This is a genomic window from Streptomyces sp. NPDC090077, from assembly GCF_044747545.1.
In the GTDB taxonomy this organism is placed as follows: Bacteria; Actinomycetota; Actinomycetes; order Streptomycetales; family Streptomycetaceae; genus Streptomyces.
Map to the genome: position 1 here is coordinate 30483 of NZ_JBIVEG010000005.1, position 53780 is coordinate 84262.

Annotated in this window: 49 protein-coding genes; 25 read left to right on the forward strand and 24 right to left on the reverse strand. The window is 73.1% G+C overall.

Annotation, left to right across the window (positions count from 1 at the left end):
* Positions 1–122: 122 nt before the first annotated feature.
* The 5 genes from ACIPW5_RS10650 to ACIPW5_RS10670 form a co-directional block, all read right to left on the reverse strand.
* The gene (locus ACIPW5_RS10650) at positions 123–821 is read right to left on the reverse strand and encodes a DUF4191 domain-containing protein (protein WP_401243204.1); all 699 of its coding nucleotides are present in this window, start codon (positions 819–821) and stop codon (positions 123–125) included.
* A gap of 10 nt (positions 822–831) precedes the next feature.
* Entirely contained in the window at positions 832–1029 is a 198-nt protein-coding gene (locus tag ACIPW5_RS10655; RefSeq protein ID WP_401243206.1) for a hypothetical protein, read from the reverse strand.
* A 243-nt stretch (positions 1030–1272) separates the two neighbouring features.
* Positions 1273–2220 (reverse strand): lipoyl synthase, encoded by a 948-nt coding sequence (lipA, locus tag ACIPW5_RS10660; protein WP_401243209.1) that lies wholly within the window; start codon positions 2218–2220, stop codon positions 1273–1275.
* 110 nt (positions 2221–2330) lie between these two features.
* On the reverse strand, positions 2331–3143 hold the full coding sequence (gene lipB, locus ACIPW5_RS10665; protein WP_401243212.1) for a lipoyl(octanoyl) transferase LipB: 813 nt from the start codon (positions 3141–3143) through the stop codon (positions 2331–2333).
* A 76-nt stretch (positions 3144–3219) separates the two neighbouring features.
* Positions 3220–3531, reverse strand: coding sequence for a hypothetical protein (locus ACIPW5_RS10670; protein ID WP_401243215.1), 312 nt, complete (start codon positions 3529–3531; stop codon positions 3220–3222).
* 173 nt (positions 3532–3704) lie between these two features.
* Between ACIPW5_RS10670 and ACIPW5_RS10675 the strand changes: the two genes are divergently transcribed.
* The gene (locus ACIPW5_RS10675; protein WP_401243217.1) at positions 3705–5144 is read left to right on the forward strand and encodes a regulator; all 1440 of its coding nucleotides are present in this window, start codon (positions 3705–3707) and stop codon (positions 5142–5144) included.
* A gap of 51 nt (positions 5145–5195) precedes the next feature.
* Here the strand turns inward: ACIPW5_RS10675 and ACIPW5_RS10680 are convergent, their stop codons facing one another.
* The 3 genes from ACIPW5_RS10680 to ACIPW5_RS10690 all read right to left on the reverse strand — a co-directional run bounded on the left by ACIPW5_RS10680 (position 5196) and on the right by ACIPW5_RS10690 (position 8617).
* Positions 5196–6470 (reverse strand): FAD-dependent oxidoreductase, encoded by a 1275-nt coding sequence (locus tag ACIPW5_RS10680; protein ID WP_401243219.1) that lies wholly within the window; start codon positions 6468–6470, stop codon positions 5196–5198.
* A gap of 174 nt (positions 6471–6644) precedes the next feature.
* Complete coding sequence (locus ACIPW5_RS10685; protein ID WP_401243221.1) at positions 6645–7538, reverse strand: TIGR01777 family oxidoreductase; 894 nt, start codon at positions 7536–7538, stop codon at positions 6645–6647.
* Positions 7539–7927: 389 nt separating this feature from the next.
* Entirely contained in the window at positions 7928–8617 is a 690-nt protein-coding gene (locus ACIPW5_RS10690; RefSeq protein WP_401243223.1) for a VIT family protein, read from the reverse strand.
* A gap of 76 nt (positions 8618–8693) precedes the next feature.
* Here ACIPW5_RS10690 and ACIPW5_RS10695 point away from each other — a divergent pair, with 76 nt between their 5' ends.
* Together ACIPW5_RS10695 and ACIPW5_RS10700 are read left to right on the forward strand one after the other, a co-directional pair.
* Positions 8694–9797: a PP2C family protein-serine/threonine phosphatase gene (locus ACIPW5_RS10695; RefSeq protein WP_401243225.1), complete on the forward strand. Its 1104-nt coding sequence runs from the start codon at positions 8694–8696 to the stop codon at positions 9795–9797.
* 52 nt (positions 9798–9849) lie between these two features.
* The gene (locus ACIPW5_RS10700) at positions 9850–10776 is read left to right on the forward strand and encodes a nuclease (RefSeq protein ID WP_401243228.1); all 927 of its coding nucleotides are present in this window, start codon (positions 9850–9852) and stop codon (positions 10774–10776) included.
* A gap of 50 nt (positions 10777–10826) precedes the next feature.
* Here ACIPW5_RS10700 and ACIPW5_RS10705 read toward each other — a convergent pair whose 3' ends face one another.
* The gene (locus ACIPW5_RS10705; RefSeq protein ID WP_401243231.1) at positions 10827–11084 is read right to left on the reverse strand and encodes a hypothetical protein; all 258 of its coding nucleotides are present in this window, start codon (positions 11082–11084) and stop codon (positions 10827–10829) included.
* A 106-nt stretch (positions 11085–11190) separates the two neighbouring features.
* Here ACIPW5_RS10705 and ACIPW5_RS10710 point away from each other — a divergent pair, with 106 nt between their 5' ends.
* Entirely contained in the window at positions 11191–11574 is a 384-nt protein-coding gene (locus ACIPW5_RS10710; protein WP_401243233.1) for an ArsC/Spx/MgsR family protein, read from the forward strand.
* Between the two features lie 213 nt (positions 11575–11787).
* A complete protein-coding gene (locus tag ACIPW5_RS10715; protein ID WP_401243849.1) occupies positions 11788–12927 on the forward strand; it encodes an alpha/beta hydrolase in 1140 nt (379 codons plus the stop codon).
* Positions 12928–12932: 5 nt separating this feature from the next.
* On the opposite strand, the gene ACIPW5_RS10720 is transcribed toward ACIPW5_RS10715, so the two are convergent.
* Positions 12933–13796, reverse strand: coding sequence for an alpha/beta fold hydrolase (locus ACIPW5_RS10720; protein WP_401243235.1), 864 nt, complete (start codon positions 13794–13796; stop codon positions 12933–12935).
* A 62-nt stretch (positions 13797–13858) separates the two neighbouring features.
* Between ACIPW5_RS10720 and ACIPW5_RS10725 the strand changes: the two genes are divergently transcribed.
* Positions 13859–14296, forward strand: coding sequence for a MarR family winged helix-turn-helix transcriptional regulator (locus ACIPW5_RS10725; RefSeq protein ID WP_401243238.1), 438 nt, complete (start codon positions 13859–13861; stop codon positions 14294–14296).
* Here the strand turns inward: ACIPW5_RS10725 and ACIPW5_RS10730 are convergent.
* A complete protein-coding gene (locus tag ACIPW5_RS10730; RefSeq protein WP_401243240.1) occupies positions 14286–14594 on the reverse strand; it encodes an ATP-binding protein in 309 nt (102 codons plus the stop codon). The two genes, ACIPW5_RS10725 and ACIPW5_RS10730, sit on opposite strands and share 11 nt — an antisense overlap.
* Positions 14595–14719: 125 nt before the next feature.
* On the opposite strand from ACIPW5_RS10730, the gene ACIPW5_RS10735 reads away from it, so the two are divergent.
* Together ACIPW5_RS10735 and ACIPW5_RS10740 are read left to right on the forward strand one after the other, a co-directional pair.
* A complete protein-coding gene (locus ACIPW5_RS10735) occupies positions 14720–14872 on the forward strand; it encodes a Scr1 family TA system antitoxin-like transcriptional regulator (protein WP_401243243.1) in 153 nt (50 codons plus the stop codon).
* A gap of 191 nt (positions 14873–15063) precedes the next feature.
* Positions 15064–15525: a hypothetical protein gene (locus ACIPW5_RS10740; protein WP_401243246.1), complete on the forward strand. Its 462-nt coding sequence runs from the start codon at positions 15064–15066 to the stop codon at positions 15523–15525.
* 608 nt (positions 15526–16133) lie between these two features.
* Here ACIPW5_RS10740 and ACIPW5_RS10745 read toward each other — a convergent pair.
* Positions 16134–17057 (reverse strand): GDSL-type esterase/lipase family protein, encoded by a 924-nt coding sequence (locus tag ACIPW5_RS10745; protein ID WP_401243249.1) that lies wholly within the window; start codon positions 17055–17057, stop codon positions 16134–16136.
* A 636-nt stretch (positions 17058–17693) separates the two neighbouring features.
* Here ACIPW5_RS10745 and ACIPW5_RS10750 point away from each other — a divergent pair.
* The gene (locus ACIPW5_RS10750) at positions 17694–18239 is read left to right on the forward strand and encodes a hypothetical protein (protein WP_401243251.1); all 546 of its coding nucleotides are present in this window, start codon (positions 17694–17696) and stop codon (positions 18237–18239) included.
* Positions 18240–18246: 7 nt separating this feature from the next.
* Here the strand turns inward: ACIPW5_RS10750 and ACIPW5_RS10755 are convergent, their stop codons facing one another.
* Positions 18247–19188 carry a Gfo/Idh/MocA family protein gene (locus ACIPW5_RS10755; protein WP_401243851.1) on the reverse strand — a complete coding sequence of 314 codons (942 nt, stop codon included), beginning with the start codon at positions 19186–19188 and terminating at the stop codon, positions 18247–18249.
* A gap of 209 nt (positions 19189–19397) precedes the next feature.
* On the opposite strand from ACIPW5_RS10755, the gene glnII reads away from it, so the two are divergent.
* The 3 genes from glnII to ACIPW5_RS10770 all read left to right on the forward strand — a co-directional run bounded on the left by glnII (position 19398) and on the right by ACIPW5_RS10770 (position 22446).
* Positions 19398–20417 (forward strand): glutamine synthetase, encoded by a 1020-nt coding sequence (gene glnII / locus ACIPW5_RS10760; RefSeq protein ID WP_401243253.1) that lies wholly within the window; start codon positions 19398–19400, stop codon positions 20415–20417.
* 88 nt (positions 20418–20505) lie between these two features.
* The gene (locus ACIPW5_RS10765; RefSeq protein ID WP_401243256.1) at positions 20506–21468 is read left to right on the forward strand and encodes a DUF6891 domain-containing protein; all 963 of its coding nucleotides are present in this window, start codon (positions 20506–20508) and stop codon (positions 21466–21468) included.
* A gap of 366 nt (positions 21469–21834) precedes the next feature.
* Positions 21835–22446 (forward strand): winged helix-turn-helix domain-containing protein, encoded by a 612-nt coding sequence (locus ACIPW5_RS10770; RefSeq protein ID WP_401243258.1) that lies wholly within the window; start codon positions 21835–21837, stop codon positions 22444–22446.
* Positions 22447–22512: 66 nt separating this feature from the next.
* Here ACIPW5_RS10770 and ACIPW5_RS10775 read toward each other — a convergent pair whose 3' ends face one another.
* Complete coding sequence (locus ACIPW5_RS10775) at positions 22513–23976, reverse strand: PepSY-associated TM helix domain-containing protein (protein WP_401243259.1); 1464 nt, start codon at positions 23974–23976, stop codon at positions 22513–22515.
* Between the two features lie 70 nt (positions 23977–24046).
* The gene (locus ACIPW5_RS10780) at positions 24047–24964 is read right to left on the reverse strand and encodes a hypothetical protein (RefSeq protein ID WP_401243260.1); all 918 of its coding nucleotides are present in this window, start codon (positions 24962–24964) and stop codon (positions 24047–24049) included.
* A 92-nt stretch (positions 24965–25056) separates the two neighbouring features.
* On the opposite strand from ACIPW5_RS10780, the gene ACIPW5_RS10785 reads away from it, so the two are divergent.
* The 8 genes from ACIPW5_RS10785 to ACIPW5_RS10820 all read left to right on the forward strand — a co-directional run bounded on the left by ACIPW5_RS10785 (position 25057) and on the right by ACIPW5_RS10820 (position 32777).
* Complete coding sequence (locus tag ACIPW5_RS10785; RefSeq protein ID WP_401243262.1) at positions 25057–25641, forward strand: rhomboid-like protein; 585 nt, start codon at positions 25057–25059, stop codon at positions 25639–25641.
* A 94-nt stretch (positions 25642–25735) separates the two neighbouring features.
* Positions 25736–26530, forward strand: a complete 795-nt coding sequence (locus ACIPW5_RS10790) for a tyrosine-protein phosphatase (protein ID WP_401243264.1) — start codon at positions 25736–25738, stop codon at positions 26528–26530.
* 129 nt (positions 26531–26659) lie between these two features.
* A complete protein-coding gene (locus tag ACIPW5_RS10795) occupies positions 26660–28582 on the forward strand; it encodes a hypothetical protein (RefSeq protein WP_401243265.1) in 1923 nt (640 codons plus the stop codon).
* Positions 28583–28779: 197 nt separating this feature from the next.
* Positions 28780–29676 carry a metal-dependent hydrolase gene (locus ACIPW5_RS10800; protein WP_401243268.1) on the forward strand — a complete coding sequence of 299 codons (897 nt, stop codon included), beginning with the start codon at positions 28780–28782 and terminating at the stop codon, positions 29674–29676.
* A complete protein-coding gene (locus ACIPW5_RS10805) occupies positions 29673–30716 on the forward strand; it encodes a PDR/VanB family oxidoreductase (RefSeq protein ID WP_401243271.1) in 1044 nt (347 codons plus the stop codon). The genes ACIPW5_RS10800 and ACIPW5_RS10805 overlap by 4 nt, the downstream gene beginning before the upstream one ends.
* A 53-nt stretch (positions 30717–30769) precedes the next feature.
* Entirely contained in the window at positions 30770–31477 is a 708-nt protein-coding gene (locus tag ACIPW5_RS10810) for a TetR/AcrR family transcriptional regulator (RefSeq protein ID WP_007263765.1), read from the forward strand.
* Between the two features lie 29 nt (positions 31478–31506).
* Positions 31507–32031 (forward strand): GNAT family N-acetyltransferase, encoded by a 525-nt coding sequence (locus ACIPW5_RS10815; protein WP_401243274.1) that lies wholly within the window; start codon positions 31507–31509, stop codon positions 32029–32031.
* A 167-nt stretch (positions 32032–32198) separates the two neighbouring features.
* A complete protein-coding gene (locus ACIPW5_RS10820) occupies positions 32199–32777 on the forward strand; it encodes a polysaccharide deacetylase (RefSeq protein ID WP_401243275.1) in 579 nt (192 codons plus the stop codon).
* 75 nt (positions 32778–32852) lie between these two features.
* Here ACIPW5_RS10820 and pulA read toward each other — a convergent pair whose 3' ends face one another.
* From pulA to ACIPW5_RS10835, 3 genes are all read right to left on the reverse strand, one after another.
* Positions 32853–38255, reverse strand: a complete 5403-nt coding sequence (gene pulA / locus ACIPW5_RS10825; protein ID WP_401243278.1) for a pullulanase-type alpha-1,6-glucosidase — start codon at positions 38253–38255, stop codon at positions 32853–32855.
* A gap of 37 nt (positions 38256–38292) precedes the next feature.
* Entirely contained in the window at positions 38293–40038 is a 1746-nt protein-coding gene (locus ACIPW5_RS10830) for a carbohydrate-binding module family 20 domain-containing protein (RefSeq protein ID WP_401243281.1), read from the reverse strand.
* 712 nt (positions 40039–40750) lie between these two features.
* Positions 40751–41536, reverse strand: coding sequence for an alpha/beta fold hydrolase (locus tag ACIPW5_RS10835; RefSeq protein ID WP_401243283.1), 786 nt, complete (start codon positions 41534–41536; stop codon positions 40751–40753).
* Between the two features lie 168 nt (positions 41537–41704).
* Here ACIPW5_RS10835 and ACIPW5_RS10840 point away from each other — a divergent pair, with 168 nt between their 5' ends.
* On the forward strand, positions 41705–41959 hold the full coding sequence (locus ACIPW5_RS10840; protein ID WP_401243286.1) for a hypothetical protein: 255 nt from the start codon (positions 41705–41707) through the stop codon (positions 41957–41959).
* 57 nt (positions 41960–42016) lie between these two features.
* Here ACIPW5_RS10840 and ACIPW5_RS10845 read toward each other — a convergent pair whose 3' ends face one another.
* From ACIPW5_RS10845 to ACIPW5_RS10870, 6 genes are all read right to left on the reverse strand, one after another.
* On the reverse strand, positions 42017–42268 hold the full coding sequence (locus ACIPW5_RS10845) for a hypothetical protein (protein WP_401243288.1): 252 nt from the start codon (positions 42266–42268) through the stop codon (positions 42017–42019).
* Positions 42269–43009: 741 nt separating this feature from the next.
* Positions 43010–44023 (reverse strand): LacI family DNA-binding transcriptional regulator, encoded by a 1014-nt coding sequence (locus ACIPW5_RS10850; RefSeq protein WP_401243291.1) that lies wholly within the window; start codon positions 44021–44023, stop codon positions 43010–43012.
* A complete protein-coding gene (locus ACIPW5_RS10855) occupies positions 44011–45600 on the reverse strand; it encodes a glycoside hydrolase family 13 protein (protein WP_401243293.1) in 1590 nt (529 codons plus the stop codon). Before ACIPW5_RS10855 ends, ACIPW5_RS10850 begins: the two co-directional genes overlap by 13 nt.
* 55 nt (positions 45601–45655) lie before the next feature.
* A complete protein-coding gene (locus ACIPW5_RS10860) occupies positions 45656–46540 on the reverse strand; it encodes a sugar ABC transporter permease (protein ID WP_401243295.1) in 885 nt (294 codons plus the stop codon).
* Entirely contained in the window at positions 46537–47562 is a 1026-nt protein-coding gene (locus ACIPW5_RS10865; RefSeq protein ID WP_401243297.1) for a carbohydrate ABC transporter permease, read from the reverse strand. The genes ACIPW5_RS10860 and ACIPW5_RS10865 overlap by 4 nt, the downstream gene beginning before the upstream one ends.
* Before the next feature lie 8 nt (positions 47563–47570).
* Entirely contained in the window at positions 47571–48842 is a 1272-nt protein-coding gene (locus tag ACIPW5_RS10870) for an extracellular solute-binding protein (protein WP_401243300.1), read from the reverse strand.
* Positions 48843–49064: 222 nt separating this feature from the next.
* On the opposite strand from ACIPW5_RS10870, the gene ACIPW5_RS10875 reads away from it, so the two are divergent.
* The 4 genes from ACIPW5_RS10875 to ACIPW5_RS10890 all read left to right on the forward strand — a co-directional run bounded on the left by ACIPW5_RS10875 (position 49065) and on the right by ACIPW5_RS10890 (position 53694).
* Positions 49065–50819 (forward strand): glycoside hydrolase family 13 protein, encoded by a 1755-nt coding sequence (locus ACIPW5_RS10875; protein WP_401243303.1) that lies wholly within the window; start codon positions 49065–49067, stop codon positions 50817–50819.
* A gap of 26 nt (positions 50820–50845) precedes the next feature.
* A complete protein-coding gene (locus ACIPW5_RS10880) occupies positions 50846–51877 on the forward strand; it encodes a LacI family DNA-binding transcriptional regulator (RefSeq protein WP_401243305.1) in 1032 nt (343 codons plus the stop codon).
* 95 nt (positions 51878–51972) lie between these two features.
* On the forward strand, positions 51973–52866 hold the full coding sequence (locus ACIPW5_RS10885) for a phosphatase PAP2 family protein (protein ID WP_401243308.1): 894 nt from the start codon (positions 51973–51975) through the stop codon (positions 52864–52866).
* Positions 52867–53079: 213 nt separating this feature from the next.
* The gene (locus ACIPW5_RS10890) at positions 53080–53694 is read left to right on the forward strand and encodes a dihydrofolate reductase family protein (RefSeq protein ID WP_401243310.1); all 615 of its coding nucleotides are present in this window, start codon (positions 53080–53082) and stop codon (positions 53692–53694) included.
* The last annotated feature ends 86 nt before the right edge of the window (positions 53695–53780 follow it).

Consider the following 53780-nt stretch of genomic DNA (forward strand, 5'->3'; position numbering starts at 1 on the left):
TCCTACCCCCCGGGGGGCTGGGGGGGTACCCCGCCGCGGGCCCACACGGTTTTTTACCCACACCGGGGCGCCCCCGAGCCATCCGGCTCGGGGGCGCCCCTGTGTGTATACGAGGAGTGGGGTCAGCGCATCTTTCCGCCGCGCGGCATGCGCATGCCCTTGGGCATCGGGCCCTTCGGGACCGGCATGTTGCTCATGAGGTCGCCCATGGCCCGCAGCTTGTCGTTGGCCTGCGTGATCTGCGGGCCGGACAGCACGCGCGGCAGCTTCAGCAGCGTCGTGCGGACCTTCTTGAGCGGCACCTCGCCCTCGCCGTTGCCCACGATGAAGTCGTGGACCGGGACGTCGGGCATGATCCGCGCCAGCTTCTTCTTCTCGGCCGCGAGCAGGGTCTTGACCCGGTTCGGGTTGCCCTCCGCGATCAGGACCACGCCGGCCTTGCCGACGGCCCGGTGGACGATGTCCTGGTTGCGGTTCATCGCGACGGCCGGGGTGGTCGTCCAGCCCCGTCCGACGTTGTCCAGTACGGCCGCGGCAGCGCCCGGCTGCCCTTCCATCTGCCCGAAGGCGGCCTGCTCGGCCCGCCGCCCGAAGACGATCGCCATCGCGAGGAACGCCACCAGGAAGCCCAGGATGCCCAGGTAGACCGGGTGGCCGATCAGGAAGCCGATCGCAAGGAAGACACCGAAGGTGACGATTCCCACGCCCGCGACGATGAGACCGACCTTGGGGTCGGCCTTGCGCGTCATCTTGTACGTCAGGGCGATCTGCTTCAGTCGCCCGGGGTTCGCAGCAGTCTCTGCGTTTGACTTCCTCGCCATAAGGCGAAGTTTACGTGTCCTGCGGGGTCCGGGTCGCCGCGGCCTCGAGTACGTGCTCGGTTTCCACGCGGTCCTTCGCCCGGCGGCGGTCCTCCAGGACGGCCGTCCAGGCGTTGCGCCGGGCACCGCTCATGAGCAGCGATTCCAGGCCGCGGAAGGCCTCGGTGAAGGACGGAATGGCGATGGCGCGGACTGGCGCGGCCTGCATGATGTCGACCCCTACTCTCGCTGCTCGCATCGATTGCGTGTGCGGTGCGTGGATCCAGCGTCACTGACTGGTGTTACCAGGGCGTGACCGGTCGGTCAAATGTGATGGACACGTTGCAAACAAAGACGCGGCCCGCCGGGCTCCTCACACGAAAAGAGCCTAGGGGCCGCGTCTATGCGGTGTTACCGATTGGTAGGAATTGTGCGTGAGTTCACACGCACACAGCGTCAGATCGCCCGGCGGTCAGACGCCCGCGCGCTTCTCCATGGCCTGGTTGTAGAGGCGGCCGGCGCGGTACGAGGACCGGACCAGCGGACCCGACATGACACCGGAGAAGCCGATCTCCTCGGCCTCCTTCGCCAGCTCCACGAACTCGGCCGGCTTCACCCAGCGCTCCACGGGGTGGTGCCGCGGCGAGGGCCGCAGGTACTGGGTGATGGTGATGAGCTCGCAGCCGGCCTCGTGCAGCTCCTTCAGCGCCTCCGAGACCTCCTCGCGCTCCTCGCCCATGCCCAGGATCAGGTTGGACTTGGTGACGAGGCCGTAGGCGCGGGCCTGCCGGATCACGTCGAGCGAGCGCTCGTAGCGGAAGCCGGGGCGGATGCGCTTGAAGATGCGCGGCACGGTCTCGACGTTGTGCGCGAAGACCTCGGGGCGGGAGGCGAAGACCTCCTCCAGCAGCTCCGGGACCGCGTTGAAGTCGGGGGCCAGCAGCTCGACCTTGGTGTGGCCGCCCTCGCGGCCGGCCGTCTGCTGGTGGATCTGGCGCACGGTCTCCGCGTAGAGCCACGCGCCGCCGTCCGCCAGGTCGTCGCGGGCGACGCCGGTGATGGTGGCGTAGTTCAGGTCCATGGTGACCACGGACTCGCCCACGCGACGGGGCTCGTCCCGGTCCAGGGCCTCGGGCTTGCCCGTGTCGATCTGGCAGAAGTCACAGCGCCGGGTGCACTGGTCGCCGCCGATGAGGAAGGTGGCCTCGCGGTCCTCCCAGCATTCGTAGATGTTCGGACAGCCGGCTTCCTGGCACACCGTGTGCAGTCCTTCGCCCTTCACCAGGGCCTGCATCTTGGTGTACTCGGGACCCATCTTCGCCCGGGTCTTGATCCACTCGGGCTTGCGCTCGATGGGGGTCTGGCTGTTACGGACCTCCAGGCGCAGCATCTTGCGTCCGTCGGGTGCGACTGCGGACACGACCGGCTCCCTGTGACTTCGATAGTTCGGCGCCCACCAGGGTACGCCCGTAATTCGTACGCTCTTACGTCCGGCAACCGGGGGCCGCCCGGCGGCATTCCCGGGGCGGCTCAGGCCCCGGCGGCTTCGATCTCCCGCGGCTTCAGCTCGGCCTGCTCCAGCACGTCCTTCAGGTGCCGTTCGACGACCGGCAGCACCTCCGCGATGGTGACCTCGCGGCCCAGTTCGTACGAGAGCGAGGTCACACCGGCGTCCCGGATCCCGCACGGGATGATCCGGTCGAACCAGGTGCTGTCCGGGTTCACGTTCAGGGAGAAGCCGTGCATCGTGACGCCCTTGGCGACGCGGATGCCGATGGCGGCCAGCTTGCGGTCCTCGCGGCGCTGGCCGGCGTTGGACGGGGCGTACTCGGGGCCGAAGAGGCGGGCGTCGAACTCGTCGTCGCCGGTGCGCGGGTCCTGGGCGGGCGCGCTGAAGTCCAGGGAGAGGCCGCCTATCCGCGGGCGCTGCTCCACGGGGTCGCCGAGCACCCAGACCCCGGAGCGGCCCTCGACGCGGGTGGTCTCCAGGCCGAAGTCTGCGGCGGTGCGGATGAGGGCGTCCTCCAGCCGGCGCACGTGGGCGACCACGTCGACGGGGCGGGGCAGCTTCATGATCGGGTAGCCGACCAGCTGGCCGGGGCCGTGCCAGGTGATCTTGCCGCCGCGGTCCACGTCGATGACCGGGGTCCCGTCCAGGGGGCGCTCGCTGGGGTCGGTGCGGCGGCCGGCGGTGTAGACCGGCTCGTGCTCCACCATCAGGCAGGTGTCGTCGATCTCGTCCGCGAAGCGGGCCGCGTGCACCCGGCGCTGCTCTTCCCACGCCTCGGTGTACTCGACGGATTCCGGCCCGAAGCCCAGATGGACAAACCGAAGCTCAGTCACCGCAGCGCCTCCTCGTTGAACCTGCTGTGTGCACCCATCGCACCGGTCAAGAGTACGGCGACCCCCAGGCGGCCCCTCAGGCCCCCGGCCCGGCCTCCGCTCGGGCCCCCGGCCCGGCCTCCGGCGGCGGGGCGGCCGGCAGCCGGCGGGGGCGCCTGCGGCCCGCGGGCGGCCGGTCCGGGTCCTCGTCGGCCCTCGGCAGCCGGCGGTGGCCCTCGGAGTGGTCGTTGACCCAGCCGCACACCCCGCACGCGTAGCGCCCGTCCAGTCCCGCGATGAGGGTGCCGCAGCGGCGGCACTCCGCCTCGGTGAGTTCGGGGGCGGGGAGCGGGGCGGTGGACTCCGCGTACGGATCGGGGAGGTAGGCCCTGGGGGAACGGCGGGTCATGTGGCGCAGCGTACGCGGACCGGGTGGGCCGGTCCGTAAAGAGCCCTACCCATTCTGCACACGATCGGATGAATGTGGGGCAGAGAGGGCGGTGTGAGCGGAGTTGGCCGCTACATTCACGCCGTTCACAGGGCCGGGACTCCGGTCCGTCACGTACGGAAACCGTGGAGCCGATGACCGAACGACCTGCCCAGCGTGTCCCCAACCGGCAGCTCGCGGCACTGATCGCGGAAGCCGGGTTCTCCAACGCCGGGCTCGCCCGCCGTGTCGACCAGCTCGGTCTGGAACACGGTCTGGACCTGCGGTACGACAAAACCTCCGTGACCCGCTGGCTACGCGGCCAGCAGCCCCGCGGCACCACCCCGGCGCTGATCGCGGAGGTCTTCACGCGGCGCCTCGGGCGGCGGCTGTCGGCACAGGATCTGGGCCTCGACGCGTGCGCTCCCGTCTACGCCGGACTGGAGTTCGCGGCCACCCCGGAGGAGGCCGTGGACATCGCGAGCGGGCTGTGGCGCAAGGACTCCGGGTCGCACGCCGAGCTGCGCAAGATCGCCTTCACCCCGGCCGGGCTGGTGGTGCCCAGCCGGGACTGGCTCATCGGGCGGGCCGACGAACGCGTCGGCCGCGGCGCCGACCCCGCCGCGCACCGGGTGCCCGCCCAGGGCCGCGCCTCCGTCCCCCGGCAGCGGCAGATCGACCGCGGGCCCGGGCAGCGGGTGACCAGCGGGGACATCGCGGCACTGCGCTCGGTGAGCGAGCTGTTCCGGACCCTGGACCACACCTACGGCGGCGGCCACGCCCGGCAGGCGCTGGTGCGCTACCTGGAGCACGAGGCCGAGCCGATGCTGCGCGGCACCTACGGGGAGACCACCGGGCGCCGGCTGTTCGCCGCGGCCGCCGACCTGACCCGGCTCGCGGGCTGGACCTCGTACGACATCGCCGCGCACGGGCTGGCCCAGCGGTACTTCGTCCAGGCGCTGCGCCTCGCGCAGGCCGCCGGGGACCGGCCGTACGGGTCCTACGTGCTGATCACCATGAGCCGCCAGGCGGTCTACCTGGGGCACGGCCGGGAGGCGGTGCAGCTGGCCCGGGTCGCCCAGCAGGGCGTGGGGTCGGGCCCGCCGCCGGTGGTGCAGTCGCTGCTGCACGCCTCGGAGGCCCGCGGGCACGCGGTGCTGGGCGAGGTGCGGGCGGCGACGGCCTCGCTGGTGCGGGCGGAGCGGGCGCTGGGCGCGGCCCGGCCGGGGGACGACGTACCGCACTGGGCGCGGCTGTTCGACGAGGGGCAGCTGGCGGACGAGTTCGGGCACTGCCACCGGGACCTCCAGCAGTACCGGGCCTCGGCCCAGCACGCGGAGCGCTCGCTCCAGCTGCGGGCGCCGGGCTTCGCGCGCTCGCGGCTGTTCTGCCGGGTGGTGCTGGCCACGGCGCGGCTGGGGCTGGGCGAGCTGGACCAGGCGTGCGCCCTGGGGGCGGAGGCGGCACAGCAGGCGATGGAGATGCGGTCGGTGCGCGCGGTGGAGTACGTACGGGACTTCGAGCGGCGGCTGGAGCCGTACCGGGACGCCTCGGCGGTGCGGACGTACCGGGACCGGGTGTCGGCGCTGAGCTGACCGGGGTGGGCCCGGCCCCCCGTGCGGGGGCCGGGCCCGTGGCCGGTGGTTTCAGGCGGCCGCCGGGAGGGCGGGCTCCGGCAGGGCGGGCAGCGGGATGCCGAAGTCGCGCAGCAGGGCGGTCGCGGCGCGGCGGGCGGAGTGCAGGGCGCCCTGGACGGTGTTGGAGTCGCGGTGGTCCCCGCAGACGTAGAGCCCGGCCAGGACCCGGACGGGCCGCTGCCGGTCGTGGGGCGGGGGCATCGCCGGGACGGCCTCCGGGGTGTGGTGGACGGCCAGCAGCTCCCAGTCCCGCGTCGGGGTGTCGTACAGCCGGGCCAGCCGGGAGGCGACCGTCCGGGCGGGCGGCGGCGGGCCGTGCACGGTGGTGGTGACCAGGCTGCGGCCGGCGGGGGCCCGGGTGGGGTCGACGGCGCTCATCACGGTGGTGTGGGCGAGCGGCCACTTCGGGTCGGCGTCCAGGAGCAGGGAGCCGTCCCAGGACAGGGGTTCGGGGGTCGCGTGGTGGATGACGGTGACCTCGTGGAAGGCCGGTACGCGCAGCCCCGGGAGGAGTCCGGCGGCGGCCCGGGCGCCGGTGGCGAGCAGGACGGCGCGACAGCCGAAGTCGCCGTGCTCCTCGGTGGTGACGAGGTTGGTCGCCACCGACCGCACCCGGATCCCGGTGCGGACCGTGCCGGGCGGCAGGGCTGCCGCGAGCAGGCCGGGCAGGGTGGCGGCGCCGCCCTCGGGCACGGCGAGGCGGCCCCGGGCGAAGGTGCGCAGCGCGAGGTCGGCGACGCGGCTGGAGGTGGTCAGCTCCGGGTCGCGGAGCAGGGTGGAGAGCAGGGGTCGCACGATGCCGGTCACGGTGCGCGGGGGCAGGCCGCGGGAGCCGAGGGTGGCGAGGGCGGTGCGTTCGGGCCGGGCGAGGACGCGCTCCAGGGGCAGCGCGGCGAGCCGGGCGAGGGCAGCGCTGAAGCGGGCCTGGTCGAGGGAGCCGCTGGCGAGCGCGCGGGCGGGGGTCAGGGCCCCGGCCCGCTGCTGCCTGCCGTCGGCTCCGTGCACCAGGACGCCGGGGGCGAAGGGCCGCAGGACCAGGCCCGTCAGGCCCGGGGTGCGGGCCGGTTCGGTGTAGGCGGTGTTGAGGAGCTGGCCGACCCGGTCGAGCCGGAACCCGTCGGCCGATTCGGTGGCCATGCGGCCGCCGGGGTCGTCGGCGGTCTCCAGGACGCTGACGGTGACCCCCGCCGCGATCAGGTGGTGCGCGGCCGCGAGTCCTGAGACTCCGGCTCCTACGATGACGACGTCCGCGTGATGTGCGGCATGGTGTGAGCTGCTGAGCACGTGCCCCTCCCCGAGGTCGGCGCGGCTGTGTGGGGATCCTCCTTCCCCCAACGGGCTCCAGGAGAACCCGAGTCCGGGTGGGGATTGCGCACAACTCCGGTCGCACGACGGTCGCACACGGGTCACGAACGGTCGCACACGATCGCGCCCCTGCTCCTGCCTTTACTCGTTCCTTTACTTGTTGACGGCCGCCCTGATCGCGTCCTCGATGCCGGGGTACGTGAACGTGAACCCGGACTCCATCAGCCGCGCGGGGCGCGCCCGCTGACTGCCCAGCACGTCCTGCGCGAGCTCGCCGAGCACGAGGCGCAGGGCGGGCGCGGGGACGGCGAACAGGGCCGGGCGGTGCAGTACGCGGCCCATGGCGGCGGTGACCTCGCGGTTGGTCAGGGGCTGCGGGGCGGTGAGGTTGAAGGGCCCGGACAGTCCGGGCGTTCCGATCAGGAACCGCAGGGCGGCGACCTCGTCGTGCAGGGAGATGAACGACCAGTACTGGCGGCCGCTGCCGAGCCGCCCGCCGAGCCCGGCCCGGAAGATCGGGAACATCCGCCCCCAGGCCCCGCCCCCGGCGGCGACCACCAGCCCGGTGCGGGCGAACACGGTCCGGATCCCGGCCTCCCGGGCGGGGGCGGCGGCCGCCTCCCACTCGACGCAGACGGAGGGCAGGAACCCCCGCCCGGCGGGGGCGCTCTCGTCCACGGCCCGGTCGCCGGTGTCCCCGTAGTACCCGACGGCCGACCCGCAGACGAGGACGCCCGGCGGCTCGTCGAGCGCCGCCACCGCCCGCGCGACGGCGGCGGTCCCGAGCACCCGGCTGTCGCGGATCTCCCGCTTGTACGCCTCCGTCCAGCGGTGGTCCCCGACGCCGGCCCCGGCGAGGTGCACGACGGCGTCGCACCCGCGCAGCCCCTCGGGGTCCACGTACCCGCTGCCGGGATCCCATCGCGCCTCCCCCTCCCGGGCGGGGGCGCGCCGCACGAAGCGGACGGTTTCGTGGCCGTCGGCGTGGAGGGAGCGGACGAGGGCCTTGCCGATGAGTCCGGAGGCTCCGGTGATGGCGATGCGCATGCGGCCAGTGTGCCCATTTCCCACGCGCCGCTCGCGCGGCTGCGCCGGACTCCGTCCGTCGGCCTGCCGGGCGGGGCCGGTTCGGGTGGCGGGGGGGGTGGGCCGGGTGCGGGTGGTGTGCCGCTGCGCGGGGCTGGGTCCCCTACCCGCCCTTCCACCGTTCCCAGGGGCGCTGCCCCTGACCCCGGTACCGGACGCTCCGCGCCCGGTGCGCTCAAACGCCGCGCGGGCTGGATTCGCGCAGCGAATTCCAGCCCCGCCGGCGTTTGAGGCGCGGGGGTCCGGGGGCGGAGGAGCCCCTGGGGGCCCCGCGCAGCGGCAACCCACCGGCCCCGCCCCCAGCCCGACGGCCGGAGGCAGGCGCAGCGGCGCCGTCACAAGGGGCCGGCTCAGGCGGAGCCCAGGCCGTGGCCCACCGCGTACGTGACGCCCATGGCGACGGCCCCGCCCACCACGTTGCGCCACACCGCCCGCGGAACGGGCGCGCCGCCCAGCCGGGCGCTCACCACCCCGCACAGCGTCAGCGCCCCCAGCACCGCCACCACCGTCACCGGCACCCGCCACGACGCCCCCGGCAGGACCACCGCCAGGAGCGGCAGCACCGCCCCCACCGTGAAGGCGACCAGGCTGGCGAGGGCGGCGTGCCAGGGGTTCGCCAGCTCGTCCGGCTCGATGCCCAGCTCCACCCGGGCGTGCGCCCGCAGCGCGTCCCGTTCCGTCAGCTGCTCGGCGGCCTCCCGCGCCAGGTCCCGGCTCAGGCCCCGCGCGGCCAGCAGGTCCGTCAGCTCGTCCAGCTCCGCTTCCGGCTCCGTCGCCAGCTCCTGCCGCTCCACCTCCAGCGCCGCCCGTTCGGAGTCCCGCTGGGAGCTGACCGACACGTACTCCCCCGCCGCCATCGACAGCGAGCCCGCGAGCAGCCCGGCCACGCCCGCCGTGAGGATCGCCGTGCGGGAGGTGGTGGCGCCGGCGACGCCGACGACCAGGCCGGCGGTGGAGATGATCCCGTCGTTGGCGCCGAGCACCCCCGCCCGCAGCCAGTTCAGCCGGGTGCTGATCGCCGCGCTCTGCGTGTCCGCCACGCCACCACTGTCGCGGCCCCCGCCCGGCAGGGCCACCCGGCGTGCGCGGCCCGGGACGGCGTACCAGGGTGGAGGGGTGAGACGCGGACGGGAGGAGCCGGGCTGGCTGCAGGGGGCACCGCCGCCGCGCTGGGCCCGGATCGCGCCCGCGGTGGCCCTGGTCGCGCTCTGCCTCACCCAGTGGTCCACCCGCACGGAGGAGCTGGGCTACTTCCTCGCGGCCCTGCCCGCCGTGGCCGCCTTCGCCTACGGCCCCGGCGGCACCGCCGTCTACGCCGTGCTCGTGCTGCTCCTGCTGGGCGTGCCCGAGCTGAGGGTGGGGCACGCGCGGGGCAGCGACCTGGCCACCGTGGCCACCGTCGGGCTGCTCAGCATGGTCATCGCCTGGGTGCGGCGGCGCCGGGACACCCAGCTGGTCAGCGTCCGGACGGTCGCCGAGGCCGCCCAGCTGGCGGTGCTGCCGCCGGTGCCGGAGCGGGTGGGCCCGGTGCGCTGCGCGGGGCTCTACCGGGCCGCCCAGCGGGGCACGCTGGTCGGCGGCGACCTGTTCGACGTACGGGCCGGGCCGTACGGGGTGCGGGCGGTGGTCGCGGACGTGCAGGGGCACGGGCTGGCGGCCGTCGGGACGGTGGCCTCGCTGCTCGGCGCGTTCCGCGAGGCGGTCCTGGACGACCGGGAGCTCGCGGCGGTCGCGGCCCGGCTGGACCGGCGGCTGGTGGCGGACGCGGCCGCGGCGTCCGTGGCGCACCCGGAGCTGTTCGCGACGGCCCTGCTGCTGGAGTTCCCGCCCGGGCTGGACCTCGTACGGATCGTGTCGTGCGGGCATCCGCCGGCGCTGCTGCTGCGGGACTTCGCGGTCACGGAGGTGGCCGTGGAGCCGGGTCCCCCGCTGGGCCTGGGACTGACCGGGCCGGCCCTCGCGGAGGTGGCCGAGCTGCCGCTGCTGCCGGGCGACCGGCTGCTCGCGCACACGGACGGGGTGACCGAGGCGCGCGACGCGGCCGGGCACTTCTACCCGCTGGCGGTCCGGGTCCCGGTGCTGGCGAAGGACCCGGCGGGCCTGGTCCCGGCGGTGTGGCGGGACCTCGCGGCCTTCACCGGCGGCGGCCCGCGCGACGACGTGGCGCTGCTGCTGCTGTCGCCCGAACAGCGGTTGCCGGGCGGTGCGGGGCCCGCCTAGTTTCAGGGGGCATGCACTGAGCGTCCTCGTCCCGACACCCGTGGGAGCCGCCATGTCCATGCCGATGCTGCTGATCAGGGGAACCTTCCGCGCGAAGGGCACCAAACCCGACGGGGACACCCTCTCCTTCACCCCGGACGACGTGGCCGACTGGAAGCGCGTGCCGGGCCCCCGGCCGGTGGTGCCGGGGGCCTTCGGCAGCGCCTCCATCCGGCTGGAGAGCATCGACGCCCTGGAGACCCACTACGGCGACCGGAACTCGCCCTCCGGCGTGCAGCACCAGCCCCTCCCCCTGGCGCACGCGGCCGCGGACGCCCTCCTGAAGGCGGTCGGCTTCACCGACTTCCACCGGGCCGGGGACACGGCCGGAGGCGGGACCGTGACCGGCGACGAGGGCGAGAAGATCACCAGCACCATCCCGGAGACCGTCCAGGGCTGGATCCTCACCCGCGGCGCCGACGTCTTCGGCCGGTGCGTGGCCCTCGTCGGCAAGGGCCTGCCGCCCGCGTTCAACGGCTACGAGGTCGACGTGGACGCCGAGGCGCTGGAGAAGACGGTCAACCACCAGCTGATCAAGGACGGCCTGGTCTACCCCACCTACTACAGCGGGTTCTCCGAGGTGCTGCGCGCCTCCCTCAACGCAGCGGCCGCGGCGGCCCGGGACGCCGAGAAGGGCGTGTGGAAGGAGGACCGGACCCTCGAGGGGGCCGAGGTGACCCGGCTCGCCTCGCTGACCGCCGACGACGGCGCCGTGATCCTCCCGAAGCTCTTCCGCCGGCTGAAGGACTACCTGGACCTGGAGCCGAGGAACCCGTCCCTCGCCTGCTTCCGCGCCTACCTGGCGGGGGCCTGGGAGGACCGCTTCTACATCCAGGGCAGGCCGGGCGTGTTCAACGGCATGCACCACGTCGTCGAGGTCGACGGGCAGGTCGTGAGGATGACCCACGCGCCGATGGACATCGTCTTCGTGGAGAGGTGAGCGGCGGCCCGCCGGCCATTCCCCCGCCGGCGGGCCGCCGCCCCGGCACCTCAGCCCCCGTTGGCCACGATGAAGGCCCGGACCATCCGGCAGGTGACGTTCGACGGGCGGTGGATCCCCACCCGCACCGCCATCGTGCGTATCTTGCGGTTGGTCGCGCGCTTGGCTTCGTACGTCCCCGAGTCGAGCAGGGAGATGGCGAGCCGCATCGCCTTCAGGCGGCGGTTGTGGTTCTCGTACCACTCGCGGGGCAGGCCCGCCGGCAGCGGCTTCTTCTTGGGCATCGAAATGATCGCGGCAGCGGCCATCTACAGCCTCCCAAACGGTAGTTGGCTTCCTGTCGTTCTCCTTCGATTTTACCGGGGGGCACTGACAAAAGCCCTGGCCGGACGGAGTCTGACTACCCTTGCGGGCATGGAGATCTGGATCAATCCCGCCTGTTCGAAGTGCCGCAGCGCGCTGACCCTGCTGGACGCGGAGGGCGCCGACTACACGGTGCGCCGCTACCTGGAGGACGTGCCGTCCGAGGACGAGATCCGCGAGGTGCTGGGCCGCCTCGGTCTGGAGCCGTGGGACATCACGCGCACCTCCGACGCCCTCGCGAAGGAGACCGGCGTACGGGACCTGCCGCGCGAGGGGACCGAGGAGGCGCGGGGCCGCTGGATCGCCCACCTCGCCGCCCACCCGAAGCTGATCCAGCGCCCGATCATCACCGCCGAGGACGGCACGGCGGTGGTCGCCCGCTCGGAGGAAGCGGTCCGCGAGGCCCTGTCCCGGTCGGGCGGCACCCGCGGATGACCCCTGCGGACGGCCATCCATAACTGAACAAATGCGGCAAATTCTGTCTGATCTGCAACCGGACGGTACGTTCTCCCATCAGGACTGACAAGGAGATACCTCCGCTCGCCCGCTGGGCAGCCCCGACCGCTCGGAGTGAAGTTCGTGCAGCAGCAGTACCCGCAGACATCGCCGTACGCGCAGCAGCCGCAGCCGTCGTACGGGCAATCGCCCATGGGCCACGGCCACGGTCCCGGCCCCGGCTCCGGCGCGGAGCCGTTGTGCGTGCACTGCGGGCAGCCGCCGTTCGGCCCGCGCCGCCCGAAGCGGTCCAGGGCCAAGCTCTGGATCGGCGCCGCCGTGATCACCGCGCTGCTCGCCGGCGGGGGCGGGTACGCGTACTGGGGAACGGACTGGTTCGACGGCAACGGCGAAGACGTCACCTTCGCCAAGCCCAAGGCCCCCGGCAAGGACGCGGGCGGCGGCAGCGCGGCCCCGACCGGCCCCGACCCGGACATCTCGCTCCCGACGGGCCCCGCCGCACAGTTCAAGCAGTCGAGCAAGCTCGACGACGGCACCCGAATATCGAAGACCCGGCTCAAGGGTGCCAAGTCCGGCTTCGAGGGCGACGTCTGGGTGTGGACGCCCAAGGAATACGACGACCCGAAGTACGCCAACAGCGCCTTCCCCGTGATGATCGCCCTCCCCGGCGGCAACGGCTACCCCGACAACTACTGGGCGACCATGCCCAACATCGGCCTCCAGAAGGCGATAGCGGAGTTCTCCGCCAAGGGCACGAGCCTGCCCTTCATCCTGGTCATGCCGCTGCTCAACCCCGACAACAAGTACTACTACGACGGCTCCGACATCCCCGGGCAGCCGAAGATGGGCACCTGGATCGCCGAGGACGTCCCGGACCTCGCCAAGGCCAACTTCCGCACCTACAAGTCCCGCGACGGCTGGGCGATCATGGGCAACTCCTCCGGCGCCTTCGTCGGCCTCAAGCAGGTCATGCAGCACCCGGAGAAGTTCCGCGGCGTGATCGCGAACGGCGGCGAGACCGCGCCCGACTCCCCGCTGTGGAAGAACAACAAGGCGGAGATGGACGCGAACGACCCCGCCAAGCTGGCCCAGAAGCTGATCCAGTCGAAGGGCCCGGAGGTGTACGTCAACTTCCAGTACGGGACGAAGGAGGGCGGCCGGGACCGGCTGGAGAAGTTCCAGCGCGAGAACGGCAAGGGCCCCATCAAGATCGACCTGTACGAGATCCAGGGCGGCGACCACAACGGCTGGGACTACGTCCGCGGGATGAGGGAACAGGGCCTGGCGGCCCTCAGCAAGGTCATGAAGGGCCCGAAGCCGAGCGGCGGCTGAGGCCTTCAGGCCACCGGGGCCAGACGCCCGGCGATCTCCCCGGCCGCGGTCAGCGGCATCGCGTGGTGCGGGACCCCGTCCATGACGTCGACCCGCGCGCCCGGCAGCGCCCGGCGCGCGGCCTCCGCGACCTTGCGGGAGTCGTGGCAGCGCGCCCGCCCCGCGAAGAGGACCTCCACCGGCAGCTCCCCGAGCCCGGCGAGGTCGGGGCGCGGGCCGGTGACCGGCCGCACGGTGGGGAAGGCGGCCGCCTCCTCCTGGACCCGCGCCCAGGCGGGGTCGAACGCCGCCCCGGCGGCCTCCCAGGCCAGGAAGGACCGGATCCGGGCCGGGGTGGGCCGCACCAGCATCGGCAGCGCCCGCAGCACGTAGCCGGGACGCAGCCCGGCGAAGACCTGGGTCGGGTCGAGCAGCACGAGCCGGTCCAGCCGGCCGGGCCGCCGGGCGGCGACGTGGGCTGCTGCGTGGGCGGCGATCCAGGCCCCGTAGGAGTGCCCGGCCAGGGTCACGGGGCGGTCGCCGAGGCCGTCGAGGCCGCAGAGCCCGTCGAGCAGCGCGTCGAACCAGGCGGTGAGGTCCCCGACACGGCGCAACGGCCGCCCGGACGCCGGAACACTGAGCCCGGGTTCCCCCACCAGGTCAACGGCGTACACCCGCCGGCTCCGCCCGAGCCCGGCCGCGACGCAGGCCCCCCACACGGTGGAGGTGGCCCCACCGCCGGGCAACAGCACCACCGGCGGGGCCCCGACGGGACCGCAGCCGTTGACCCGGGTGACCCCGTAGGGGGTGGGCACGTCGAGGGCCTCGACGGGGCCGGGCCACCGGGCGAGCGTCTCGTCGTAGGCGGTGCGGAAGGGGGTGCGGGACATGACCTACTCCAATCCCTCGATGGGCGATAATCTCGCTCAGCGAGAGATACTAGGCTGGAGGCATGGTGGACGACAACCTTGAACTGGTGCACCTGCTGCGCGCGGTGACCGTCGAATTCGGCCTCCGGCAAGCGGAGTTCGCCGCCGCCAACGGCATGCACCCGACCGACGTACGGGCCCTGGTCTGCCTCCTCGACGCAGCCCGCGCGGCCGAACCCGCCACCCCGGGCCTGCTGGGCGCCCGGCTCGGCCTCAACTCCGCCGGTACGACGGCGGTGGTGGACCGCCTGGAGCGCCTGGGCCACGTGGAACGCGTCCGCGACCCGGACGACCGCCGCCGCGTACTGGTACGGGTCACCCCGGGGGCGGTCGCACTGGGGCGGGAGTTCTTCGGCCCGATGCTGGACGGCGTCGTCCAGGCCCTGGCCCCCCTCTCCCCCGCCGAGCGGGAGACCATCCGCGCCTTCCTGACGGCGGCCCGCGCGGCCTTCACCCCCTGAGGGCGCACTCCGCCCACACGGTCTTCCCGACCAGCCGGTCACAGACGCCCCAGGCGGCGGCAACGGCCCCGACGAGCCGGAGCCCGTACCCGTTCTCCGTAGGGCGGGGCCGCCGGTCCCGCCGCCCGTCGGACACCTCGACGCGGACCGCGACATCGAGGCGGGTGACCCGCAGCTCGAAGTCCCGCCCGGGCACCCGCCCGTGCGTCACGGCGTTGCCGGCGAGCTCGGCGATGACGAGGCCGACGTCGCCGGCGACCCCGGTGCCGTGGGGGATCCCCCAGGCGTGCAGCTGCACGAGCGCGAGATGCCGGGCGAGGCGGGCGCCGCGCGGGGTGGCACTGAACCGCTGGACGAAGACGAAGCCCTGGAGGGCGGCGTCCAGCCCGGTGACTCCTGACCTCGCCCACGCATGTGCAGTCCGTGTGCATCGACTCCTACCGCACCGCACGGATCATCACGGAGCCCGAGGATGTGCGAGCTGCCGTGCGAGCGTTCGGAGACCTGGAGGGCGAGGCCCTTCCGACGCAGCAGAGTGTGGAACTCATCCGAAACCAGATGAAGAGCCTGCCATGAGCAGCCCGCACCCACCAGTGAGCCAAGTTGCGGCAGGCAGGCAACACCAGTCCTCGGCGGCGTCACAGCGATCCCCAGCCGCACACCAGAGGCGAAGTGGCGTTTCTGCTGGTGAAAGGGATGGGCCGAACGAGTGAGGCCGTCGTTTCTGCGCTGTCGCGGGGATGGGCGGGGCGCCTAGAACGGTCGCCATGATCAAGAACCTCGTGAGGCGCGGTCTGCCCGCGCTCGTCCTCGCCTTCCTGCCCGTCCTGACCGCCGTGCCGGCCGCCGACGCGACCCCCGCCAACACCGCCGCGTCCGCCAACGCCTTCCGGCGCGACGCCCACTTCTACGCCCCCTCCACCATCCGCCAGAACCAGGCCTGGACCTCCGGCAACGGCCGGGCCATCCTCCGGGTCCAGGAGGACGGCAACTTCGTGCTCTACAAGGACGGCCGCCCGGTCTGGCAGGCCCCGAACGTCCGGCCCAGGGCCGCGACCGCGATCATGCAGGAGGACGGCAACTTCGTCGTCTACGACAGCTCCGGCACCCCCGTCTGGGCCGCCGGCACCTGGAACAAGGGCCGCTACCTCGCGGTCCAGGACGACGGCAACGCCGTCGTCTACGACGGCTCGGGCCGCCCCGTCTGGGCCACCAACACCGGCGACTGACGGCAAGCGGTGCGGAGGGCCCCGTCCGGCGTTGACCGGCGGGGCCCTTCCCATGCCGGACGGGGCCGGGAACGGCGGTACGCCCTGGGGCGGTCTCAGGGAGGGTTGGGGGTTTCCCGGCAGTCTTTCGGCTTTCCGGTTCGGGCCGGTCCCTCAAGGGCGCTCCTTCGTCGCGTCGCTACGCGATCGCCTTCGGCGACCCTTGACCGACCGGCCCGAACCGGAAAGCCGAAAGACTGCCGGGAAACCCCCAAAGAAACGGTCACCGGGCAGAGGCTGGAGGGACGGGCCCGTCAGCGACGAGCGAGGGGCCGGGCCCCGGCCCGCCGTGCATCCGAGCCGCCACATCCCCGTCCCGGGCCGGGGCGCGGCCACCCGCAGCAGATCGCTACGCGCTCCTCATATCTCAGCGTCCGGCGGCCGTCCTGGGCCGATACCCGCACCAAAAGTCGACCAGGTCGGCCAGGAGGTGCACGGGCGCGTCAGATCGCTACGCGCTGCCCAGGTTTCGGCGTCCGGCGGCCGTCTTGGGCTGATACCCGCACCAAAGGTCGATCAGAGCAGTGCGCCGCACTACGGACGCCGGACGGGGCAGAAGACTGAAGCGGTCAGCCGGCGAGGTGTTCGTAGAGAGCCTGGTGGCCTTCGGGCGTGGGGTGGATGCCGTCGACGAGGAGGTCGGGCCTGTCGCGCAGGGGCTCCCACATGTCGACGAAGTCGACGTGGTGGTCGGTGCACCAGGTCCGCAGGGTTTCCCGCAGGGTCAGGGCCCGGTCCAGGGTGAAGCGGAGACCCTCGTAGTCACCCGTACGCTCCTCGTCCAGCCAGATCGGGCCCAGGACGACCAGACGCGCGTTGTGGGCGTGGGCGGTGGTCGAGAGCGCGTCGAGACCGTGCAGGATGTCGCTCAGCCCATCCGTATCCGGCGTCGCGAGGGGGACGGCGGAGTCGTTGATGCCTGCGGCGAGCAGGAGGGTGTCCGGCAGGCGAGGGGGCAGCAGGGCGGGCGTCTGCTCGCTGACGGCCACCAGGGTGGTGCCGGGTATGGCGAGGTTGAACAGGCGGTTCGCGGACTCGTTCTCGGCGATGTGGGAAGCGGCCAGACGGGCGGCCCATCCGCCCTCCGGATCGCAGCGGCCGTAGGCGATGCTGTCGCCCACGATCACGATCCGCGCCGCCGGGCGCAGCGGCTTCGCGTCCAGGTAGGCCCAGGCGCTCTCGCCGGAGGCGAGGACCACCCGGCGTCGCGCGTAGTCGTCGACCTCGTAGTCGTCGGCTGCCGCGAGTTCCTCGTCGGTGAGGTGGAGAACGGCTCCCTCGACGACGCTGCCGAGCTTCCGTTCCAGGATCAGGTGGACGTCCAGGCCACTGGCGGCGATCACGTCCGGGTCGGTGATCTTCAGCGTCCTGGTCGTGTGGCCGGCCAGCGACGCGGGGCTGCTGGGCACTTCGTGACCGAAGAGGGTCTTCTGGACCTTCGGGTCCCTCAGCGTGCCGAACGAAAACAGGTGGTGGGGGCGCGAATCGCTCACGATGACGCTTTCTTCAGGAATCGATCAGCTGTGTGATCACCGTACCCAGTCCGTTCTCCTGCCTTGTGCGGATATCGACCCAAGGCGGTCGTCGGACGCCGAGACGGGAGGAGCGCGTAGCGATCTGTCGCGCCCCTGCGCTTCCGCACCGCTCTGATCGACTTTTGGTGCAGGCATCGGCCCAAGGCGGTCGCCGGACGCCGAGACGGGAGGAGCGCGTAGCGATCTGCTGCGCTTGGGTGGTCGGCAGGGGGCTCTGGTCGGCCTTTCGTGCAGGGTGTCGTACCCCCGGCTCCTCGTCTCGTCGCTGACGGGCCCGTCCCTCCGGTCTCTGCCCCGTGACCGTTGTTTTGGGGGTTTCCCGGCAGTCTTTCGGCTTTCCGGGGCGGGTCGGTCGGTCAAGGGTGGAGCGAAGCGACATCGCGCAGCGACGCGACCGCAGGGAGCGCCCTTGAGGGACCGGCCCGACACGGAAGGACGATGGACTGCCGGGAAACCCCCAAGCCCTCCCTGATCCGGGCCGGGGGGATGCCGGCCCCCACGGCCCCGCCCCCGCCTTCATCTCGCCCCCACACCCGCCCCACTAGGGTGGCCGGAGGAACAAACACGGACGAACGCGCACCAAAGGACGCCTCCATGGCCGAGCAAGCCACGCCCGACACCCCTGCCCCCGACACCCCCACCCCCCGCCCCGTCCACCCGCGCCGGCGCGGGGCCGACTGGATGTTCGGCGGGGTGTACGGGACCGTGGTGGCCAGTGGGCTGTTGGCCGCGCTCGACCAGCGGGGCGGGGAGTACACGCCGTTCTACGACGCCTGCTGGATCCTGGTCACCGCCGCCGCCGGTGCACTCGCGCACGGCTACGCGCACCACATGGCCGACCACCAGGCCGGCTCCGCCGCGCACCGGTGGCGGTTGCTGGGCCGGGCCCTGTGGGACGAGTGGCCGATGATCGTGGCCACCCTCCCCACCGTCCTCCTGCTCCTGCTCGCCGCGGCCGCGCACTGGGAGCCGTACGGGGTGACGGCGGTCGGGCTCGGGCTGAACACGGCGCTGCTGTTCGCCTGGGGCGCCTTCGTGGCGCTGCGGTGCGGCTACCGGATCACCTCGGCGCTGCTCATCGGCCTGGCGGACGCCGCGATCGGGCTGGTGATCATCGTGGCCAACGCCCTGATCAAGTAGCGGGTGATCAAGTAGCCAGTTGCCGCTCCGCCTCCGTGAGGATCTCCGTCAGCCGGGCCCCGAACTCCGCCCCGCGCGGGTCCGGCACCCCCGTCCGGGCGGCGTCGAGCAGTGCGTCCAGGGCGCGTCCGTAGGCGCCCGGTACGTCGCTCCAGTCCGGCAGCGAGAAGACGCCCTCGGCGCCGCGCAGTTCCAGCCCGACCCCGGCGGCCGCGCGCGGCGCGCCCAGGCTGAGCACGGCGGTGCTGGCGGCCCCGGAGGCGTGTCGCAGGGCGAGCTGGACCACGTCGGACGGGCCCCGGGTGGCGGAGACGGCGGTGACCTCGCCGAGCACCGGGATCAGAACGGACAGGGCGTGCGGGCCCACGTCCCACAGGCCGCCCTTGGCCTTGCGCCAGGGCGAGTCGGCGTACGCGCTGGGTTCGCCGTCGGGCGGGAAGACCGCGCCGAGCCAGTGCGCGGAGGCGGTGAACCACCCGGTGCGCCCGGCCTGTTCGCGGACCCAACCGGCGGTGGGTTCGGCGAAGCGCAGCGTCAGGAAGACGACGGAGGCGACGCCGTGCGCCGTGGCGGCGTCGGCGATGGCGCGGGCGTCCTCCACGGTCGTGGCGACGGGCTTGTCGAGCAGCAGGTGGCAGCCCGCGGCGGCCGCGCGCACGGCGAGCGGGGCCTGGATGTCGGGCGGCAGGGCGAAGGCCACGACGTCGCAGTCGGCGAAGAGCGCGTCGGGGTCTTCGTACACCTTCACCCCGTGGGCGTCGGCGAGCTCGGCCGCGGCTTCGGGGCGCCGGCCCCAGATTCCGGCGAATTCGGAGCCGGCGTGCGCGGCAAGGGCGGGGGCGTGGGTGCGGCGGGCCCAGGGGCCGGTGCCGAGCAGGCCGACGCGGGGACGGGTGCGGCGGGGGCCTTCGGCCGGGCCGTCACCAGGAGAGTTCAAATCATACGAAATGCTCACCCGCTCAGTCTGCCGCACTCGGACGAATGTACGGCGACCGACTCGAACAAGCCACCCCACCTGCGGGGTAAACCCCGGTAACACGGGGTTCACACCTGGGCAACGGATGAGAAATCGCCACGGGGCACGCTGCGGTCAACGCCGCAGCGCACCGCAGCGCACCGCAGCACCCGCAGCCGCACCCGAAGAGTCAGGATGGTCCCGTGAGCTACAAGGCCGAGTACATCTGGATCGACGGCACCGAGCCGACGGCGAAGCTCCGCTCCAAGACGAAGATCATCGCGGCGGGTGCGGAGCTGCCGATCTGGGGCTTCGACGGTTCGAGCACGAACCAGGCCGAGGGCCACGCCTCGGACCGGGTCCTCCAGCCCGTCTTCTCCTGCCCGGACCCGATCCGCGGCGGGGACAACGTCCTCGTCCTGTGCGAGGTCCTCAACATCGACATGACCCCGCACGCGTCGAACACCCGCGCACTGCTGCGGCCGGTCGCGGAGAAGTTCGCCCCGCAGGAGGCCATCTTCGGCATCGAGCAGGAGTACACCTTCTTCGACGGCGACCGCCCGCTCGGCTTCCCGGTGGGCGGCTTCCCGGCGGCGCAGGGCGGCTACTACTGCGGTGTCGGCGCGGACGAGATCTTCGGCCGCGAGATCGTCGAGAAGCACCTGGACCACTGCCTCGCCGCCGGGCTGGAGATCTCCGGCATCAACGCCGAGGTCATGCCGGGCCAGTGGGAGTTCCAGGTCGGCCCGCTGGGCCCGCTGGAGGTCTCCGACCAGCTGTGGATCGCGCGCTGGCTGCTGTACCGCACCGCCGAGGACCACAGCGTGTCGGCGACGCTGAACCCGAAGCCGGTGAAGGGCGACTGGAACGGCGCGGGCGCGCACACCAACTTCTCCACGAAGGCGATGCGCGAGGACTACCGCGCGATCATCTCGGCGTGCGAGGCGCTGGGCGAGGGCAGCAAGCCGCTGGACCACGTCAAGAACTACGGCGCGGGCATCGACGAGCGCCTGACGGGCCTGCACGAGACGGCCCCGTGGAACGAGTTCAGCTACGGCGTCTCGGACCGCGGCGCGTCGGTCCGCATCCCGTGGCAGGTGGAGAAGGACGGCAAGGGGTACATCGAGGACCGCCGCCCGAACGCGAACGTGGACCCGTACGTGGTGACCCGCCTCATCACGGACACCTGCTGCACCGGCCTGGAGCGTGACGGCCTGGTCTGACCGGCCCCGGCCCGACGGAAACGGCGGCGCCCCCTCCGCTCCGGAGGCGGGCGCCGCTGTTGTCAGTGGCGCCTGTCACGGTGTCCCCATGAGCACCGAGCACGCCGCGTACGCCGGCGACACCGACCCCACGATCGGCCCCGTCAGGGTCCACACCGAAGCCGGCCTCCACCACGACCTCTCCGGCCCCGGCAGCCGCGAGCCGTTGTCCGCCCTCGTGGCGGGCATCGGCGGGGACGGCGACCGGTTCCTCGTCGTGAACCGGGTCCCGGACGACCCGGACGTCTACGTACAGGTCTGGCACGAGGCCGGTGGCGACTACCAGTTGGAGCACCGGTCGGGCGCGCCCGACCGGCACTTCCAGGCGTTCGTGGGCACGGCGCAGGAGGTCGTGGAGGTGATGCTCCGCTGGGCGGCCCGGGAGGAGGGCTGGGACCGCGGACCCGCCTGGGAGCGGCTGGACTTTCCGGTCGAGGAGGTGGTTCCGCTCGCGCCGGAGGTGGAGGAGGAGCTGGGCGAAGCCGTGCGGGGGTGGCTGCGCTGCGGGTACGGAGACCGGGCGGTGCTGACGGAGGACGCCGAGGAGTACCTGGTGTCCGGCGACGAGAGGCCGGTGTCCCGGGCGCAGGCGGCGCAGCTGGTGGACCGGCTGTGGCGGGAGCGGGTCGCGGAGCAGGCCGGCTGGACGGGTGAGACCGACCCGGAGCGGCTGGCGCGGGCGTTCGGGGCGCTCGACGCGAGCGGGATCACCGCGCGGGAGAACTTCACCTGCTGCCGCACCTGCGGTCTCGGGGAGATCCACGCCGAGGCCGAGGAGGGCGCGCGCGGGTTCGTCTTCTTCCACTCGCAGTGCACGGAGGGAGCGGCCGACGGCGGGGACCTCTGGCTCCTCTACGGGGGCTTCGAGCCCGACGAGGAGCTGACGGCCTCGGTGGGGCGGGAGGTGGTCGCGGCGCTGGACGGCGAGGGCCTGTCGTGGGCGTGGGACGGATCGGCCCACGATGCGATACGCGTGACGGGACTGGACTGGCGGAAGCGACTTTCCGGCTGACGGTATGTCGGGATTGTGACGGCCTGACGAAGACTTGACGACGGAATATGAGATTCCGATCCAGCAGGTGAGACGCAACCTGCCCCGGGCCCCTTGTTTCTGCTTCAATGGCGCCCATGGCCAGCCATTCGTACTTCCCGACAGGTCGCAGCGACCTGGAGCCGTTCTGGCCGTCCCGTCAGGATCACGACTTCGACCGGGTGTGTCGCCTCGCCGAGAACGCGCCGGCCCTCTAAAGCCTCCGGGACCCTCTCACCAGACCCGCCCCGGGGCCTTCGGTCTGCGCGGTACGCAACGACTACGTGCACTCGCACATGCACACGTACGTCTTCTGCCGATCACTCCGCGTGAAAGAGCTGACCACTCATGACGAACACCCGTTCCTTCGCTTCTGCCGCCTCCGCTGCGACCTCCGCTCCCCTGCCCTTCCCGCCCAGTCCCCGCCACCGGCTGCGCGCCGTGGACCGGGACGAGGTGGCCCGGGTGGTGGACCTGCTCCCGCCGGGCGCCACCTGGCTGCCCGCGCCCCAGCACGCCGTTCCCACCCTGCCGGGCCAGCCGCCGATGGTCGGCTACCTGGTCCTCGTACCGGCCGACCAGCAGCAGATCGCCTTCGCGCCGCAGTCCGTCCCCGTGCCCGTCGCCGGACCGGTCCCGCACGCCCAGCCTGGGTCCGAGCCGTCGACGACCACTGGAGACGCGCTCGTGCGGATCGACTCCGCGCAGCGCACGGCGGAGGTGGACGGCGAGCTGCTGGACCTGACCTACCTGGAGTTCGAGCTGCTCGCCCACCTGGTGGCGCACCCGCACCGGGTGCACAGCCGGGACCAGCTGGTGACCACGGTGTGGGGCTACGGGCACGTCGGTGACGGTCGGACCGTCGACGTCCACATCGCCCGGCTGCGCCGCAAGCTGGGGACGGCGCACCGCGGGGCGATCCAGACCGTCCGCCGGGTGGGCTACAAGTACACGCCCTGACGTCCGGCATGACGGTGGGCCCGTACGCGTCGCACGCGTACGGGCCCACCGGCGTTCAGGCCCGCGTCACGCGGCGGCGTTCGCCCCGCGACGGCGTGCGGCGAAGCCGACGGCCAGGTCGATCAGGAGGAAGGCCACCAGGCTGATGCCGAGCAGCGGGACGAACCAGCCCACGACCGCCGTCGCGCAGGCGAACGGCAGCAGCACGGTCACCGGCAGCCTGCGCCAGGCGCCCCGCGGCTGGGGACGGCCGACCGAGCGGCGGTTCTCCTTGGTGGGGCGGCGCATCCACCACATCCGGTAGCCCCACACGACGAGGAACATCACCGCGACGGCGAGGGCGGCCAGCGCGAGCTGGTTGGCGATGCCGAAGGTCAGGCCCATGTGCAGGTCGATGCCGAAGCGGGTCAGCTGGGCCGGCAGCGGGTAGTCCGCGAAGCGCAGGGTGTCCATGACCCGGCCGTCGGCGGGGTCGACCGCGACGGAGTCCAGGTGCACCGGCAGGGTCTTGTCGTTCTCCTTGACGACGTAGCCCTTGCCCTTGGCGGGCAGGGTGACGCGCAGGGACTCGGTGACCCCGGCGGCGCGGGCGGCCTCCACCGCGCGGTCGATGCCGATGTCGGCGACGGGGGCCGGCGGGGGCATCTCCATGCCCTCGGTCATGACGTGTCCGGCGTGCTCGTCGCCGCCGTCGGCGCCCGCGCCCGGGTTCAGCTTGGCGGCGACGGAGGGGGTGGCTCCGCCGAGCCGGTCCTGGAGCTGTCCGATGTTCTCGCCGGCGTAGTTCGACCAGGTCAGGCCGGTCACGGAGAGACCGACGAGGCCGACGGTGGCCCACAGGCCGACGGTGCCGTGCCAGGAGAGGGTCTTGCGGCGGCCGGTGGCCTTGCGGTCGGGCAGGACCAGGTCGGCCTTGCGGGCGCGGCGGCGGCCGATCCACAGGGCGAGGCCGCCGAGGGCGACCACCCAGAGCCAGCTGGCGGCGAGTTCGCTGTAGTTGCGGCCGAACTCCCCGAGCTGGAGGCTCGCGTGGAACTCGCTGAGCCAGGCCCGCAGCGGCAGGGCGTCACCGGAGGTGGTCAGCTGCCCGCGCACGTCGGCGGTGTAGGGGTCGACGAAGACGGTGAGGGTCTCGCCCTCCCCGAGCCCCGGCTTCTCCATGATCACCCGGGTGGTGGCGTCCGCCTCGGGCGCGGGCCACACGGCCAGCACCTTGCCGTCGGGGGCGGCGCCCTGGGCGGCCTTCGTCTGGGCGCTGAGCGGCAGGGCGGCCTCGCCGACGGCGTCGACGGTCAGTTCGTGGGAGTAGAGGATGCGCTCGGCCTGCCAGGAGCCGGCGTAGAGCAGTCCGGTGGCGGCGGCGAGGAAGAGGAACGGGGCTATCAGCAGTCCCGCGTAGAAGTGCATGCGCAGGAGCAGCGGGCGCAGGGCGGCCCAGCCTCCCGCGCCGGTGCGGCGGGCGGGCCCGGCCGGGGCTTCGGTCACCTCGGCGTCCCGCGCGGGGCCGCCTTGGAGTTCGTCAAGGGACATGTCGGTCCTGGGGTTCGGCGGAACAGGGGGATGGGCCCCGTGTTCCGCGCGTCGCCCAGGGGCGCGCCGGTCAGGCGCGCGCGGGGTGCGGAACGGGTGTCGCCGGTGCCGCTGCGGCCGGTGCGTGCGCGCGCGAAGGGGCGCACCGGCGGCCCGCGGCGGCGCGGTGTGCGTGCGCGGCGGGGGCCGTCGGCCGGGCGGGGCTCTGGCGACACGGCTTCGGGGCCGTGTGGCGGGTGTCGCGCCACCCTGGCGGGCCGCGGCGGACGGCGGTGTGGGCGTGGACGGCTCCGCGCAGCCGGCGCGGGGGTTCGTACGCGGGGCGGTGCGCGGGCGGGGCCTGTTCGGGGGCCCGCCGGGTCCGCAGCAGTGCGAGGACGCGGGCGAGCGGCCGGGCGGCGAGCAGTGCGGTGGCGCCGAGGGCTCCGGCGAGCCGGAACACGGCGGCCTCGCCCCAGGCGAGCCAGGCGGCGCAGAAGACCCCGGCGAGGACGTGCGCGGCGATCATCCCGAGCCCGCCGTGCCCCGCCATGGCGGCCATGTCGGCCATGCCGCCCGCCGTGTCGCCCAGGCCCGCGACGTCCCCCGTGCCGGCCATGCCGGCCATGCCGTCCGTGGTCGCGCCGGTGCCCATCCGCATGCCGGGCACGTGGTGATGTCCGGGCATCGGCTCGGGCAGGTCGGCCGGAGCCGGCGCGTGGGCGGCGTGGCCGTGCCCGTGTCCGGAGGACTGGCCGGCGGAGAAGGCGAGGTGGAGGACCCCTTGGACGGCGAGCAGCGCGGCGGTGATCCCGGCCGGTCCGCAGCGCCGTCCGGCGGCGGCCCAGGCGAGGGCGCCGGTCGCGGCAAAGGCGGCCAGCAGGCTGCCGAGGGGGACATTCATCCCGGACATGTACGAATGCCCCACCGCACCCAATGCCACGCACACGGCCGCGAACATCGCGGCCCGCGTACCGCGCAGCGGAGCGCGGGGTGGGGTTTCAGTCATGTTCCGGTCATCGTCTCACGGGGCCCGCTGCCGCCCGCAAGAGGGCCGTATCCGATCATGGTCCGGTGAATCCATCGCCATGGTCATGGTCATTGCCGCTGGGAGCGGCCTACGCGGGCGGCGTCCAGCTCGGCGCCCACGCCCTCGAACGGCTCGACCCGGCCGAGCGGGAACGGGTGCTGCGCGCCTGCTCGACGAACGTCGACAACCTCGATTCCGGCCACTGGGAGACGCTGCTGAGCAGCGCCTTCGTGGTCGAGGAACCCATGCCGCTGCCGTACGCCCTGCTGCTGGTCGCCGTACTGGGCTACGCGGAGTACGCGTACGGGGCGTGGTGGACGGCCGCCGTCTTCCTCTTCGGGCACGCCACGGCGACCCTGCTCGTCTACGGCGCCCTGCGCCGCGGCGCCGACCGGCAGACCCGCCGGGCCCTGGACGTCGGCACGAGCTACGGGTTCAACGCCGTCCTCGGCGCCCTGACCTCGGCGCTGCCGCGCGGGACGGTCCGCAACGCGGCCCGCGCGGGGCTGCTGGCCCTCGCCGCGCAGCCGGTGCTGCGGCGCGGGCGGACCTTCACCGACGCCGGCCACCTCGTGGCGCTGGGCGTGGGGATAGGGCTGTCGGTCGCCATCGATTGTCTTTCCGGATCAAACCGTCGGAAAATCGCACATACCTAGCATCACGCACGAGCACCGCCGGGCACACCACCCACATCCACACCACGCCCGGACACGTCCTGCACGAACGAGCCTCACCGCTGGAGCCGCCACGATGACCGCCACCCCCTCCACCACCGTCGCCAACCTCCGCGACCTCGGTGGCACCCCGCTCACCGGCGGCCGCACCGTCCGCCCCGGCCTCGTGCTGCGCGCGGGCGCCCTCGACCGGCTCGACCCCGACGCCGACCCGGTGGTGGCGGCACTGGGCCTGCGGACCGTCATCGACCTGCGCAGCGACGCCGAGCGGGCCGACCACCCCGACCGGATACCCGACGGGGTCCGGCTGCTGGTGCGCGACGTGCTGGCCGACAAGATGAGCGACCACCGCATGCCGGCCGCCGCCCAGCTCAAGGACCTGCTCGGCGACCCGGCGGTGGCCGAGGAGCACCTGGGCGGCGGCAAGGCCCAGGCCCTGTTCGGCTCCGTGTACCGCTCCTTCGTCAGCACCGCGTCCGCGCACGCCGCGTACCGCACGCTGCTCACCGAGGCCGCCGACCCCGACGCGGGCCCGCTGCTCTTCCACTGCACCGCCGGCAAGGACCGTACGGGCTGGGGCGCGACGGTGGTCCTCTCGCTGCTCGGCGCCGACGACGACACCCTGATGGCGGAATACCTGTCGGTGAACCCGGCGGTCAAGCAGGCCTTCGCCCCGATGATCGAGGGCTTCACCGCCGCGGGCGGGGACCCGGACATCGCGCTGGCCCTGATCGGGGTGTTCCCCTCCTACCTGGAGGCGGGCCTGGACGAGGTCCGCGTCCGCTACGGCTCGATGGAGAAGTACGTGCACGAGGGCCTCGGCGTCTCCGAGGAGACGGTGGCGGCGCTGCGCGCGAAGCTCGTCGCCTGAGCGGCACGCCCGACGGGCCGTACCGGGCGGAACCCGGCAACCCGCCGCGGACACCCTGAAACACGGAATTCGCCCGAACGGGTGCACGAAGGCGGGTGACCATCCGACGATTCGCTCGTTCTGCTGAACGTGACTGCGCCGGATACCGCCACCCGCCCCCTGCCCCCCGACGTCGAGCAGGCCGAGGCCGCCATCGTCGAGCACTACCCGCGGCTGGTGCGGCTGGCCTACCTGGTGCTGCCGCCCTCCCTCGGCCGCAACCGGCGGGTGCTCACCGCCCACTCGCTGACCCAGCGCGCGCTGCCGCGCGGGCGGCGGGGCGGCGGAGCCGCGGAGGTGCAGGGCGGGGTCCCGGCCCAGCGCGGCGGACTGGGCGGGCCCGAGTCCGGATACGCGTACGTCCGGCTGCGCGTGCTGCGCTCCGCCCTGGAGGCGGGGATCCCGCTGACCTTCAAGGCGCTCCCGCTGCGCGGGCAGCTGCCCGCGCTGCTGCCGCAGGTCTGGGGGCTGCGGCTGTTCCCGCGCGCGGGCGGGGCCGAGGAGCTGGCGCTGGACCAGTGGCTGGCCACCCTGAACGGCCCGGGCCGCGCGGCCTGCGTCCTGCGGGCGCTGGAGGGGCTGGACGGGCCGGAGGTGCTCCGGGTGCTCGCGGAGGCCGGGGTCGCCGACCCGGAGGCGGCGGTCGCGGAGTCCGGGGACCCGGCGCACGACGGCCTGTTCGCCTCCCCCGAGTTCGACCCGTGCGTGCTCCAGGCCCGGCCCACCGACCTGCTGCGGCGGCGCCGGCTCGCACGGGCCGCCCTGGCCGCGGCGGCCGCGCTCGCGGTGTGCGGGACGCTGCTGGCGCTGCCGGGCGGGGGCTGGGGCTCGGACGGGCCCGCCGCTCCGCTGTACGCGCGCAACGCGGCGTCCGAGCAGGCCCTGGACCCGGGGCAGCTGCTGAGGGTGGCGCCCGCGGTGTGGCGCACCTCCTCCCGTACCGACTACTCCGCCTGGCCCGCGCGCGGCGACCGCGTCCAGGACGCGGAGCTGCTGCGCCGGGCGCTCGCGGTCTGGGCCCGGCCCGGCAAGGAGGTGGTGGTCTCGGCGACCCCGGGCAGCCCCTCGGGGCCGCCGATGGGCCCCCCGCAGCTGCTGTTCGCGGGCACCGTCGACCAGGCCGTGGTGGTCCTGCTGTACGACGGGCTGCGCGTGGTCCGGTACGCGGAGCCGCGCAACGGAACCGCGGGCGCCGCCCTCGACTTCGCCCGGACCGACGGGGCCACCGCCGACACGGCGACGGCGCTCGTGCTCAGCCGGGTCGACGGCAACGTCCGCTACCTGACGGCCCCCTGGGTGACCGGGGCCGCCCTGCGCGACCTGCTCAAGCCCGGCGACCAGCCGGCCGCGCTGAAGCTCACCCCGGACGGGGTCACCCCGCCGGTGCTGGGCCCCGCACCGAACGGCGACTGCACCGGCTGGAGCGCGCTGTCGCTGACCGGCGAGGGCGCCACCCGGCTGGTGACCGACCTGGGCGAACTGACCCCGGCCCGGCTGACCTCGGGCGCGCCGGGCGCGGCGCGGGACGTGACGGAGGCGGCGGAGCTCGGCGAGTGGTCCAGGACGGCGTGCCTGCTGCCGTCGGTGCGCTCGCACGGGGTGCGCTCCGTCAACGCCTGGACGTACGCGAAGCAGCCGCTGCCCGAGGGCGACGGGACGGCCACCTGGCTGTGCAGCCGGGCCGAGACCTGGCGGGGCACCGCGGACCGGGTCCAGGCCCAGTTCCTGGCCCCGGGCGCGCCGCTGGCGGCCCAGGCGGCCAAGGCCGAGGGCTCGCCGGCGTGCGGGCCGCGGGAGCCGCGGGTGCTGGCCGGGGTGCTGTGGAAGTCCCGCGCGGGGCAGTGGTACGTACTGGCGGCGGGCAGTGCGCAGTTCGCCTCGCTGTCGGCGTCGGGCGCGGGGGTGAGCGGGAGCGCGAACGGCAACCGGCTGGCGCTGAAGGCGCCGGAGGGGGCCCAGGTGGACCTGTCGGGGAAGCTGACGGACGGCAGCAGGGCCGGGGTGCTCCGCTAGGTTGGCCGGGTGGGGGTGCGGGTGCGTCGTGCGCCGGCTGCGGGTCCGCCGTGGCTGATCGCGCAGTTCCCGGCGCCCCTGGGGTGGTACCTGTCGTGCGTCGGGTGCGGCGCGTCCGTGGCTGATCGCGCAGTTCCCGGCGGATTCGGCGGCGCCGGGGGGTTTTCCTGGCGGGTACCCGTCAGTACATTGACGCCATGTCTAATAGGCCGCCCGCCCCCGCCCCCGTGGCGTCGGAACACATAGACCTCGAACCCCGCAACGTGTCCTTCTCCTGGGAGGACACCCCGCTGCACTGGCTGCCCGGCGAGCCCTTCGCCGGGCACACCATCAACGTGCTGCACCTGCTGCTGCCCGCCGGTGAGCGCTGGTTCGTGCACGTCTACAAGCAGGCGCTCCCGCACATCACCGACGAGCGGCTGCGGGCGGACGTCATCGGCTTCATCGGGCAGGAGGCCATGCACGCCGCCGCGCACGACGACGTGCTCCCCCACCTCAAGCGCCTCGGCCTGGACCCCACCCCGTACACCGCCCAGGTCGACTGGATGTTCGAGAAGCTCCTCGGCGACCGGACCCTCCCCCCGGGCCGGGCCCGCCGCTGGTGGCTCCTGGAGCGGGTCGCGATGATCGCCGCGATCGAGCACTACACCGCCTTCCTCGGCGACTGGGTGCTCAACGCGAAGGAACTGGACCGGCGCGGCGCCGACCCCATGATGCTGGACCTGCTGCGCTGGCACGGCGCGGAGGAGGTCGAGCACCGGTCGGTCGCCTTCGACCTCTTCATGCACCTGGACGGCAACTACCGCCGCCGCGTGCGGACCTGGGCCAGCGCCTTCGCCGCCCTGCTCTTCCTCTGGCAGCGCGGCGCCCGCTTCTTCGTCGAGAACGACCCCCAGCGGCCCGGCGCCAAGGCCTCCTACGGCCAGTTCCTGCGGGCCGGCCGCAAGGGCGTGCTGCCCTCGGCCGGGGCGATGGCACGGTCCATCCCGACCTACCTCTCCCGCACCTACCACCCCTCCCAGGAGGGCTCGACGGCCCAGGCCCAGGCCTACCTGGCCTCCTCGCCCGGCGCCAACGGCGGGGTGCGGCCGTGAGGCGCGCCCTGGCCGTCACGGCGGTGGCGGGGGCCGCCGTCCTGACCCGGCGCGCGCTGCTCCGGCGGATCGGCCGCTCCCCCCTCTGGCCGCTGCCCGCCCTTGCGGAACCGGTTTCCGGGTACTCGCCGCGCCGGACCCTGCACGCCGTCGTCACCTCCCGCACCGAACCGGCCGAGGGAGTACTGCGCCTGGTCCTGGAGTCCGGCGAACTGCCGTCCTGGACCCCGGGCGCGCACGTGGACCTGACCCTGCCCTCGGGCCTGGTGCGCCAGTACTCGCTGTGCGGGGACCCGGCCGACGCCGGGCGCTGGACCATCGCCGTCCGGCTCGTCGAGGACGGCCGCGGCGGCTCCCGCGAGGCGCACGAACAGCTGGTGGAAGGCACGGAGGTGCGGGTGCGCCCGCCCCGCAACCGGTTCGAACTGGAGCCCGCCGCCTCGTACGCCTTCGTCGCCGGCGGCATCGGCATCACCCCGATCCTGCCGATGCTCCGCGCGGCGACCTCGGCCGGCGCCGACTGGACCCTGCTCTACGGGGGCCGCTCCCGCGCCTCGATGCCGTTCCTGCCCGAACTCGCCGCCCACGGGGACCGGGTGACGGTCACCGCCGAGGACGAGGCGGGCCTGCCCGACCTGACCGCCCTCTCCGGGATCCGGCCGGGCACCCTGGTCTACTGCTGCGGCCCCGAACCCCTGATGCGGGCCGTCACCGAGGCCGTCCCGGACCCGGACCAGGTCCGGCTGGAGCGCTTCGCCGCGGCCGCCCCCGCCGCGGCGAAGCCCTTCACCGTCGAACTCGCCCGCACCGGCGGCACCGTCGAGGTCGCCGCGGACGAGTCCACGCTGACGGCGGTGCGCCGGGTCCTGCCCGACACCCCGTACTCCTGCGGCCAGGGCTTCTGCGGAACCTGCCGGCACCGCGTGCTCTCCGGCCGGGCCGACCACCGCGACGAGCTCCTCACCGACGGGGAGCGCGCCGACTCGATGCTGCTCTGCGTCTCCCGCGCCGCCTCGGACCGGCTCGTACTGGACCTCTAGCAGCGGGCCTTCACCCGTACGGCCCACCCCCGCCCGGGGCGTAGGGTGTCGGCATGACAACCGGGGTGCGGCGCAGGATGGGTGTCGAGGAGCGGCGGCAGCAGCTGATCGGGGTGGCCCTGGAGCTGTTCAGCAACCGCTCCCCCGACGACGTGTCGATCGACGAGATCGCGGCGGCCGCAGGCATATCCCGCCCGCTCGTCTACCACTACTTCCCGGGCAAGCTCAGCCTGTACGAGGCCGCGCTGCGGCGGGCCGCCGACGAGCTGGCGGCGCGGTTCGTCGAGCCGCAGGAGGGCCCGCTCGGGCCCCGGCTGCTGCGGGTGATGGGCCGGTACTTCGCCTTCGTCGACGAACACGGCCCCGGCTTCTCGGCGTTGCTGCGCGGTGGTCCGGCGGCGGGCAGCAGCCGGGCCAACGCGATGATCGACGAGGTCCGGCAGGCCGCGTACGAGCAGATCCTCGTGCACATCGGCGTGCAGGACCCGCCGGCCCGGCTGGAGCTCGTCGTGCGGTCCTGGGTGTCGCTGGCCGAGTCCACGGCCCTGCTGTGGCTGGACGGGCGGCGGATCCCCCGGGCCGAGCTGGAACTCCAGCTGGTCCACGACTTCGCGGCGCTGGCCGCGGTCAGCGCCGCGTACGACGCGGAGATGGCGGGGATCCTCGTACGCATCCTGGCGGACGAGCCGGCCGACGGGCCCTTCGGGGAACTGGTGGGGCGGCTGGCGGTGCTCGTCCCGGGGACCGGGCAGGGAGACTGAGCGGTCGCTCGGCTGGCGATAATGCCCGCGTGATCATTGACGACGGGATGCTGTTCCGGGCGGCCGCGGAGAAGGACGCCGGCACGCTGGTGAAGCTGTACGACCAGGCCGCCCGCTGGATGCTCGGCCGGGGCATCGACCAGTGGAAGCCGGGCGACAAGGACGCCGCGCACTTCCTCGCGCGGATGCGCGACGGAGAGGTCTGGCTCGCCGAGGACGCCGACGGGCGGCTCGTGGGCGCGTACGAGCTCTGGTGGTCCGACGAGGAGGCCTGGGGCGTGCAGCCGCCGGTGGCGGGCTACGTGCACCGGCTGATGGTGGAGCGGAAGGCCGCACCGCCCGGGGCGGGCATGCGGATCCTGGAGCACGCCGAGTACCGGATCGCCCGCACGGGACGGGAACGGGCCCGGCTGGACTGCGTGTCGACCAACCCGAAGCTGCTCGCGTACTACCGCAGTGCGGGCTACCGGATCGTCGGCGAGTTCCCCTCGAAGACGGGCAAGGACGGCCGGACGTACGGGGTGATCCTGCTGGAGCGGCGCCTCGACGTCTGAGGCACGGCCGGCGTCCGCCCCGCAAGGGCCCCGGGCGCGCCATGCCGGGTCGGCTCTCGGCCGTGCGCACGGCAAGCGGTTGCCGCCCGCTCCGGCGCGCCGGTACTGATGGTCGCGACCAGTCGGGACCAATCGGTACCAAGAGGGGAAACGTCATGGGGAAGTCCATGAGCAGGGCCGCGGGCGCCGTCTTAGGCATGGCGCTGGCGGGCGTCCTGGGGGCCACCGGCGTGGCCGGGGCCCAGGAGCGGCCGGCGCCGGAACGGGGCGGGGCCGTGGCCGAGGCACCCGCGTCGGTGGTGGCCGACGTGGAAGCGGCGGCCGCGCGGCAGCACGCGCTGGCTCCGGCGGCGCGCGTGGTCTGTTACGCCGCGCACGTGCAGGACATCGGCTGGCAGTCGGCGGTGTGCGACGGCGCCGTGGCCGGGACCACCGGGCAGAGCCGCCGGATGGAGGCCGTCACCATCGCGACCAGCGGGACCGGCGGGGTCTGCGCCAACGCCCACCTCGCCGACATCGGCTGGCAGGGCTGGCGGTGCGCCGCCGACGGGAAGGCCGTGACGGCCGGCACCACCGGCCAGTCGCGGCGGATGGAGGCCCTGGGCGTGCAGGTCGGCTCGGGCAACGTCGCGGCGCAGGCGCACGTGGCGGACTACGGCTGGCTGAACGCGGCCGGCGGCAACCCGGTGTACGTGGGGACCACGGGCCAGTCCCGGCGGATGGAAGCCCTGCGCGTCTGGGTGTGACGTCCTGACCCGGAGAACGCGGAGCGGCGGTGCCGGAGTTCCCTCCGGCACCGCCGCTTCACCGTCGGGCGGCCGTCAGCCGCGCTTGAACACCGCGACCGTGCGGGCCGGGGCGGTGAACTCCCCCGTCGCCGCGTCGTACGCCGAGCGCTTCACCGCCGGGTCCGCGCCCGCCGCCTGCACGGGGTGCAGGGCGTAGCCGGTGCCGGCCAGGGCGGGGACGCGCTGGCGCTGGTCGGCGGGGGTGGCGTTGAAGACCACCACCAGGTCGCCGAGGGCCATGGTGAGGACGCCCGGGGTCTCTTCGGGCCCGGACAGCGGGAAGGACAGCCGCTGCTGCACGGCTTCGGCGGTGGTGAGGGCGAAGGCGCCTTCCGTCGTACGGATCCGCAGCAGGTCGCGGTAGGCGGCGGAGGCCCCGGTGATCTCCGCGCAGCCGGGTGCCGGGCCGGTCAGCAGGGGCTTCGCGTAGGGCCACTTGGCGCGGTTGTCGGCCGCGGGCGGCAGGCCCCGGCCGAAGCCGTTGCCCTGGCGGCAGTCCCAGTGCAGGGCGTTGAACCAGTCGCCGCTGTCGTAGGAGTTGCGGTCCAGCGACTTCGAGCGGAGCAGGTCGGTGCCCGCCTGGGAGAGGGCCGGGCCCTGCGAGAGCGCGGCGGTGGCCATGGCGAGGACCTGCATGCGGGCCCGGTCGGCGGTGGCGGTGCCGGCGGGCAGCTTGTAGGCCAGGGCGTCGTACAGGGACTCGTTGTCGTGGGCGTCGGCGTAGGCGAGGGCGTCGCCGGGGGCGGCCGCGTAGCCGGCCGGGGAGCCGTTGTAGTCCACCCCGGCGCCGGTGGTGCGGCGGCCGGCGGAGTCGGTGAAGGCGTACCCGGCGAGGTTGCCGGAGAGGCCGACCTTCAGGAGGTCCTGGGCGTGCAGCAGGCGGGCCCGCTGTTCGGCCGGGGTGCCGTTGGCCGGGGCGCCGTTGGGGTCGGTGAACAGGCCCGAGGCGAAGCCCTGGACGCGGGGGTCCTCGTCGAAGGGGCCGCCACCGCGGACGGCGTCGCGGGCCCGGTCGGAGAAGGTGGCGATGCCGGTGCCGGCCATGTTCTTCTGCGTGGCCTGGACGAAGCGGGCGTCGTCGGCGACCTCGCCGAAGTTCCAGCCCTCCCCGTAGAGGACGATCCTCTTCCCGTCGACCCCGTCCTTGGCGGGGGTCAGCTCGTCGAGGGCCTTGCGGACGGCCAGGACGTTGGCCTTCGGGTGGTGGCCCATCAGGTCGAAGCGGAACCCGTCGACCTTGTACTGCTTCGCCCAGGTGACCAGGGAGTCGACGACGAGGCGGCCCATCATGGCGTTCTCGGGCGCGGTGTTGGAGCAGCAGGTGGAGGTGGCGACGGAGCCGTCGGCGAGGAGGCGCTGGTAGTAGCCGGGGACGATCCGGTCGAGGACCGACCGGTCCGACTGCCCGGCGGCGACGGTGTGGTTGTAGACGACGTCCATCACGGTGCGCAGGCCGGCGCCGTTCAGCGACTGGACCATCCTGCGGAACTCGACCGTGCGGGCGGTGCCGTTCGGGTCGCTCGCGTACGAGCCCTCGGGGACGGTGTAGTGCAGCGGGTCGTAGCCCCAGTTGAAGCCGTCCTTCGCGGCGGCCGCGGTCGTGCAGGCCTGCTGCTCCTCGGAGTCGGGGGCGTGGACCTTGAGGTCGCAGGCGGGTTCGGTGCGGTCCTTCGGGTCCTCCGGGACGGTCCCGAAGTCGAAGGCCGGGAGGAGGTGGACGTACGAGGTGCCGGCGGCGGCCAGCTCCTTCAGGTGGCGCATGCCGGCGGAGCCGGTGTCGGTGAAGGCCAGGTACTGGCCGGGGTGCCGGGAGGTGGCGTCGGCGATGGAGAAGTCGCGGACGTGCAGCTCCTGGATCTGGGCGCTGGTGAAGGGGACGGGTGCGGGCTTGCGCAGTTCCTTCCAGCCGGGCGGGGCGAGCTTGGGGTCGGCCAGGTCGACGGCGAGGCTGTGGGTGGAGTCGGTGGTCAGGGCGGTGGAGTAGGGGTCGGTGACCAGGTTGCGGACGATCTGCCGGGTGCTGGGGGCCCAGACGGTGACGGCGTAGCGGTAGGGCTTGCCGGTCCAGGAGCGTTCGCCGCGCAGCGACCAGACGCCGGTGGTGTCGTCGCGGCGCATGGGGTGGGTGCGGCCGTCGATTTCGAGGTCGACGCGCTGGGCGGTGGGGGCCCAGACGGAGAGGGTGGGGCGGCCGTCCTTGAAGACGGGGCCGAGCGGGGCGTCGTTGGCGTACAGGTCGTCGAGGACGCCGGCGAGCTGGACGCCGGTGGCGGCGAGGACGGCGCCGTTCGCGGCGCGGGCGCTCGCGACGAGCTGGCCGCGCAGGGCCTCGCGCACCCGGTCGCGGTCGCGGGGGTCGACGGTGTACGCGGTGTACGCCGCGAGGTGCGGGAACTTCTGCTGCTGGGCGGGGGTGAGGGTGGTGCGGTTCAGGCGCAGCCAGGGGGCGCCGGCCTCGTCCAGGACTCCGTTCGCGGCGGTGATCCGGCCTTCGCGGGAGGCGAGGAGCTGGAGGGAGGCGGCGGTCTGCGGGGCGTTCCAGGCGAGGGTGTCGCGGTCGATCCAGACGGCCTCGGCCTTGGTGAGGTCGAGGGCGGCGGCGGAGCCGGCGGGCTGCGGGAGGAGGTACTTCTCGCGGCCGCCGAGCATCCACACCTCGTGGCCGTCGGCCTTGAGGTCGAGGGACTGGTCGGTGGGGAGGTCCTTCTGGTCGCCCTTGTGGAGGATGTAGCTCAGGCTGGTGGCGCCGGGGGCGAGGGGGACCTCGTAGACGGCGCCGTAGGCGTCGGTGCGGACGGGCATGAGGGGCTTGGACCAGTCGGTGGGGTTGGCGGCGCCGGTCCACACGTGCAGGCCCCAGCCGTCGGCACCGTCGGGGCGCTGGTAGTGCAGGACGGCCTTGGTCCGGTCCTGCGGCGGGTAGGGGGGCCGGTCGGTGCGGGCGGGTTCCTTGCCCTGTTCGAGCCAGATCTCGCCGGTCTTCGTCACGTCGAGGGTGCGGTCGGCGGCGACGTCCTTGTTTCCGTCCTTGTCGATGACGAGGTAGCCGAGGGTGGAGGCGCCGGGCTTGAGGCGGACGTACGCGAAGGCGCCGTAGGCGTCGCGGCCGGTGAAGGGGTGTCCCTCGGGCCAGGGCGTGGCCTCTCCGTCGGCGAGGTCGCCCCAGGCGTACAGGCGCCAGTTCGCGTAGTCGCCGTCGGGGCGGTTGTAGTGGACGACGGCGTAGTCGCGCTGGACGGCGGTGGGGGGTGTGGGCGGCGGGGTCCGCCCGGTGGTGGACGCGGCGAGGGCGGACGCGGTGCGGCCGGTGGAGTCGACGGCGACGGCCTTGTAGCGCAGGGGGGTGCCGGCGGGGGTGGCCGGGTCGATGAACTGGGTGACCTTGTAGGGGGCGTGGTCGGCGGAGCCGAGGACCTGCCACTTTCCGGTGCCGGTCTGCGCGGCGAAGACGACCCGGGTGAGGGCGCCGGGTCCGGCGCCGGGGGCGGGGTCGGCGGACAGCTCGACGGTGCCGGTGGCGCCGGGGGCGGGGGCCTTGAGGGTCAGCGCGGGCTTGGCCGCGGGGGCGGGCAGCGGGGCGGTGGCGCGCAGGACGACGGTGCCGAGGGCGGGCAGGTTCACGGTGAGCCTGCCGGCCGGGGAGGCGGTGACGGGGGCGGGGGCCGCGTAGGGGGTGCCTCCGGGGCCGGTGGCCCCGTACAGGGGGAGGTAGGAGGCGCCGGGCGGGGCGTCGACCTCGACGGTGCGGGGGGTGCCGCTGTTGTTGGCGGCGACCAGGTACTCGGTACGGGTCTTGGGGTCGGTGCGGGCGAAGGCGTACGCGGAGCCGTCGGCGAGGCGCTCGCTCTGGATGCCGTCGCGCAGGGCCGGGTGGGCCTTGGTCAGCTTCGAGAGAGCACTGATCTGCAAGTAGAGCGGGTGCTCCGGATCGTAGGCGTCGCTCGCGTGCGTGCGCACCGTTCCGAGCTGGTCGTCGTCCAGGTAGTCGGCGACCCGCGTCGCGAACAGGGGCGCACGGGCGTCCTTGTCACCACCGGAGCCGGTGAAGCCCTGCTCGTCGCCGGAGTAGACCACCGGGTTGCCCCGGGAGAGGAACATCAGCTCGTTGGCCAGCCGGTACCGGTCGAGCAGCTCCCGCTCCCCCGCCCCGGGCCGGTCCTGCTTCAGGAAGGAGGCGAAGCGGCCCATGTCGTGGTTGCCGAGGAAGGTCACCTGCTCGTAGGCGTTGGCCCGGTCGGAGCCGTACCTGTAGTCGTCACCGAACACGGCACCCAGCCGGCCGGCGGGCGCGCCCTGGGAGGCGTACGCGCGGACGGCGTACTGGAACGGGAAGTCGAGGGTGGCGTCGAGACGTCCGCGGGTGACGTACGGCGAGGTGACGGCGGTGTCGGCCGAGTACACCTCGCCGAACATGAAGAAGTCCGGGCGGCCGCGCCGAGCGGCGTACTGGTCGAGGGCGGTGGCCCACTGGGTCCAGAAGCCCGTGTTGACGTGCTTGACGGTGTCGATGCGGAAGCCGTCGATGTCGTAGTCCTCGACCCACTTCTCGTAGATCTTCTCCATGCCGCGGACGACCTCGGGACGCTCGGTCCACAGGTCGTCCAGCCCGGAGAAGTCGCCCTGCTCGGAGGACTCCCCGGCGAAGGTGGAGTCGCCCCGGTTGTGGTACATCGCCGGGTCGTTGAGCCAGGCCGGGACCTTCAGGTCCTTCTTCCCCTCCGGCACGAACGGGGTGCGGGGGAAGGAGCGGGCCGGGTCGACGGCCGGGAACTTCTTCTTCCCGTCGGCGCGGCCGTCGCCGTACTCGGAGTCGTCGAAGGGGACCCCGTCCTTCGTCAGGTAGGGGAAGGCCCCCTTCGACAGGTAGGCGTGCGAGCCCTCGCGGTAGTCGACCACGTCGGCGGTGTGGTTGGTGATGACGTCGAAGAAGACCTTCATCCCCTTGCGGTGCGCCTTGTCGATGAGCCGCTCCAGGTCGGCGTTGGTGCCGAAGTGCGGGTCGACCTGGGTGAAGTCGGTGATCCAGTAGCCGTGGTAGCCGGCCGAGGCATCGGCGCCCCGGCCCTGCACGGGCTGGTTCTTGAAGATCGGCGCCAGCCAGATGGCGGTCGTGCCGAGCCCCTTGATGTAGTCGAGCCGGTCGGTGAGCCCCTTGAGGTCCCCGCCCTGGTAGAAGCCCTTGTCCGTCGGGTCCAGGCCGGTCTCCAGGCGGCCGCCGGTCAGCCCGCCCCGGTCGTTGCGCGGGTCGCCGTTGGCGAACCGGTCCGGGAGCACGAAGTAGAACTGCTCGCGGGTCAGGTCGTGCCGGGCGGGCTCGGCTGCCAGTTTCGCGTCCGACGGCGGCGCCGGGGCCTGCGCGGCGGCGGCCGCGGGGAGGGCGGGCAGGAGCGTCAGGGCCAGGGCGGCGGCGAGCGCTCCCGCGGCGGGGCGTATCAAGGGGTCTCTCCTCGGGGTCGGGCGGAGCGGTCGGGAGTCAGTTGCGCCAGGTGTCGGTCAGCGTGACCTTGCCGTTGGCGGGGACGGTGGCGTTGCGGTTGGCCCCGCTCTCCCACGTGACGTTCCCGGAGGCGTCCTTGCGGACGTACTTGTAGGCGAAGGAGGTCCCGGCCGGGAGGGCGAGGTCGAGCTTCCACACGGGGTAGGCGGCCGGGTCGAGCTTGAGGGCGGCGGTGGTGTTCCAGCCGCCGAGCTCGGGACGGTCCCCGGTGACGTAGACGTCCTGGCCGGGGACGGTGGTCGCGTTGACGGCGAAGGAAGCCCCGGCGGCGGCGGTCGTCCCGCAGGTGCGGGCGCCGGCGTGCAGGGCGAGGGCGGTCTGCGGCTGGAGCGTGGCGGTGAACCGGCCGCCGGAGTCCACGGTCACGGCACGCCCGCCGCCGCTGCCGCCGCCGCTCTGCACGTCGCAGTAGGTGCCGGCGGGGAGGGAGGTCTGGAAGGTCCGGGTCAGCGCGGTCGCCTCGTGGTTGATCGCCACGTACGCCTTGGTCCCGCGCCCGAAGGCGATCCGGTCACCGCCGTCGTCCCACCAGTCGGTGACGCCCTGGCCGCGGGCGGTGTTCCGCCAGGCCACCATGGAGGCGATCTCCGGCCAGGCGTGCTGGCACTTCCACCCATCGGAGTAGCAGGCGTTCACGGTCCCGCCGTTCGGCGGGCCGGCGTCCTTGTCGGTCCACTCGTACCCGGAGTGCACGTCGGGCGAGCCGTAGGGCCAGGCCAGCATGAACACGCTGGCGAGGGTGTAGTCGGAGCCGTTCTTGTAGCTGAGGGTCTCGCCGTTGCGCTCGGTGTCGTGGTTGTCGACGAACACCCCGGACTTGGCGGAGGCCATGTAGCCCCAGGCTTCCCCGAAGTTCTTCAGGTAGGCGAGGTTCTCGTTCTGGAAGACCCGCTTCAGGTCCCGGGCGTAGCGGAACTCCTGCACGTCGCCGGAGGGGAGGTACTCGGCCGGGTCCACCGCCTCCCCGGCGCCGTATATCGCCTCCTGCTTCCAGTACACGGAGGGGTTGCTCAGCCGGGACTTGATGTTCGCGAGGTCGGCGGCGGGCATGTGCTTGGCGGCGTCGATCCGGAACCCGTCGACGCCGAGGGAGAGCAGGTCGTTGAGGTAGCCGGCGATCCGGCCGCGGACGTACTCCTCGCCGGTGTCGAGGTCGGCGAGCTTGACGAGTTCGCAGTTCTGGACGTTCGCCTTGTCCCGGTAGTTCGCGATCTCGGCCCGGCAGTCGTCCATGTCGGCGCCGGAGTAGAGGCCGGGGTAGGAGTACTTGGTGTACGAAGACCCGCCGGTTCCGGTGAGCGTGGCACCGGGGTCGGCGGGGCCGGCCATGTGGTTGACGACGGAGTCGGCGACGACCTTCACCCCGGCGGCGTGGCAGGTGTCGACCATGACCTTGAAGGCCGCCCGGTCTCCCAGCCGCCCGGCGATCTTGTAGCTGACGGGCTGGTACGAGGTCCACCACTGGGACCCCTGCACGTGCTCCTGCGGGGGCGACACCTGCACGTACCCGTACCCGGCGGGCCCGAGGCTGCCGGTGCACGCCTTGGCCACGTCGGCGAACCGCCACTCGAACAGCACGGCGGTGACGTCCCTCTCCCCGGGCGGAGCCGCCGAGGCCGGGGACGCCTGGGACGCCTGCCCGGTGAGGGCGGCGGCAGCCAGCGCCGCCGTGGCCAGCGCGGCTCTGCCGGCGCGCGCGGATACGGATCTGGTTCGAGCCATGCGGGGGTCCTCCTGGCGGGAAGGCGTGGGGGGTTGCACGCGACCGTAGGGCGCGGCCAGGAGTGTTGCAAGAGCTTGCGCAAGAGATTGCAGAATTGTTTCCGCGGGTCAGTCGCATGGGGAGACGGAGCCACGGGGGCGGCGTCCAACTAGACCGCATCAGGGAGGGTTTGGGAGTTTCCCGCCAGTCCATCGTCCTTCCGTGTCGCGCCGGCCCGTCAAGGGCGCTCCCTGCGGTCGCGTCGCTGCGCGATGTCGCTTCGCTCCACCCTTGACAGACCGACCCGCCCCGGAAAGCCGAAAGACTGCCGGGAAACCCCCAAAAGAACGGTCACGGGGCAGGAGAGGGAGGGGCGAGCCCGTCAGTGACGAGACGAGGCGCCGGGGGCCGGCCCGCCGGGCATCCGAGCCCTCTGCAGTCGCTGTCCCGGACCGGGGGCGCGACCACCCGCAACAGATCGCTACGCGCTCCTCCCGTCTCAGCGTCCGACGACCGCCCGGGGCTGATACCCGCACCAAAAGTCGACCAGAGCAGGCCAGGGACCCGACAGGCGCGACAGATCGCTACGCGCTCCCCTTTCCTCGGCGACTGACGGCCGCTGGACGGCCCCGGCCTCCGGCCAGCGGGTCCCATGGGTGTTCGGCGGTGCAGCCCAGGAACCGGCCACCATGGCTCAGAGGTCGAAGTACCCGAGGATCGGGGAGACGGTCGTCATCGGGCGAGGAACGGGGCCAGCTGCGCCACGAGTTCGGCGGGGGCGTCGAGGGCGATGAGGTGGGCGGCGGTGGGGAACTCGACGAGGGTCGCGCCGGGGATCTCGGCGGCGTAGCGCTGGGCGATGTCCTGGAAGTCGGCGACGTCCAGCTTGCCGACCCCGACGAGCGTGGGAACGGAGACGGTGGCGAGTTCGCGCCTCTCCACACCCTCCGCGTGCTCGTCACGGGCCGCCATGTTGATCAGCGACGTCCGCATCGGCTCGCGGACCCGGTCGGCCAGACCGACGGCCACGTCCACCCATTCCCGCGCGGGCCCTCGCAGCCACATGTCCAGGTTGATCTGCGTGGCGGTGTCCGCATCGCCCGCGGCCAGGGCGGCCGTCTCCGCACCGTCGTACGCGTGCATCTCCGCGGACCAGGCGTACCCGGGCCAGGGCGCGGAGAACAGCGCCAGGGAGTGCACCCGTTCCGGGTGGGCGAGGGTGAAGTCCAGGGCCACACGGCCGCCCCAGGAGGCGCCGACGAGCCGGACCCGGTCGTGGCCCAGGTGGTCCAGGAGCCGCAACAGGTCGTCGGTGTCGCGGTACGGGGCGGTCGGCGGGGCGGACTCGCCGAAGCCGCGCAGGTCGTAGCGCACGACCGTGTACCGCTCGGCCAGGGCGGAGACGACGTCGTCCCACATCCGGTGGTCGGCGACGCCGGCGTGCACGAGCACGACGGGCGGGCCGTCGCCGGAAACGGCGTACGCGAGATGGCCGAACTCATCGGTAAGTGTGATCATCCGGCGATGCTTGCACGTTCCACCCAACCGGCGGAAGCGCGGAGCGGGGAAACGATACAGCTGCGGGCATTGGAGTGAACGGCCGTTCCCGGCGGTACCCGTGGACGGTTGGACCGGCCGACGCGCGGATCGAACCGGCGCGTCCCTCCATTCATCCTTAGGGGAGTCATGCGCATTCGTTCCGCTGTCACCGCGTCCGTCCTGGCCGCCGGCATCCTGCTCGGTGGCGCCGGTGCCGCCCTGGCCAACGACGGAGTCGAGATCGACTACTTCGACGCCGGTCGCAAGGCCCACTCGTCGAACTGCTCCTCCTTCGCCGCGGTGCCGCACAACCTCCCGTCCTTCGCCGGCCCGGTCTACTCCTCCTCCTGCCTCAAGGAAGGCGAGAAGGAGTGGGCGAACGGCTCCCACCTGGGCGCCTGACCCGGATCGTCCCGCGGGGGCGGCCCGACGGCAACGTCGGGCCGCCCCTGCGGCGTTCTAGCGCAGCGTGAGCTGCCCGCCCCGCTCCCGAGGCGTCCAGCCGTGACGCTCCAACGCCCGCCGGATGACGTCGGCGACGAGCCTCGGCGTGATCACCGTCCCGTGTTCGACCCACGTCACCATCCGCTGCCCGCCCTCCTCCCCCTGGACCACGATCCCCAACCCGGGCTCGTCATCGGGCGCGACCACCCACCGGTACCTCTCGCCGTCCACGACGATGGTCCGCGTCCCCTTCTTCGCAATGCCCATGCCGCGCAGGCTCTCACAGCATCTGCAGGCGCCTCCCGGGAGGCATCCGTGACGATCGGCATCGTCGTACTGACCATGGGCGACCGCCTCGTCCGCCCCCCCGGCCATCTGAACGACCCAAGACGGCCGCCGGACGCCGAGATCAGAGGAGCGCGTAGCGATCTGTCGCGCCTGTCGGATCCCTGGCCTGCTCTGATCGACTTTTGGTGCAGGTAGCAGCCCAGGGCGGTCGCCGGACGCTGAGAGATGAGGAGCGCGTAGCGATCTGTCGCGCTTGGGTGCTCCGTAGCGTGCTCTGATCGACTTTTGGTGCAGGTAGTCGCGCCCCTGGCCCCGGACCGGGGCTGGACGGGCCCGGATGCCCGGCCGGCCATGGCCCGGCCCCTCGCCCATCGCCCATCGCTGACGGACCCGTCCCTGTTCCTCTGGACCGTGCCGTTTCTTTGGGGGTTTCCCGGCAGTCTTTCGGCTTTCCGGGGCGGGTCGGCCTGTCAAGGGTGGCCGAAGGCCATCGCGAAGCGACGCGACCGAAGGGAGCGCCCTTGACAGGCCGGCACGAACCGGAAGGACGATGGGACTGACGGGAAGCCCCCAACCAGCTCTGAGACCGTCCGAGGGTGTACCGGCCCCCGGCCCCCGCCCCGCACCCAGGGAGGCGGGTGGGCAGGCGCCGACCGACCGGCGGGGGTCGAGGGGGAGATAGCGGGCCCGAGCCGCGAGCCGCGAACACCCCCCGCCCCCCTACCCCCGCACCATCCCCGTAGACCCCCGTACCACCAGCTCCGGCTGGAAGACGTACTCCGTGCGCTGGACCGGGGTGCCCGCCACCGCTTCCAGCAGTGCGCCCACCGCTGCCGTGGCCATGGCGCGGACCGGCTGGCGGACCGTCGTGAGCGGGGGGTCGGTGAAGGCGATGAGCGGGGAGTCGTCGAAGCCGACCACGGAGACGTCCTCCGGGACGCGCAGCCCCCGCTCCCGCGCGGCGCGGATGACTCCGAGCGCCATCATGTCGCTGGCGCAGACCACGCCCGTGCAGCCCCGCTCCAGCAGGGCGCCGCCCGCCGCGTGGCCGCCCTCGACGGTGAACAGGGTGCGCTGGACCAGCCCTTCCTCCGCCGCCCCCGGCCGCGCGGCCAGGAACCCCTGCTCCTTGCGCGCCGAGGGGACGTACCGCGTCGGGCCGATGGCGAGCCCGATGCGCCGGTGTCCCAGTTCCTCGAGGTGCCGAACGGCCATCTCGGCCGCCGCCCGGTCGTCGGGGGACACGAACGGGGCGCTGATGGCCTCGTTGAAACCGTTGATCAGCACGAACGGCAGCCCGCGCGCGGACAGCCGCTGGTAGCGGGCGGGGTCGGCCGACGCGTCGGCGTGCAGGCCGGACAGGAAGACGATCCCGGTGACCCCCCGCTCCTCCAGCTGTTCGACCAGTTCGTCTTCCGTCGCCCCGCCCGGGGTCTGGGTGCACAGCACCGGCGTGTAGCCCTGCCCGGCCAGCGCCTGCTCGATGACCTGCGCGAACGCGGGAAAGATGGGGTTGGTCAGTTCCGGGATCAGCAGCCCGACCAAACCATTGCTGCGCCGCTTCAGCCGTACCGGCCGTTCGTAGCCGAGCAGGTCCATGGCGGCCAGCACCCGGTGCCGGGTGCCGGCCGCCACGCCCGCCTTGCCGTTGAGCACGCGGCTGACGGTCGCCTCGCTGACCTGTGCCTGCGAGGCGATGTCCGTCAGCCGCAACGGGGAACTCACCCCTGCCACCACACCGCCGTGTCGGCGGGCAGCACGCCGGGCTCGTCAACGGGACCGCTCGCCAGCAGCACGGACCCCGCCCCCGGTATCCGCACCGCGGCCCCCGTCGTGTTGGCCGCGCACACGAATCCGCCGCGGCGGAACATCAGGACGCCCTCCGGGGCCTCCAGCCACTGCACCGCGTCCCCGGCACCCAGGTCGGGGTGGTCGCGGCGGATCCGCAGGGCGGTGCGGTAGAGCTCCAGCGTGGAGTCCTCGTCCCCGGTCTGCGCCTCGACGCTCAGGCCTGCCCACTCGGCCGGCTGGGGCAGCCAGCTGCCGCCGGTCCCGAAGCCGTACGGGGCCGCGTCGCCCGACCACGGGAGCGGGACGCGGCATCCGTCCCGCAGTCCGTCCTGCCCGTTCTCCTTGAAGAAGGAGGGGTCCTGGCGCACCTCGTCCGGGAGGTCGGTGACCTCCGGCAGGCCGAGCTCCTCGCCCTGGTAGACGTACGCGGACCCGGGCAGGGCCAGCATGAGCAGCGCGGCCGCGCGCGCCCGCGCCAGGCTGCCGAAGCGGGTCCGGTGGCGGACCACGTCGTGGTTGGACAGCACCCAGGTGGTCGGGGCACCCACGGGCCGCATGGCGTCCAGCGACTCGTCGATGCTGGCGCGCAGCGCGGCCGCGTCCCAGCCGGTCGTCAGGTAGTGGAAGTTGAAGGCCTGGTGCAGTTCGTCGGGGCGTACGTAGAGGGCGGTGCGGGCGACGTTGGGGGCCCAGGCCTCGGCGACGCCGATCCGGTCGCCGGCGTACTCGTCGAGCACGGTGCGCCAGGAGCGGTAGATCTCGTGGACGCCGTCCTGGTCGAAGAAGGGCAGGACCTGGTTGCCGAGGAGCTTGAGCTGCTCGTCGCGCCCCAGGTCGGGCAGTCCGGCGGCCTTGACCAGCCCGTGGGCGACGTCGATGCGGAAGCCGTCGACGCCCAGGTCGAGCCAGAACCGGAGCACGGAGCGGAACTCGTCCTGCACCGCTGGGTGTTCCCAGTTGAAGTCGGGCTGCTCGGGCGCGAACAGGTGGAGGTACCACTCGCCGTCCTCGACGCGGGTCCACGCCGGGCCGCCGAAGATGGACTCCCAGTCGTTGGGCGGCTGTTCGCCCGCCTCGCCCTTCCCCGGCCGGAAGTGGAAGCGTTCGCGCAGCGGGGTCCCCGGTCCCTCCCGGAGCGCCTGCTTGAACCATTCGTGCTGGTCGGAGCAGTGGTTGGGGACGAGGTCGACGATGATCCGCAGGCCCAGCCCGTGGGCTTCACGGATCACGGCGTCGGCGTCGTGCAGGGTGCCGAACATGGGGTCGATGGCCCGGTAGTCGGCGACGTCGTAGCCGGCGTCGGCCTGCGGGGAGGCGTAGAAGGGGCTGAGCCACACGGCGTCGACACCGAGGTCGCGCAGGTAGGGCAGCCGGCGGCGGATGCCTTCGAGGTCCCCCATTCCGTCCCCGTCGGAGTCGGCGAAGCTGCGCGGGTAGACCTGGTAGATCACCGCGTCTCTCCACCAGCCGGGCTGGGTCCCGGTCGGGGTGGGGAGCGCGTCGGCGAGGTGCTGGGTCATGGTGTCCTTGGAAGATCGGGCCGGTACCGGAAAACAGGGGGCGAACGCCGGGTGGTCAGCCCTTGGTGGCGCCCGCCGTCATACCGGCGACGAGGTGACGCTGGGCGAAGAGGAAGAAGACGGCCGCCGGGATCGCGATGAGGACGGATGCCGCGCTCATGGCGCCCCAGTTGGAGGTGTACTGCGTGACGAAGGTCTGCAGGCCGCCCGCGAGGGTGAGGTTCTCCTCGCCGACCATGAAGGCGGAGGCGTACGCGACCTCGCCCCAGGCGGTGATGAAGGCGTAGAAGCCGGTCACGGCGAGGCCGGGCTTGGCGAGCGGCAGGATCAGGCGCCAGAAGGTGCCGAAGGGGTTGAGTCCGTCGACGCGGCCGGATTCGTCGATCTCGACCGGGATGGTGTCGAAGAAGCCCTTCATCATCCAGGCGCAGAACGGCACGGCGATGGTGAGGTAGGTGATGATCAGGCCGAGCGGCTGGTTGAGCAGCCCGAGGTCGCCCATCAGGTTGTAGAGCGGGACGATCAGGATGGCCATCGGGAACATCTGCGTGATGAGCAGGGTCCACATGAGCGGCTTCATGCCGGGGAACTTGAAGCGGCTGACGGCGTAGCCGGTGGTGGCGGCGATGAACACGCCGAGCACGGTGGTGACGCCGGCGACGAGCACGGAGTTCCAGAACCAGCTGAGGAAGTGGCTGTCCTCCAGCAGGTAGGAGTAGTTCGAGAAGGTCGGTTCCTTCACGAAGTCCGTGCTGATGGCGTACTTGGCCGGCTTGAGCGAGGTCAGCAGGATCCACAGCACGGGGAAGACGGCGATGACGGACGCGACGACGAGCGTGGCGTGCAGTCCGAAGGAGGCGAGCGGGGAGCGGCTGCCGCGCGGGCGCGGCGCCTGCTTCGAGCTGTTCCCGGACGCATTCTCGGTCGTGGTCACGGTCACCACACCTCTCCCTGCTTGCGCAGCGAGCGCCGGTAGACCAGCGCGAAGATCATGAGCAGGCCGAGGATCAGCACGCCCCAGGCCGCGGAGCCGGCGAAGTCGCGCGGGCTCGCGATGAAGGCCTCGCGGAAGGCCTGGGTCACCAGGATCTCCGTGGAGTCGCCGGGTCCGCCCCGCGTCAGCAGGAAGATCACCGGGAACATGTTGAAGGTCCAGATGGTGGAGAGCAGGATCACCGTCATGCTCACGGCGCGCAGTCCGGGCAGGGTGATGTGCCGGAAGCGCTGCCAGGGGCCGGCGCCGTCCATCTCGGCGGCCTCGTAGAGCTCGGCGGGGATGGACTGGAGGCCGCCGAGGAGGGCGACCATCATGAAGGGGATGCCGAGCCAGACGTTGACGGCGATGACGGAGAGCTTGGCCCAGGTGGGGTCGTCGAGCCACGGGATGGCGGAGATGCCGCCGCCGTCGAGGACCTTGTTGAGGATGCCGTTGTCGCGGTTGAAGAGGAACCGCCAGGCGAAGACGGAGACGAAGCCGGGCACGGCCCAGGGCAGGATGAGCGCCATGCGGTAGGCGGCGCGGCCCCGGAACTGCCGGTTGAGCATGGTGGCCAGGGTGAGGCCGAGGACGAAGGTGATGGAGACGCAGGCGACGGTCCACACCACCGTCCACACCAGCCGCTGCCAGAAGACGGGGTCGCCGAGGACGTCCGCGTAGTTGTCGAGTCCGACGAACTCGTACGTGGCGTCGATGTGGCGCACGCCGATGGTGCGGGCGACGTTGCGCTCGTTGGCGTTCGTCAGCGACAGGTAGACGCCGCGTACGAGCGGCCAGCCCACGATCACGCCGAGGACGAGCACCACCGGGGCGATCATGGCCCAGGCGTACCAGTGCGTGGCGAGGGCGCGGCGGATGCCGCCGCGCGGGCTCCCGGTGGCGGTCGTGCGGCTGGGACCGCGGGCGGCGAGGGTCGTCTCGCCGTCCGCGGCCTTCGCCACCGACCGGCTGGTGTCAGCGGCCATCGTGCGTGTTACTTCCAGCCCTTGAGGATCTTGCGGAACTCGGCGCCGGCCGCCTTGGCCGCGTCCTCGGGGGTCGAGGCGCCGGTGACGGCCTTGGTGTACTCGACCTTCAGCGGCTCGAAGAGGGAGCCGTTCTCCGGGATCCAGGCGCGCTCGACGGCCTTGTCGACGGCCGGCTTGAAGAACTGGACCATCTCGCTGGCCTTGACGTCCGGCTGCTCGTAGGCGGCGGTGCGCGTGGGCAGCAGGCTCAGGTCCTTGGCGGACTGGACCTGGACCTCCTGGGAGGTCATGTACTCGACGAAGGCGTGCGCGGCGGCGGTGTTCTTGGAGCCGGCGTAGACGGCGAGGTCGTGTCCGCCCTGGGGGGCGCCGGCCTTGGCGGAGCCGGCCGGGACGGGGGCGACGCCGAGGTTGGCCTTGTCCTTGAACTGGTCGCCCGCGTAGCTGTCGGCCACGGCCCAGGGGCCGTTGATCATCATCGCGACCTCCCCGGACTTGAAGGCGGTCTGCATGTTGGTCCAGCCGTCGGTGGCGTTGGTGACCGCGGCGCCGGAGGTGACGAGGTCGCGGGCGGCCTTGAAGCCCTTGACGCCGGCCGCGTTGTCGACGGTGACCGTCTTGGTCTTGGCGTCGACGAGGTCGCCGCCCTCGCCGTAGATGAAGGGGAGGAACCAGTAGGAGTCGTCGCCGCGCAGGTAGAGGCCGGTCTTGCCGGTCTTGGCCTTGATGGCGGTGGCGGCGGTCTTCAGCTCCTCAAGGGTCTTGGGGGGCTGGACGCCGGCGTCGGCGAGCATCTTCTTGTTGTAGAAGAGGCCGAGGGTGTCGATGACCTGCGGGACGGCGTAGGTCTTGCCCTCGAACCGGCCGCTGGCCGCGGCCTGCGGCAGGAACTCGGCGTCGATCTTCTTCGCGGTGTCGGCGGGGACCTCGTCGAGGTAGCCGAGGGAGGCGAAGTCGGCGACCCAGCCGACGTCGGCGCGGATCACGTCGGGGGCGTCGGCGCCGCTGCTGAAGGCGTTCTTGACCTTGTTCTGGGCGTCGCCGTAGGGCACGTTGACGTACTTGACGGTCACCTTCGGGTGCTTCGCGGTGAACGCCTCGGCGATCTTCTGGAAGCTCGCCTTCTCGGCGTCGTTCGAGGTGTCCCACCAGGTGACGGTGCCGGACAGCTCGCCGCCGGCCTTTGTCTCGCCACCGCCGTCGGTGTCACCGCCGCAAGCCGTCGCCGCGAGCGCCAGGGTCGCGACCAGCGCGGTGGCCGCTATGCCACGCCGCATATGAACTCCTTCGATGATCCCGGCCGCGCCCTCGCGGTCCCGAGTTGCCAGGAACGTAACAAGCCTGAAAGCCGACGGAAAGACCTTGCGGCAATTTTCTGCAAGCGGAGGCGATCGTTACATCCGTGTGTCCCTACGGTTGCCGCAGCTTGCTGGTAGTTCGAGTCCCCTTCGATTGCGCAGGCCCGCAACCACGGGGCGTGTACGCGCGTTGACTGCGGTATGAACCACGAGTTGACGGCCGCACCGCTTGCAAGAGCTTCCAGCAACGCTTTCAGCGACGCCCCCGGCCACCCGGCGGCGAGCGGCGGCTGGTGGCGCGATGCCGTCATCTACCAGGTGTACGTCCGCTCCTTCGCGGACAGCGACGGCGACGGCGTCGGGGACCTGCGCGGGGTGCGCGAGCGGCTGCCGCACCTGGCCCGGCTCGGGGTGGACGCCGTGTGGCTGACCCCCTTCTACGTGTCCCCGCAGGCGGACGGCGGCTACGACGTCGCCGACTACCGGGCCGTCGACCCGCTCTTCGGTGACCTCGGCGACGCCGACGACCTGGTCCGGGCCGCGCACGCGCTCGGCCTGCGGGTGATCGTGGACGTGGTGCCGAACCACACCTCCGAGGCCCACCCCTGGTTCCGGGACGCCCTCGCGGACCTGCCCGGCGCCCGCGCCCGGTACCTGTTCCGTCCGGGGCGCGGCGCGGCCGGGGAGCTGCCGCCGAACGACTGGGAGTCCGTCTTCGGCGGCCCGGCCTGGACCCGGGTCCCGGACGGCGACTGGTACCTGCACCTCTTCGCCCCCGAGCAGCCGGACCTGGACTGGGAGCACCCGGAGGTGGCGGAGGAGTTCGCCTCCGTGCTGCGCTTCTGGCTCGACCTGGGCGTCGACGGCTTCCGGGTGGACGTGGCCCACGGCATGGTGAAGGCGCCGGGCCTGCCCGACATCGGCCGGGGCGCGCAGGCCACGCTGATCGGCACGGAGCCGCTCCCCTTCTTCGACCAGGACGGGGTGCACGCCATCCACCGCTCCTGGCGGCGGCTCCTCGACTCGTACGGGGACGGGCGGATCGGGGTCGCGGAGGCGTGGGCGCCGACCTCGGAGCGGCTCGCGCTGTACGTGCGGCCCGACGAGCTGCACCAGGCCTTCAACTTCCGGTTCCTGAACTGCCCCTGGGACCCGGCCGCGATGCGGACCGTGATCGACGAGTCCCTGGCCGCCACCGCCTCGGTGGGCGCCCCCACCACCTGGGTGCTGTCCAACCACGACGTCGTACGGCACGTCACGCGGTACGGGGGCGGGGCGCGGGGCCTGGCCCGGGCGCGGGCGGCGGCGCTGCTGATGCTGGCGCTGCCCGGGTCCGCGTACGTCTACCAGGGCGAGGAGCTCGGCCTGCCGGAGGTCGCCGACCTCCCGGACGGGGCCCGCCAGGACCCCGCGTTCCGCCGCGGGCGGCGCGGGGCGGGGGCAGGTGAGTCCGGGGCCGGGGCCGCGGAGGCCGAGGGGCAGGACGGGCTGCGCGACGGGTGCCGCGTACCGCTCCCCTGGTCCGGCGAGGAGGCCCCGTACGGCTTCGGCCCCGGCGGCAGCTGGCTGCCGCAGCCCGCCGGCTGGGCGGGGCTGAGCGTCGCCGCGCAGACCGGCGACCCGCACTCCACGCTGGAGCTGTACCGCGCCGCCCTGGAGCTGCGCCGGGCCATTCCGGGCCTGGGCGCGGCCGAGGCGGGGCAGGGCGGTTGCCGTGAGGAGTGGCCCGGTGAGGGGGCGGGGCCCGCGGTGTTCGCGCGGGGGATGCGCTGGCGGCCGGCGCCCGACGGGGTCCTCCTCTTCACCCGTCCCGGCTTCGCCTGCACCCTCAACACCCGGTCCGCCGCCGTCGAGCTGCCCTCCCCGGGCCGGCCGGTGCTCTCCAGCGCCCCGGTGGAGACCGACGGCCGCACCGTCCGTCTTCCCCCGGATTCGTGCACGTGGTGGGCTTTGTGAGCCGGCTACCGGTACAGTCCCATCCCGTGACCGCACGGCTAGCCGACATCGCAGCCCAGGCGGGGGTCAGCGAAGCCACAGTCAGCCGCGTGCTCAACGGCAAGCCCGGTGTGGCCGCGGGCACCCGCGAGTCCGTGCTGGCCGCGCTCGACGTGCTCGGCTACGAGCGGCCCGTACGGCTGCGGCAGCGCAGCGCGGGGCTCGTCGGGCTGATAACCCCCGAGCTGGACAACCCCATCTTCCCGGCGCTGGCCCAGGTCATCGGCCAGGCGCTGACGCGGCAGGGGTACACGCCCGTGCTGGCGACGCAGACGCCCGGCGGTTCCACCGAGGACGAGCTGACCGAGATGCTGGTGGACCGGGGCGTCTCCGGGATCATCTTCGTCTCGGGGCTGCACGCCGACACCACCGCCGACATGGGCCGCTACGACCAGCTGCGGGCGCAGGGCGTCCCGTACGTCCTGATCAACGGCTTCTCCGACAAGGTGCGGGCCCCCTTCGTCTCCCCCGACGACCGGGCCGCGATGCAGCTCGCCGTGACCCACCTGACGGCGCTGGGGCACACCCGGATCGGCCTCGCGGTCGGCCCGAAGCGGTTCGTGCCGGTGCTCCGCAAGATCGAGGGCTTCCGGGTCGCGATGCGGGAGCGGCTCGGGCTCGGCGAGGCCGAGGTGGAGGAGCTGATCCAGCACTCCCTGTACACCCTGGAGGGCGGGCAGGCGGCCGCGGCCGCGCTCGTCGGGCGGGGCTGCACGGCGGTGGTGTGCGCGAGCGACATGATGGCGCTCGGCGCGATCCGGGCCGCCCGGCAGCAGGGGCTGCGGGTGCCGCAGGACGTGTCGGTGGTCGGCTTCGACGACTCCCCGCTCATAGCGTTCACCGATCCGCCGCTGACGACGATCCGGCAGCCGGTGCAGGCCATGGGCCAGGCCGCGGTGCGGACCCTGCTGGAGGAGATCGGCGGCACGCCGGCCCCCCACAGCGAGTTCGTGTTCCTGCCCGAGCTGGTGGTCCGCGGCTCGACCGCTTCCGGGCCGGCGCAGCGGCGTACCCCTTAGGGGTCAGGGGGTAGTCCCCTGGGCTGAGGCGGGGGGTGCAAGACCGTCCCGAGGGATGATCGGAGGCGGGGACGCATCTGGCAGACTCTCTGCCCATGGGTGAAGCGAGCGTGAAGACACTGGAAACTCCCCCAGCCACCGCCGGGGGCGCTGCCAGGACGGACATCTCCTCATCCACCGTGCCGTCGGACGGTCCGCTCCTGACCCGGCTGCGGGCCCCCCGCCGGCCGCGGATCTGGTTCGAGATCCTGCTGATCGCCGTGAGCTACTGGACGTACTCGCTGATCCGCAACGCCGTGCCCGAGCAGAAGGCGGCCGCGCTCGCGAACGCCGACTGGATCTGGTCCGTGGAGAGCGGGCTCGGCATCGCCGTGGAGAAGTCCGTCAACCACGCCGTGAACTCGGTGACGTGGCTGATCGTCGGGATGAACTACTACTACGCGACGCTGCACTTCATCGTGACCATCGGCGTGCTGGTGTGGATCTACCGCTTTCATCCCGGCCGTTACGCCGCCACCCGCCTGGTCCTCTTCGCCACCACGGGCGTCGCCCTGGTCGGCTACTACCTCTACCCGCTCGCGCCGCCCCGGCTGATGAACGGGCAGGACTTCATCGACACCGTGCTGGTGCACCACACCTGGGGTTCCATGGCCTCGGGGAACCTCAAGCACATGTCGAACCAGTACGCGGCGATGCCCTCGATGCACATAGGGTGGTCGCTCTGGTGCGGTCTGACGATCTTCGCGGTGGCCTCCGCGCCGTGGGCGCGGATCCTGGGCCTGCTGTACCCGGCGGCGACCCTGGTCGTGATCGTGGCCACCGCCAACCACTTCTGGCTCGACGCCGTCGGCGGCCTGCTCTGCCTGGCGTTCGGTTACGCCGTCTCCCGCGCCTGGTACGGATCGCTGCCGCACCGGCTGCCGCGCCGGCCGCTGCACACCGGCCCGCACCCGGCGTCGGAACTGCTGAACCGGTTCCGCAGGGCGTAGGCGCCGCCCGCCCCGCCGGGCGTGCGTTCACCTCCAGCCATTGCAATGAACCCATAGGCCGGGCTTGCATTCAGCTCAGATCCGTTGCAACGATTTACCGCGCTTGACCAGCAAAGACCAGCGGAAGAGCCGATCCCTTCATTGCCCGATCACTGAACGCTGCATAGCTTTCCCCTGTCGCGAACCCGACGGATCAGGAAGCGAGGCACTCCCATGCGCATCGTGCTGGGCGAATTCATCAGCCTGGACGGAGTCGTCCAGGCACCGGGCGGCCCGGAGGAGGACACCGACGGGGGCTTCGCCCACGGCGGGTGGACGCACCCCTTCTTCGACCCGGAGGTGATGGGCGGCGCGCTGGCCGAGTGGGCCGCCGCCACCGACGCCCTGCTGTTCGGACGCCGCACCTGGCAGGCCATGGCCGCGGCGTGGCCGGAGCGGGCGGGCGACCCCTTCGCCGACCACATGAACGGCGTCGCCAAGTACGTCGTGTCGGGCACGCTCGGCGAGTCCGACCTGACGTGGCACAACACCGCGCTGATCCCGGCCGGCGAGGCCCTCGCCCAGATCCGCAAGCTCCGCGAGGCCGAGGGCCGCGACCTGGTGGTCATGGGCAGCGCCGCGCTCGCCCGGACCCTGCTGGCCGAGGACCTGGTCGACGAGCTCCGGCTGATGATCATGCCGGCGGTGCTCGGCGGCGGGAAGCGGCTCTTCCCCGAGGACGGCGTGCTGCGCACGTTCGAGCTGGCGTCCACGGTCGCCACCGGCACCGGCGTCCACGTCGCCACCTACCGCCGGCCGGCGGGGGCTGCGGGGTCGGCCGGGGCGTGACCCGGCCGCGGGGGGGGGGGGGCGGCCCCGCGCGCGGCGCCCGCCCCCCCCCCCCCCCACCACCACCACCCCCCCCCCCCCCCCCC

Coding starts and splice junctions, on each gene's coding strand:
- ACIPW5_RS10885 (WP_401243308.1), top strand. CDS start 51,973: ATGGGTGAAGCGAGCGTGAAGACACTGGAAACTCCCCCAGCCACCGCC.
- ACIPW5_RS10725 (WP_401243238.1), top strand. CDS start 13,859: ATGGTGGACGACAACCTTGAACTGGTGCACCTGCTGCGCGCGGTGACC.
- ACIPW5_RS10800 (WP_401243268.1), top strand. CDS start 28,780: ATGTCTAATAGGCCGCCCGCCCCCGCCCCCGTGGCGTCGGAACACATA.
- ACIPW5_RS10875 (WP_401243303.1), top strand. CDS start 49,065: ATGAACCACGAGTTGACGGCCGCACCGCTTGCAAGAGCTTCCAGCAAC.
- ACIPW5_RS10835 (WP_401243283.1), bottom strand. CDS start 41,536: ATGATCACACTTACCGATGAGTTCGGCCATCTCGCGTACGCCGTTTCC.
- ACIPW5_RS10865 (WP_401243297.1), bottom strand. CDS start 47,562: ATGGCCGCTGACACCAGCCGGTCGGTGGCGAAGGCCGCGGACGGCGAG.
- ACIPW5_RS10710 (WP_401243233.1), top strand. CDS start 11,191: ATGGAGATCTGGATCAATCCCGCCTGTTCGAAGTGCCGCAGCGCGCTG.
- ACIPW5_RS10890 (WP_401243310.1), top strand. CDS start 53,080: ATGCGCATCGTGCTGGGCGAATTCATCAGCCTGGACGGAGTCGTCCAG.
- ACIPW5_RS10830 (WP_401243281.1), bottom strand. CDS start 40,038: ATGGCTCGAACCAGATCCGTATCCGCGCGCGCCGGCAGAGCCGCGCTG.
- ACIPW5_RS10770 (WP_401243258.1), top strand. CDS start 21,835: ATGACGAACACCCGTTCCTTCGCTTCTGCCGCCTCCGCTGCGACCTCC.
- ACIPW5_RS10750 (WP_401243251.1), top strand. CDS start 17,694: ATGGCCGAGCAAGCCACGCCCGACACCCCTGCCCCCGACACCCCCACC.
- ACIPW5_RS10790 (WP_401243264.1), top strand. CDS start 25,736: ATGACCGCCACCCCCTCCACCACCGTCGCCAACCTCCGCGACCTCGGT.
- ACIPW5_RS10810 (WP_007263765.1), top strand. CDS start 30,770: ATGACAACCGGGGTGCGGCGCAGGATGGGTGTCGAGGAGCGGCGGCAG.
- ACIPW5_RS10705 (WP_401243231.1), bottom strand. CDS start 11,084: ATGGCCGCTGCCGCGATCATTTCGATGCCCAAGAAGAAGCCGCTGCCG.
- ACIPW5_RS10655 (WP_401243206.1), bottom strand. CDS start 1,029: ATGCAGGCCGCGCCAGTCCGCGCCATCGCCATTCCGTCCTTCACCGAG.
- ACIPW5_RS10650 (WP_401243204.1), bottom strand. CDS start 821: ATGGCGAGGAAGTCAAACGCAGAGACTGCTGCGAACCCCGGGCGACTG.
- ACIPW5_RS10840 (WP_401243286.1), top strand. CDS start 41,705: ATGCGCATTCGTTCCGCTGTCACCGCGTCCGTCCTGGCCGCCGGCATC.
- ACIPW5_RS10765 (WP_401243256.1), top strand. CDS start 20,506: ATGAGCACCGAGCACGCCGCGTACGCCGGCGACACCGACCCCACGATC.
- ACIPW5_RS10720 (WP_401243235.1), bottom strand. CDS start 13,796: ATGTCCCGCACCCCCTTCCGCACCGCCTACGACGAGACGCTCGCCCGG.
- ACIPW5_RS10775 (WP_401243259.1), bottom strand. CDS start 23,976: ATGTCCCTTGACGAACTCCAAGGCGGCCCCGCGCGGGACGCCGAGGTG.
- ACIPW5_RS10820 (WP_401243275.1), top strand. CDS start 32,199: ATGAGCAGGGCCGCGGGCGCCGTCTTAGGCATGGCGCTGGCGGGCGTC.
- ACIPW5_RS10740 (WP_401243246.1), top strand. CDS start 15,064: ATGATCAAGAACCTCGTGAGGCGCGGTCTGCCCGCGCTCGTCCTCGCC.
- ACIPW5_RS10855 (WP_401243293.1), bottom strand. CDS start 45,600: ATGACCCAGCACCTCGCCGACGCGCTCCCCACCCCGACCGGGACCCAG.
- ACIPW5_RS10780 (WP_401243260.1), bottom strand. CDS start 24,964: ATGACTGAAACCCCACCCCGCGCTCCGCTGCGCGGTACGCGGGCCGCG.
- ACIPW5_RS10845 (WP_401243288.1), bottom strand. CDS start 42,268: ATGGGCATTGCGAAGAAGGGGACGCGGACCATCGTCGTGGACGGCGAG.
- ACIPW5_RS10700 (WP_401243228.1), top strand. CDS start 9,850: ATGTCCATGCCGATGCTGCTGATCAGGGGAACCTTCCGCGCGAAGGGC.
- ACIPW5_RS10715 (WP_401243849.1), top strand. CDS start 11,788: ATGGGCCACGGCCACGGTCCCGGCCCCGGCTCCGGCGCGGAGCCGTTG.
- ACIPW5_RS10685 (WP_401243221.1), bottom strand. CDS start 7,538: ATGCGCATCGCCATCACCGGAGCCTCCGGACTCATCGGCAAGGCCCTC.
- ACIPW5_RS10675 (WP_401243217.1), top strand. CDS start 3,705: ATGACCGAACGACCTGCCCAGCGTGTCCCCAACCGGCAGCTCGCGGCA.
- ACIPW5_RS10870 (WP_401243300.1), bottom strand. CDS start 48,842: ATGCGGCGTGGCATAGCGGCCACCGCGCTGGTCGCGACCCTGGCGCTC.
- ACIPW5_RS10670 (WP_401243215.1), bottom strand. CDS start 3,531: ATGACCCGCCGTTCCCCCAGGGCCTACCTCCCCGATCCGTACGCGGAG.